This is a genomic window from Nostoc sp., from assembly GCF_036917615.1.
Taxonomy (GTDB): Bacteria; Cyanobacteriota; Cyanobacteriia; order Cyanobacteriales; family Nostocaceae; genus Nostoc.
This window is the reverse complement of sequence record NZ_JBALCZ010000091.1, coordinates 230,686-288,356: the sequence shown is the minus strand read 5'-3', so window position 1 is coordinate 288,356 and position 57,671 is coordinate 230,686. Positions and strand designations below refer to the sequence as shown.

The 57,671-nt window shown below is 42.3% G+C and carries 42 protein-coding genes (2 of these 42 only partly in view); 28 read left to right on the top strand and 14 right to left on the bottom strand.

Annotated features, from left to right (window positions below; translation table 11 throughout):
- Window positions 1-489, bottom strand: the 5' portion of a protein-coding gene (locus V7K85_RS34095; RefSeq protein WP_334820847.1) for a thiamine phosphate synthase. It extends 33 nt beyond the left edge of the window; the window shows 489 of its 522 coding nt (coding positions 1-489); its start codon is at window positions 487-489; its stop codon lies off the left edge, out of view.
- A 529-nt stretch (window positions 490-1,018) separates the two neighbouring features.
- Here V7K85_RS34095 and V7K85_RS34090 point away from each other — a divergent pair.
- On the top strand, window positions 1,019-1,729 hold the full coding sequence (locus tag V7K85_RS34090; RefSeq protein ID WP_334820771.1) for a TVP38/TMEM64 family protein: 711 nt from the start codon (window positions 1,019-1,021) through the stop codon (window positions 1,727-1,729).
- A 106-nt stretch (window positions 1,730-1,835) separates the two neighbouring features.
- Window positions 1,836-2,852 carry a glycosyltransferase family 2 protein gene (locus V7K85_RS34085; protein ID WP_334820769.1) on the top strand — a complete coding sequence of 339 codons (1,017 nt, stop codon included), beginning with the start codon at window positions 1,836-1,838 and terminating at the stop codon, window positions 2,850-2,852.
- A gap of 34 nt (window positions 2,853-2,886) precedes the next feature.
- Here the strand turns inward: V7K85_RS34085 and V7K85_RS34080 are convergent, their stop codons facing one another.
- A complete protein-coding gene (locus tag V7K85_RS34080; protein WP_334820767.1) occupies window positions 2,887-3,252 on the bottom strand; it encodes an iron uptake porin in 366 nt (121 codons plus the stop codon).
- A gap of 742 nt (window positions 3,253-3,994) precedes the next feature.
- On the opposite strand from V7K85_RS34080, the gene V7K85_RS34075 reads away from it, so the two are divergent.
- From V7K85_RS34075 to V7K85_RS34020, 12 genes are all read left to right on the top strand, one after another.
- Window positions 3,995-5,620, top strand: a complete 1,626-nt coding sequence (locus V7K85_RS34075; RefSeq protein ID WP_334820765.1) for an FAD-binding protein — start codon at window positions 3,995-3,997, stop codon at window positions 5,618-5,620.
- The gene (locus tag V7K85_RS34070) at window positions 5,617-5,946 is read left to right on the top strand and encodes a ferredoxin family protein (protein WP_334820764.1); all 330 of its coding nucleotides are present in this window, start codon (window positions 5,617-5,619) and stop codon (window positions 5,944-5,946) included. Before V7K85_RS34075 ends, V7K85_RS34070 begins: the two co-directional genes overlap by 4 nt.
- A 19-nt stretch (window positions 5,947-5,965) precedes the next feature.
- Window positions 5,966-7,270, top strand: a complete 1,305-nt coding sequence (locus V7K85_RS34065; protein WP_334820762.1) for an ABC transporter substrate-binding protein — start codon at window positions 5,966-5,968, stop codon at window positions 7,268-7,270.
- A 375-nt stretch (window positions 7,271-7,645) separates the two neighbouring features.
- Entirely contained in the window at window positions 7,646-9,130 is a 1,485-nt protein-coding gene (locus V7K85_RS34060) for an amidohydrolase family protein (protein WP_334820760.1), read from the top strand.
- A 186-nt stretch (window positions 9,131-9,316) separates the two neighbouring features.
- Complete coding sequence (locus tag V7K85_RS34055) at window positions 9,317-10,798, top strand: amidohydrolase family protein (RefSeq protein WP_334820758.1); 1,482 nt, start codon at window positions 9,317-9,319, stop codon at window positions 10,796-10,798.
- 179 nt (window positions 10,799-10,977) lie between these two features.
- Entirely contained in the window at window positions 10,978-12,159 is a 1,182-nt protein-coding gene (locus V7K85_RS34050; protein ID WP_334820756.1) for an acyl-CoA dehydrogenase family protein, read from the top strand.
- Window positions 12,160-12,407: 248 nt separating this feature from the next.
- On the top strand, window positions 12,408-13,229 hold the full coding sequence (locus tag V7K85_RS34045) for a class I SAM-dependent methyltransferase (protein WP_334820754.1): 822 nt from the start codon (window positions 12,408-12,410) through the stop codon (window positions 13,227-13,229).
- Between the two features lie 306 nt (window positions 13,230-13,535).
- Entirely contained in the window at window positions 13,536-14,843 is a 1,308-nt protein-coding gene (locus V7K85_RS34040; RefSeq protein ID WP_334820752.1) for an LLM class flavin-dependent oxidoreductase, read from the top strand.
- 164 nt (window positions 14,844-15,007) lie between these two features.
- Complete coding sequence (locus V7K85_RS34035) at window positions 15,008-16,114, top strand: aliphatic sulfonate ABC transporter substrate-binding protein (RefSeq protein WP_334820750.1); 1,107 nt, start codon at window positions 15,008-15,010, stop codon at window positions 16,112-16,114.
- Window positions 16,115-16,151: 37 nt separating this feature from the next.
- Window positions 16,152-17,015, top strand: coding sequence for a TauD/TfdA dioxygenase family protein (locus V7K85_RS34030; protein WP_334820748.1), 864 nt, complete (start codon window positions 16,152-16,154; stop codon window positions 17,013-17,015).
- Between the two features lie 380 nt (window positions 17,016-17,395).
- Window positions 17,396-18,484, top strand: coding sequence for a sulfonate ABC transporter substrate-binding protein (locus V7K85_RS34025; protein WP_334820747.1), 1,089 nt, complete (start codon window positions 17,396-17,398; stop codon window positions 18,482-18,484).
- Window positions 18,485-19,158: 674 nt separating this feature from the next.
- The gene (locus V7K85_RS34020) at window positions 19,159-20,205 is read left to right on the top strand and encodes an aliphatic sulfonate ABC transporter substrate-binding protein (RefSeq protein WP_334820746.1); all 1,047 of its coding nucleotides are present in this window, start codon (window positions 19,159-19,161) and stop codon (window positions 20,203-20,205) included.
- 22 nt (window positions 20,206-20,227) lie between these two features.
- Here V7K85_RS34020 and V7K85_RS34015 read toward each other — a convergent pair whose 3' ends face one another.
- Window positions 20,228-25,024, bottom strand: a complete 4,797-nt coding sequence (locus V7K85_RS34015) for a PAS domain S-box protein (protein WP_334820744.1) — start codon at window positions 25,022-25,024, stop codon at window positions 20,228-20,230.
- A 12-nt stretch (window positions 25,025-25,036) separates the two neighbouring features.
- Window positions 25,037-25,237 carry a helix-turn-helix domain-containing protein gene (locus V7K85_RS34010; RefSeq protein ID WP_334820742.1) on the bottom strand — a complete coding sequence of 67 codons (201 nt, stop codon included), beginning with the start codon at window positions 25,235-25,237 and terminating at the stop codon, window positions 25,037-25,039.
- A gap of 205 nt (window positions 25,238-25,442) precedes the next feature.
- Here V7K85_RS34010 and V7K85_RS34005 point away from each other — a divergent pair, with 205 nt between their 5' ends.
- From V7K85_RS34005 to rnhA, 8 genes are all read left to right on the top strand, one after another.
- A complete protein-coding gene (locus tag V7K85_RS34005; RefSeq protein ID WP_334820740.1) occupies window positions 25,443-25,727 on the top strand; it encodes a hypothetical protein in 285 nt (94 codons plus the stop codon).
- A gap of 467 nt (window positions 25,728-26,194) precedes the next feature.
- Window positions 26,195-28,393 carry a CHASE2 domain-containing protein gene (locus V7K85_RS34000; protein ID WP_334820738.1) on the top strand — a complete coding sequence of 733 codons (2,199 nt, stop codon included), beginning with the start codon at window positions 26,195-26,197 and terminating at the stop codon, window positions 28,391-28,393.
- A 264-nt stretch (window positions 28,394-28,657) separates the two neighbouring features.
- The gene (locus V7K85_RS33995; protein ID WP_334820736.1) at window positions 28,658-28,885 is read left to right on the top strand and encodes a hypothetical protein; all 228 of its coding nucleotides are present in this window, start codon (window positions 28,658-28,660) and stop codon (window positions 28,883-28,885) included.
- A gap of 172 nt (window positions 28,886-29,057) precedes the next feature.
- On the top strand, window positions 29,058-29,642 hold the full coding sequence (locus tag V7K85_RS33990; RefSeq protein ID WP_334820735.1) for a hypothetical protein: 585 nt from the start codon (window positions 29,058-29,060) through the stop codon (window positions 29,640-29,642).
- A complete protein-coding gene (locus tag V7K85_RS33985) occupies window positions 29,614-32,799 on the top strand; it encodes a CHAT domain-containing protein (protein ID WP_334820734.1) in 3,186 nt (1,061 codons plus the stop codon). Before V7K85_RS33990 ends, V7K85_RS33985 begins: the two co-directional genes overlap by 29 nt.
- Window positions 32,800-32,801: 2 nt before the next feature.
- A complete protein-coding gene (locus V7K85_RS33980; protein WP_334820732.1) occupies window positions 32,802-33,221 on the top strand; it encodes a hypothetical protein in 420 nt (139 codons plus the stop codon).
- Complete coding sequence (locus V7K85_RS33975) at window positions 33,218-34,591, top strand: hypothetical protein (RefSeq protein WP_334820730.1); 1,374 nt, start codon at window positions 33,218-33,220, stop codon at window positions 34,589-34,591. The genes V7K85_RS33980 and V7K85_RS33975 overlap by 4 nt, the downstream gene beginning before the upstream one ends.
- 96 nt (window positions 34,592-34,687) lie before the next feature.
- Complete coding sequence (rnhA, locus tag V7K85_RS33970) at window positions 34,688-35,599, top strand: ribonuclease HI (RefSeq protein WP_334820728.1); 912 nt, start codon at window positions 34,688-34,690, stop codon at window positions 35,597-35,599.
- Window positions 35,600-35,667: 68 nt separating this feature from the next.
- On the opposite strand, the gene cruG is transcribed toward rnhA, so the two are convergent.
- Window positions 35,668-36,870, bottom strand: a complete 1,203-nt coding sequence (cruG, locus tag V7K85_RS33965) for a 2'-O-glycosyltransferase CruG (protein ID WP_334820727.1) — start codon at window positions 36,868-36,870, stop codon at window positions 35,668-35,670.
- Window positions 36,871-36,943: 73 nt separating this feature from the next.
- Complete coding sequence (gene cruF, locus V7K85_RS33960) at window positions 36,944-37,855, bottom strand: gamma-carotene 1'-hydroxylase CruF (protein WP_334820725.1); 912 nt, start codon at window positions 37,853-37,855, stop codon at window positions 36,944-36,946.
- Between the two features lie 446 nt (window positions 37,856-38,301).
- Between cruF and V7K85_RS33955 the strand changes: the two genes are divergently transcribed.
- The 4 genes from V7K85_RS33955 (at window position 38,302) to V7K85_RS33940 (ending at window position 40,844) form a co-directional block, all read left to right on the top strand.
- Entirely contained in the window at window positions 38,302-38,592 is a 291-nt protein-coding gene (locus V7K85_RS33955; RefSeq protein WP_334820723.1) for a hypothetical protein, read from the top strand.
- Between the two features lie 11 nt (window positions 38,593-38,603).
- Window positions 38,604-39,689: an ABC transporter substrate-binding protein gene (locus tag V7K85_RS33950; protein WP_334820721.1), complete on the top strand. Its 1,086-nt coding sequence runs from the start codon at window positions 38,604-38,606 to the stop codon at window positions 39,687-39,689.
- A gap of 49 nt (window positions 39,690-39,738) precedes the next feature.
- On the top strand, window positions 39,739-40,632 hold the full coding sequence (locus tag V7K85_RS33945) for an ABC transporter permease (protein ID WP_334820845.1): 894 nt from the start codon (window positions 39,739-39,741) through the stop codon (window positions 40,630-40,632).
- Window positions 40,633-40,718: 86 nt separating this feature from the next.
- Window positions 40,719-40,844, top strand: a complete 126-nt coding sequence (locus tag V7K85_RS33940) for a hypothetical protein (RefSeq protein WP_334820719.1) — start codon at window positions 40,719-40,721, stop codon at window positions 40,842-40,844.
- A 22-nt stretch (window positions 40,845-40,866) separates the two neighbouring features.
- On the opposite strand, the gene V7K85_RS33935 is transcribed toward V7K85_RS33940, so the two are convergent.
- The 7 genes from V7K85_RS33935 to murQ form a co-directional block, all read right to left on the bottom strand.
- The gene (locus tag V7K85_RS33935; protein ID WP_334820717.1) at window positions 40,867-44,493 is read right to left on the bottom strand and encodes a hybrid sensor histidine kinase/response regulator; all 3,627 of its coding nucleotides are present in this window, start codon (window positions 44,491-44,493) and stop codon (window positions 40,867-40,869) included.
- A gap of 43 nt (window positions 44,494-44,536) precedes the next feature.
- Entirely contained in the window at window positions 44,537-44,797 is a 261-nt protein-coding gene (locus V7K85_RS33930) for a four helix bundle protein (protein ID WP_334820715.1), read from the bottom strand.
- A 251-nt stretch (window positions 44,798-45,048) separates the two neighbouring features.
- Window positions 45,049-48,357, bottom strand: a complete 3,309-nt coding sequence (locus V7K85_RS33925) for a GAF domain-containing protein (protein WP_334820713.1) — start codon at window positions 48,355-48,357, stop codon at window positions 45,049-45,051.
- A gap of 130 nt (window positions 48,358-48,487) precedes the next feature.
- Complete coding sequence (locus V7K85_RS33920; RefSeq protein ID WP_334820711.1) at window positions 48,488-48,961, bottom strand: chemotaxis protein CheW; 474 nt, start codon at window positions 48,959-48,961, stop codon at window positions 48,488-48,490.
- Between the two features lie 89 nt (window positions 48,962-49,050).
- Window positions 49,051-49,416 carry a response regulator transcription factor gene (locus tag V7K85_RS33915; RefSeq protein WP_334820709.1) on the bottom strand — a complete coding sequence of 122 codons (366 nt, stop codon included), beginning with the start codon at window positions 49,414-49,416 and terminating at the stop codon, window positions 49,051-49,053.
- A 588-nt stretch (window positions 49,417-50,004) separates the two neighbouring features.
- Window positions 50,005-51,204 (bottom strand): response regulator, encoded by a 1,200-nt coding sequence (locus V7K85_RS33910; RefSeq protein WP_334820707.1) that lies wholly within the window; start codon window positions 51,202-51,204, stop codon window positions 50,005-50,007.
- Between the two features lie 529 nt (window positions 51,205-51,733).
- Window positions 51,734-52,660: an N-acetylmuramic acid 6-phosphate etherase gene (murQ, locus tag V7K85_RS33905; RefSeq protein ID WP_334820705.1), complete on the bottom strand. Its 927-nt coding sequence runs from the start codon at window positions 52,658-52,660 to the stop codon at window positions 51,734-51,736.
- An 89-nt stretch (window positions 52,661-52,749) separates the two neighbouring features.
- Between murQ and V7K85_RS33900 the strand changes: the two genes are divergently transcribed.
- The gene (locus V7K85_RS33900) at window positions 52,750-52,926 is read left to right on the top strand and encodes a hypothetical protein (protein WP_334820703.1); all 177 of its coding nucleotides are present in this window, start codon (window positions 52,750-52,752) and stop codon (window positions 52,924-52,926) included.
- A gap of 18 nt (window positions 52,927-52,944) precedes the next feature.
- On the opposite strand, the gene V7K85_RS33895 is transcribed toward V7K85_RS33900, so the two are convergent.
- The gene (locus V7K85_RS33895) at window positions 52,945-53,373 is read right to left on the bottom strand and encodes a DUF3110 domain-containing protein (RefSeq protein WP_334820701.1); all 429 of its coding nucleotides are present in this window, start codon (window positions 53,371-53,373) and stop codon (window positions 52,945-52,947) included.
- 263 nt (window positions 53,374-53,636) lie between these two features.
- On the opposite strand from V7K85_RS33895, the gene V7K85_RS33890 reads away from it, so the two are divergent.
- Window positions 53,637-57,671 carry the 5' portion of a translocation/assembly module TamB domain-containing protein gene (locus V7K85_RS33890; protein ID WP_334820699.1) on the top strand. The gene runs 1,911 nt beyond the window's last position, so the window shows 4,035 of its 5,946 coding nt (coding positions 1-4,035); its start codon is at window positions 53,637-53,639; its stop codon lies off the right edge, out of view.

The following is a 57,671-nucleotide window of genomic DNA, read 5'->3' as shown; positions in this document are numbered from 1 at the left end:
AGACGCACCAGCATCAAGACATTTTTTATAATTGTTTTCGTTAATTCCCCCAAGAGCAAAAACTTTCATTTGTGTTGATTTGCAAGCTTGAGTGAGCATATCTATACCAATACCTTTTACCTCTGGATGAGTTGGGGTCGCAAAAATAGGTGAAAAAAATACATAGTCTAATCCCTCATGCTCTGCCTCTTTTATAGATTCTAATGAGTGACATGATTTTCCAAACAGTATACTATGGCTTTTTGCCTCTGGCATTTTAATTTGATCCTTTTCTCTAAAATGAAAAGCACTAACTAAAGAAGATTTATAATTTAGATAAAATGGTAAAATAATTTGCAATTCTTTGTAGGATAGATTTTCAATGATTATATCTATATTTTCTCTATTTGCCTCATATAATCTTAGATAACACGAATCTGCACTGTTGCTGATAGCTCTGTTTACCCATTTAGTAACTTGAGCAGCGATTTTGGATTTGTCCGAACAAATTATTTCGGAATTCTCTCCTGATAATATATCAAATATTGCGATTTTTTTAAAAGGTTTTATTGTTTATTTCATAGAACTCTTCTTTCATTTTACAGTAATGGTTGTAGCAGCATTAATCTCATTAGATAACTTTATCAAAATAATTCCTATTGGGGTAGTTAGTGAAATTCTTTGTCGGTTAAGCTGCTGGAGTATGCCATTTATTCCTGATCTTAGCTCGTCATCAGAGATCCCAAATGGGTTCTATAGCAGTTCTCAATTGCATGGAATACAGACCTAACCCCCAGCCCCTTCCCTACAAGGGAAGGGGGGTAAGATTCAAAGCCTCTCTCCTAAAAGGAGAGAGGTTTGGAGAGAGGTCAGAGCGTATTGCATCCAAATGAGAAGCGCTATATAGACGGTGCCGTACCTCTTAACGCACCCTACAAATTAAGATTGGATGATTTATTTTTTGGTAGTGCCTAATAATTTATTAAAGGGGAAATTTCACAAAGATGGGTTGGGTTACAAAAAAAGTAGGAGTATTCTAATGTGGAACTTGAAAGCTGGTATTTTGATACTCACACTGAGTTGCATAATCGCAACTGGTATAGCAGTATATCTCCTTGGCGGTATTGAACCAGCACAAATTCAAGCATTGCTGAAATCCTCTGGAATCTGGGCACCGATTATTTATATTGCTTTGTACGTTGTGGCAACTATGTTAGTTCTGCCCTCAACGGTGCTAAATTTGACTGGAGGTGCAATTTTTGGCCCTTGGCTGGGTACTTTCTGGACTAGTGTTGGAGCAGTCATTGCGGCAATAATTGCCTTTGTTTTTACTCGGACTGTTGGACGCCAAACAGTTGCAAAACGATTAGCAGGACGCTGGCAAGCTATGGATGCTGAGGTACGTCGTGGAGGGCTTTTCTATATGTTTGCCATCCGACTAGTACCGATCATGCCCTATGGCTTGGTCAACTTTGTTGCTGGACTGACTTCGATCAGCTTTAAAGATTATGTTCTAGGTACAACACTTGGTACTGTTCCTAGTGTCTTACCTTTTGTACTACTAGGTAGTTCTGGTCTGAAGGCAGTCAATACAGGCGATTTATTGCCGCTAGTACTCGCCTTAGGCTTAACTGGAACGCTGGTAGCAGGGTCTACTTGGTATCGCCATCGTCGGACTTTTCCCAAAAAAGCTGTAGAAAGGCTGAAAAAATCAGACTCTTCAGATTACATAAATCCGAAGAATAAATAAATTATGAGAATCTGACTTGAGTCTTACTAGGTATACTGAGAACCAAACCTTGATGATGACAAGCAGTCGTCAGCTTGGCTGTTCAAAAATTAAACGGGATTCCTAGATGGTACCAAAGTATTCATTGATTGTTCCAATTTATAACGAAGAAGAAATTATTCCTGAACTATACCGCAGACTGAGTGCAGTCATGAATCGGATGGATGGTCTTGTCGAATTAATTTTAATCAATGATGGTAGCCGCGATCGCTCCCTACAACTACTACGAGACCTCCATCAAAAAGACCCGCGCATTTGCTATCTGAGCTTTGCTCGTAACTTTGGTCACCAGATTGCAGTTACTGCTGGTCTTAATTTTGTCCGAGGTCAAGTTATCATCATCCTTGATGCTGACTTGCAAGATCCACCAGAACTAATCCCCGACATGGTTGAAAAATGGCGACAGGGCTATCAGGTCGTCTACGCTCAACGCACTCAACGCCTCAAGGAAGGATGGTTTAAGCGTTTTACTGCCTACTTCTTTTATCGCATCCTTAAAAAGCTGGCAGATGTAGATATTCCTACTGATACTGGTGATTTTTGTTTAATGGATCGGCAGATCGTAGATATTCTTAATTCTATGCCAGAACGCACCCGCTACATTCGTGGTCTGCGTTCTTGGGTTGGCTTTCAGCAAACGGCAATTCGGTTTGAGCGCAGCCCCCGCTTTGCTGGGGAAGTTAAATACACTTTCAGCAAATCCTTGGCGCTTGCCATCAATGGTCTAGTGTCCTTTTCAATAGTGCCACTGCGGTTATCAACCTACTTAGGATTAGTAGCAGCGGCGGCGGCCATCTTTATGGCTTTATTAGTCTTGTATTGGCGTCTTTTTGTCCCCCATTCGCCTTTAACCGGGTTTACGATTATTTTGATGGCAATTTTCTTTCTCGGATCTGTGCAGTTAGTCAGTGTTGGCATCTTAGGCGAATATATCGGGCGCATCTACGAAGAAGTTAAAGCCAGGCCCCTCTATACTTTGGCAGAGGTAGGTGGTTTCTATTACAAATCCTCGAACTCAAGGAACAATTCTCACAAACTAGATAATTTAGAAGATGCTACTGTTCAAAATCTAGATAAGTATTGAGCTTGAGGCAGGGGGAGAGAAAAAAGTCTACCAGTTAGAAATTAAATGTACTACGTATAGCACCTACCAAAATTGGATCATTGGCAGAATTTCCTTCGGGGTTGAGAATTACAAACAAAGTTGGGGTAACACTAATGTTGTCATTCACCCGATAGGTATAAAAACCTTCTATATGTAAGGAGGTATCTTTGTTTGTGCGAGTAGTTATGTCATTGCTAGTGACTTTAGGCGGTACACCAAAGACCAACCCCCCTAGATTCGCTTTTTTAAACAGGTCTGGAAAAGCTAAGGTAAGCGCACCATTAATTATGGTTGCATCGTTATTGGTACCTTCTTGATGAGCAAGGGTATAACCAAACCAACCACCTAGATTAACTACGCTACTGGCTTTCCATGGCAAAAACTTTTGACACATCATACAATTCAGCTATGGGACTAGTAGCTGAAGTCAGTTAAAACGGGTTAAATAACTAAAAATCCAGTCGGCTGTAACCAACTGTAAGTGTTAGTTGTAGATATTTTGTAACTTTCAGTCTTTTACAAACTTTTGCCAAATGGTTATTCTCAGAAACCAGATATTTCCGATTCCCTCTGTGCCAATGCACCTCACTTAGGATGGCTAGGGTTTTGGAATTTATAAACTTTAGACGCTAAACAGCTTATCAGCTATTAGCTACTTTCACTCTTGCTCGAACTCTGAAAAACATTGGTAGATGCCTTAAGCCGAAATGGGATTCCTTGCTCTTGTCTAGAAAAATTTATTAAACAACAGCAAACCTATCGAGATTAAGTATTTTATGCACTAGCATTGGATGTCAGCACAAAATACTGAAAAAAGCAAGTCTCTTGGGAGAGATAACAAAGTTTATTTTACATAACTTTACGTTTAAATTTATTTGCTAAAATGCTTGCTTTTTATCGAAAACTGTGAAAAGCTTTGTTATATTAAAAACTACGGTTTATCTATCAGGTTAAAGTAGTTGCTGTAATGCCAATCTGGTGGCAACCTGTCTTAAGGAGCCACAAATTAAGGCTACTAGTAAGACGTCAAGTAGATAGGCAAACAGGTTTGGGAATATTTTGCAGCATCGATGGGGTGAAGACTTGATGCTTAAGACTTTATCGATGGGGGGAAATGGTAGATGCTGAAGACGTTAACAACCGATTTTGAACACGACCTCCAAGCAGATGTGCTTGTAATTGGAGGTGGGCCAGCTGGAACTTGGGCGGCTTGGAGTGCTGCATCAAGTGGAGCTAGAGTTGTGCTTGTAGACAAAGGATACTGTGGTACAACTGGATGCGCTGCTGCATCTGGGAATGGTGTGTGGTACGTGCCACCTGATCCAGAAGCACGAGAAACAGCAAAGGCAAGTCGGGAATCGTTGGGTGGTTTTTTATCCGATCGCCACTGGATGGATCGGGTACTGAATCAGACCTATGTAAACGTCAATCAGTTAGCAGAGTGGGGTTATCCGTTTCCCACCGACGACGAAGGCAAACCCTATCGGCGATCGCTGCAAGGGCCAGAATATATGCGGCTGATGCGGCGACAAATCCAAAGGGCAGGAGTCAAAATTTTAGACAACAGCCCCGCCTTAGAACTACTGGTTGATGACGATGGTGCTGTTGCCGGTGCAACAGGTATGAATCGTCAGACTGGTGGGAAATGGGTAGTGCGATCGCCAGGCACGATCATTGCTACAGGCGGCTGTGCGTTTCTCAGTAAAGCGTTAGGATGCAACGTCCTGACAGGGGATGGTTACTTAATGGCGGCTGAAGCAGGTGCTGAGATGTCGGGTATGGAATTTTCCAATGCTTATGGCATCTCCCCCGCCTTTTCTTCAGTTACCAAAACCCTGTTCTATAATTGGGCGACCTTCACCTACGAAGACGGCACTGTGATTCCGGGAGCAAGTTCTCATAGACGTTCAGTAATTGCCCAGACATTGCTGCAACAGCCAGTTTACGCTATCATAGACAAAGCGGCTGAATCGATGCGCTCATCTATGCGTTTAGCACAGCCTAACTTCTTTTTACCCTTTGACCGCGCAGGTATTGATCCATTTACCCAACGTTTCCCTGTGACTCTGCGCCTAGAGGGAACCGTGCGCGGTACGGGAGGAATTCGGATTGTAGATGAGAGTTGTGCCAGTTCTATACAGGGACTCTACGCGGCTGGAGATGCTGCTACACGCGAACTGATTTGTGGCGGATTCACTGGTGGTGGTAGCCATAATGCGGCTTGGGCAATATCTTCTGGCTATTGGTCTGGAAAATCGGCTGCTGAATATACGCGCAGTTTGGGGGAATACAAAACTCGACGCCATATTAAGGGTGTTGGAGAAGTAGTATTACAGAGTGGGAGCGATCGCTCTCAAACCTTGGCAAATAATGAAATTATTCAAGCAGTTCAAGCTGAAGTATTTCCCTATGAAAAGAACTATTTCCGTACAGAACAAGGCTTAACCGAGTCTTTGGGTAGGCTAAATCATCTTTGGCATGAACTCCGCAGTAGCCAGGTAACGTCAGAGAAAGAGCTAATCCGGGCGCGAGAAGCTGCGGCGATGGTAGCCACAGCCCGATGGATGTACAGCAGTGCCATCGAACGTAAAGAAACTCGTGGTATGCACAGACATCTAGACTATCCTGAACAAGATCCTAACCAGCAACATTACCTGATTAGTGGCGGATTAGATCAAGTCTGGGTGAAGGTTCAGCCTTTAGAGAGTACAGAAAAGTTACCATCCAAAATAGGAGCGTTAGTGTGATTGAGTTGGTCAGCGAGTCGCGGTGCATAAATTGTAATATCTGCGTAAATATTTGCCCGACCAACGTGTTTGACCGTGTACCTGATGCACCGCCAACCATTGCCCGACAGAGTGACTGCCAAACCTGTTATATGTGCGAATTGTATTGTCCAGTTGATGCTCTTTATGTAGCACCAGAAAGTGACATGCAGACTTCAGTCAACGAGGCAGAATTGGTAAAAGTCGGGCTACTAGGTAGTTACCGTGAAAACATTGGTTGGGGACATAAACGTACATCAACAGCAAAAACAGATCAAACATTCCAAATTCTCAAGCAGATGAAATAGCATCGTGGGGAAAAGAGTCATGCTGTCGTTCAAAGCAGGAACAGGTTCTATCAGTAAAAATATAGCCATTTTCAATTTGGTGAGGTACAGGTATGCAGACAGACCTAACCCCTTTGGGGAAGTCAAAAGTCAAAAGTCAAAAGTCAAAACTGTACTTCACGCAATCGAGAACCGCTATAGGTATGCAGACAGACCTAACCCCCTAACCCCCTTCCCGACGCGGGAAGGGGGAAAAATTCAAAGCCTCTCTCCTTTTAGGAGAGAGGTTTGGAGAGAGGTCAAAATTGTACTTCACGCAATCGAGAACTGCTATAAACTTCCTTCAAGATTATCAACTTCAGTAGCTTGTGTCCTACTGCTACTAACTACAGCATGTAGCCAAGGCGAAACTAAATCTGCTCAATCCATTCAGGGCATTAATACCAATAGTGCTGTAGCTGCATCTAACAACATTTCTACCCTACGAATAGGTTATGTAGGTAGTGTAGAACCTACAGGGCCACTTGGGTGGGCAAAGAAAAAGGGAATATTAAATCGTCAACTGCAAAAAGCTGGGTTTAAAAACATTACTTTTGCACGATTTCCTAACGGGCCGGATCTAAATGAGGCGCTTGTCGCAGGTCAACTAGATGTTGGTTCTTTAGGCGATACACCAGCCATAGTTTTGAGAGCTAGGGGTGTGGAAACTCGATTGCTGCGAATCAGTCAATTTAATACAACCGCCTGGCTGGTTGCGAAAAAGAATGGCCCGCGATCGCTCGCTGAACTTAAAGGTGAGAAAATAGCTACCCAAAAAGGTTCTTATATGCATCGATATCTGCTGGGTCTGTTAGCTGAAGCTAAAATTGCCAAAGATGTAAAAGTTGTCCACTTGATGACTACTGAGGCAAAAGCGGCTTTAGAACGTGGTGATGTAGCAGCTTATGCAACTTCAAGTGATCTGGGGCCTTTTCTGAAATCACAAGGGTTTCCAGTGATTGATTCTTCTGCGAATCATCAGGGTCTTTCAGGGACATCATTAGTTGTAGCGACTGAAAGCTTTCTGGCTAAACAGCCTGATTTTCCCCAGAAATTTAATGCAATTCTCACAGAAGCAGTCAAGGATTTAAAAGCTAATTCTGAAGAATATTATCAGTACCACGCCCAAATTACTAAATATCCCGTCGATATCATCAAAGTATCGTTCCCACTCAAGCAGGTATCAGAAGAACCATTACCAGCTGAGGGTGTGAAACTTTTAGAAGGCACTAAGAATTTTTTAGTTTCGCAGGGTTTAGCAAAGTCGAACTTTAAATTAACAGATTGGGCTGCTGAAGAGAAATAGGGAGTGGGGGGATGAGGGAGCAGGGGGAGCAAAGAATGCAGGATATCAGTAGTTTTTCTAAGCAAGAAAAACAAATTTTTGTAATTAAGTCCAGGACTTACGCAAAATCATGAAAAACGAACCGCATTCGCGCAGCGTCTCGTTAGAGAAGAACGCAAAGGACACAAAGGAATAAGACTTTCAGAGGGTTATTGCGTAAGTCCTAAAGTCTTTCAAAGGTGCAACTTCCAGGTTCAAAGACTTCCTACTTCCCTCGTGACCAATAATTCCTTGATGTACAGAGCAAGTAGATTTATCTGTCAAATCAATCCAAAATCCAAAATCTAAAATCCAAAATTGTTTGACCAATTCATTTGAAAATTCAGGTAACATGGTATGACTATTGCACTAGACCGTCCACAAAAAACCAAGTCTGCTCAAATTCGGGAAAGACTGGGTTATCCGATTATTGACACCGATGTACATACCCAAGAGTTTCCCCCAGCATTCTTGGACTATTTAGAGCAAGTTGCTGGAACTGCGATCGCACAACGTTTTCAAGAACACTTACCTGGTGCATCTCGCTCTAAATGGTTCAAGCAATCTTGGGATGAACGCCGTACTCACCGCACCGCCCGCCCTCCCTTCTGGACTCGTCCCACTAACGACGCTTTAAATTTAGCTACCGTTAGTTTGCCGAAGTTGTTGCACGAGCGCTTACAAGAAGCTGGTACAGACTTTGCAGTTGTGTACCCTAACTTGGCAACTATGGCGCCACACATCGGGAATGAAGAAATGCGGCGGGCTGTTTGCCGTGCAGCTAACACTTACCACGCTGATATTTTCCGTCCTTATAGCGATCGCTTAACACCCATTGCTTCCATCCCAATGAATACGCCCGAAGAGGCGATCGCAGAATTGGAATATGCGGTGAAAGTGCTGGGACTCAAAGCAATTCAAATCCCCGGACATATCCGCCGCCCGATTCCCGCTTTCGAGAAGTATGGCGAAGAAGTAGCCAACGAAGCCATTTGGATTGACACTTTTGGCTTGGATAGCAAATATGATTACGATCCCTTCTGGGCGAAGTGCGTAGAACTTAAAGTTGTACCCACCACCCACTCTTCCGGTATGGGCTGGATAAATCGGCGTTCGATTAGCAATTACCAATACAACCATATTGGTCACTTTGCTTCGGCTGGGGAAGCACTATGTAAATCTTTATTCTTTGGTGGTGTAACTCACCGCTTTCCCACACTCAAGTTTGCCTTTTTAGAAGGAGGTGCAGCTTGGGGTGCTAGTTTGTACACCGATTTGATTTGGCACTGGGATACCCGCAATAAAGACCATTTGGTGGAAAATAACAATCCTGCCAATGTTAATTATGAAGAACTGCTAGAATTTTATACCCGCTATGGTGATGAATTAATACATGGTCGTTTGGATCAGCTAGGTAGCGGTTTAGGTTTCCACGCTGATTTAGTATCTCCCTTAGAACCAGGTGATTTAGATGAATTCGCCGTAGCAGGAGTTACGAAGCCAGAGGATATCCGCGATCGCTTTTTAAATCACTTCTACTTCGGTACAGAATCAGATGATACTCGTGTAGCTCAAGCCTTTAACCGCAAAGCCAATCCTTATGGCGACCGTGTTAAAGCATTTTTGGGTTCCGATTCCGGTCACTGGGACGTACCTGATATCACTGCGATCGTTGCTAATACCTATTCAATGGTAGAACGCAAGATTATCACTGAAGAAGATTTGCAATATTTCCTGTCAATTCATCCCTTGGAGTTGTACACCAGCCTGAATCGTGACTTCTTCAAAGGTACGGCTGTCGAAAAAACAGCAGATGAATTTTTGGCTACCGCCGGCCGTTAATTCCATTTTCTCGTTATCTTTCTCAATCTTGATGATCCCCCCAACCCCCCTTAAAAAGGGGGGCAAAAAGATCCCCCCAACCCCCTTAAAAAGGGGCAAAAAGTGGCTCACTTCCCCCCTTTTTAAGGGGGGCTAGGGGGGATCAAAAGATACACAAATCTTTTGCATAATTTAGGGTAAACTATCATGATGATCGCTCTAGACCGCCCACAAAAAACTAGGTCTGCTCAGATTCGGGAAAAACTTGGTTATCCAATCATTGACACCGATGTACATACCCAAGAATTTGAACCAGCAGTTTTGGATTATTTAGAGCAAGTTGGTGGAACTGCGCTTGTCGAACGTTTCAAAGAAAATTTACCAGGATCTTCCCGCTTTAAGTGGTATAAACAAACTTGGGAAGAACGTTTTGCTTATCGCAGCAATCGTCCTAACTGGTGGGGTCGTCCCACAAAAAATACTTTGAATTTGGCAACCATTAGCTTACCCAAGTTGCTGCATGAGCGCTTGCAAGAAGCAGGTACAGACTTTGCGGTTGTGTACCCCAACTTGGCAACATTGGCCCCGAATATCGGCAACGAAGAAATGCGGCGGGCTGTTTGTCGGGCAGTTAACCACTACCATGCTGACATTTTCCGCCCTTATAGCGATCGCCTAACACCGATTGCTGCGATTCCACTGCACACTCCCGAAGAAGGGATTGAAGAATTGGAATATGCGGTGAATGTTCTGGGACTCAAAGCGATTCAAATCCCCGGTTACGTCCGTCGTCCCATTCCAGCCTTTGAAAAATACGGCAAAGAAGTGGCTAACGAAGTGGTTTGGATTGATAACTTTGGTTTAGACAGCCAGTATGATTACGATCCATTTTGGGCGAAGTGCGTAGAACTCAAAGTTGTACCTACAACTCACGCTTCTAGCCAAGGTTGGACAACTCAGCGTTCTGTTACCAACGCCCAGTACAATCACATTAATCACTTTGCCTTTGCAGCAGAAGCATTATGCAAATCGCTGTTCTTTGGTGGAGTGACTCGCCGCTTCCCGCAATTAAAATTTGCCTTTCTAGAAGGTGGTTCAGCTTGGGGTGCTAGTCTATACGCTGATATTATTTGGCATTGGGAAACCCGCAACAAACAACATTTGTTGTCAAATAACAATCCTGCCATTATCGATAAGGAAGCATTAGTAGAGTTGTACACCCGCTACGGTGGCGAACTTGTAGATGGACGCTTAGATCAAATTGGTGACGGTTTAGGATTCCACCATCAACTATTGTCTCCAGAAAATCCAGGCGAACTTGATGAATTTGAACTAGCAGGAATTGATCAGCCAGAAGATGTGCGCGATCGCTTCTTGAATCATTTCTACTTCGGTACGGAATCAGACGATACCCGTGTATCTCAAGCTTTTAATCGTGCCGCTAATCCCTTTGGCGACCGAGTTAAAGCCTTCTTGGGTTCTGATTCTGGTCACTGGGATGTGCCTGATATCACCGCCGTTACTGCCAACGCCTACTCAATGGCAGAACAGGAAATTATTACCGAAGAAGACCTGCGCTACTTCCTCTCAATCCATCCTTTGGAGTTGTACACCAGTCTCAATCAAGACTTCTTTAAGGGTACAGGTGTTGAGAAAGCCGCAAAGGAATATCTAGCGGCTAAGGGTTAGGGACTGAATTCTTCTCAATACTTCGATGCCGCTCAGTACAAGTGCCTAATCTTTACAACGTTCCATGTTCCATTTCCTCTGTTCACTTGTAGGGTGGGTTTTGCCCACTCTACATTTCTCCTAAATTCTGTGTCTGATTGCTGCCTACTGCTGAAACAATTACTAAGGATGATTTGATTATGGTGCTAGACATTACAAAACCAAAGGACTACATTGACCTAGCAGCTTCTTTGTCCAAGAAACTTGCTCAATCCGCAGTTGAACGGGATGCCAAAGCCGGAGTTCCAGAAGAGGAAATTAATAGACTGCGTGAGAGTGGCCTGCTACCACTGATTGTGCCTAAGCAATATGGTGGAATTGGTGCAACTTGGATTGATGCCTTAAAAATTGTCAGAAAACTGTCAAAAGCAGATGGTTCAATTGGTCAGTTGTATGGTAATCATCTCAACTTGACGGCTTTGGGTCACGTTTCCGGAACGCCAGCCCAAAAGGAAAAATATTATAGAGAAACTGCTAAGAATAACTTATTTTGGGCAAACGCTATCAATACGCGGGATACTAGGCTAAAAATTAACCCAGAAGGCGATAATTTTCGGGTTAATGGTGTTAAAAGCTTTGGTACGGGAATTTCTGTTGCAGATTATCGGGTATTCTCCGCTTTGGAAGATGGCGTAGAATTGCCCTTCATATTCATAATTCCTAAAGACAGGGAAGGATTAGTTTCCAATCAAGATTGGGACAACATCGGGCAACGTCGCACTGATAGCGGTAGTTATACATTTAACAATGTTCTAGTAGAGAAAGATGAGATTTTGGGGCCACCCAATCCCCCTGATAGTGCCTTCTCAACTTTTCTTGGTATTATTGCCCAGCTAACAAAAACCAACGTTTATCTGGGAATTACTAAAGGAGCCTTCGCCGCTGCTCGTGAGTACACTAAAACTACTACTAAACCGTGGATTACATCAGGGGTAGATAGTGCTACTGAAGACCCATATATTCTGCATCATTACGGAGACTTTTGGATTGAAATCCAAGCTGCGATCGCTCTCGCTGACCAAGCAGCCGAAAAGGTGCAAGTAGCATGGGACAAAGATGTAGAACTCACTCATCAAGAGAGGGGAGAAGTAGCGATTGCAGTTTCCGCAGCCAAGGCATTAGCTACCCGTGTAGGTATAGATATAACCAACCGCATCTTTGAAGTTACCGGAACTCGCGCCACTGCAACCAAATATGGATTTGACCGTTACTGGCGGGATTTGCGAACCTTTTCCCTCCACGATCCTGTGGACTACAAATTGAGAGCGATCGGCGATTGGGTACTCAACGAACAACTACCTGTAATTACGCAATATTCTTAGGGATTGGGCATGGAGCATGAGGAAAAATTATTTGCTTCTCCATTTCCCTACTCCTTACTCCCCAATGCTCAATATTTAAGCTGTCTACTCGCTGTCTGGTAGGGTGGACGTTCTATAATCTCCACCTTACTTACCTAAATCTAAAATCCAAAATCTAAAATCCTTCGACTGAGCGACTTGTACTGAGCGTTCGCGCAGCGTCTCGTAGAGAAGTCGAAGTAAGCCGAAGTCTAAAATCCAAAATTGATATGACTCAACTAAAAACACTTCCCACTTATGATCCAAGTTTATTTGAGGGAGCCGCTGAGGGCTACGCTCAATATAGAACCAAATACCCACCTGTTGTATTCGACAAACTAGCCGAAATATTTAATCTTAATGGTCAAGGACGACTCCTTGACTTGGGTACTGGGCCAGGATTAATTTCAATTCCTCTACGAACCAGATTTGAGGAAGTTGTTGCGATCGATCCCGATCCAGAAATGATTGCCGAAGCTAAACGGCAAGCAGCAGCAGTAGGAGCAAATAATATTACTTGGTTAGAACAAGGGGCAGAGTTAATCGACTCTAGTTTAGGGAAGTTTAAGTTAGCCACTATTGGTAGAGCCTTCCACTGGATGGAACGCGAACTAGTCCTTGAGAGGCTTTATGAATTGCTTACTGATGATGGTGCAATAGCACTGCTTCAAACTGGTGATAATCCTTGGGAAAGCAATCTACCTTGGAAACAAGCTGCTGTGGGAGTAGTGAAAAAATGGTTAGGTGAAGAACGCCGAACTGGCTTACGAGGACAAGGCACTCGTAAGCCAGTCGATCCTCCCCATGAAGTCGTAATTGCCAATTCGGCTTTTGTTCGTCAAGAAGTCTATGAAGTGCCATTTGAAAAATCTTGGACTGTCGATAGCTATCTCGGTTACTTATACACTACAGCCTTTTCTCTCAAAATTTTCTATGGCGATAACGCCCCAGCATTTGAAACGGATCTTAGAGAAGCGCTATTAGCAGTTGAGCCGTCTGGACATTTTACAGAAGAACTCAAAGCTACAATCCTAGTCGCTTGGAAGCACTAGCAAAATTGAACACGAACAAGACAAAGTTTCACTCACAAGTTTCAACCTTCCACTAGCACGACATTGGAGTGGGCCTTCTCACTCCACTTCCTAAATTTTTCCCTCCTAACTATTAAATTTTCAGTTCATCAAGTTCCTTACAGGGTGGGTTATACCCACTCTATTTCCTAACTTCAAACATTACAAAAAACTATTTTTATTTATTAAAAAGTTCTCCCCGATGATCCACATGCATTACATAAGCGAATTTAACCAATTCAAAAAACTAAGCCACAAAAAACTTGAATTTTATAAGGAAGTGTCATAATGTCAAAGCAAATGCACTTGGCTGGCTTCATGCACGCTTCCCATGTTGTTCACAGTCATGCCATCTGGCGTCATCCCAAAACACATTCAGGTTTTCTCCAACCAGAGTATTATCAAAATGTCGCCCGTACTTTAGAACGCGGTAAGTTTGATTTAGTTTTCTTCGCAGATATTTTGGCGCTTCCAGATCGCTATGGCAACAGTTTTGAAACCAGTGTCAAGTATGGTACTCAAGGTGCTGTCACCCTAGATCCTGTTCTAGTTGCGACGACAATGGCTGTTGCTACCCAAAAAATCGGAGTGGGTGTAACACGTTCTGCAACATACTATGCTCCCTACGATTTAGCTAGGACATTTGCGACATTAGATCACCTTTCTAAAGGTCGAGCCGCTTGGAATGTTGTCACCTCTAGTGGTGATGGTACAGCCCAAAATTTTGGTATAGAAAAACATTTAGAACATGACACACGTTACGATCGCGCCGATGAATTTATCGAAGCTACCTTTAAACTTTGGGATAGCTGGAAAGAAGGTGCATTAATTTTAGATAAAGAAAATGGAATTTTTGCCGATCCTTCTAAAGTTGATTACGTTCACCACTCTGGAAAATGGCTCAAAACGAGAGGGCCTTTAACAGTTCCTCGCACCCCCCAAGGTCGTCCAGTGATCATCCAAGCCGGTTCTTCTGGACGTGGTAAAGAATTTGCGGCTCGTTGGGCAGAAACCATTTTCACATCTCCACTCACACCCGCTGATATGAAAACTTTCTACAAAGATGTGAAATCGCGGATGGGAAAATATGGACGTGATCCAGAAGATTGCAAAATTTTACCAGCTGTAGTGCCTTTTATCGGGGAAACAGAAAGTATTGCTAGAGAAAAACAAGCACTACACCATGAATTAGTTCACCCATTAGTAGGTTTAGCCTCTCTATCTAATGCCCTGAATTACGATCTCTCGGAATTTCCCTTAGATAAGCCTTTAAGTGAATTAGAATTTCGCGAAGGTGGTCAGAGTATGTATGACCAAATTTTGAAGTTGAGCCAAGACCAAGGTTTAACTTTGGGAGAAATTGGGAAACGTTACGGTCAAAGTCGTTTAGTTTTACAAATTGTTGGTAGCCCTACTCAAATTGCTGACCAACTCCAAGCAATCTTCCAAGATGAAGGCGCTGATGGTTTCGTGATTTCACCAGCTTATATTCCTGGTGCATTTGAAGATTTTGTGGATTTAGTAATTCCAGAATTACAACAACGGGGATTATTTCGTAAGGAGTACACTGGCAATACATTGCGAGAGCATCTATGACTAAAAAGTCTAAATTTCCAATAAAATTCAGTTCCACAAAATTAAGACTAAAAATATCCAGTTTTCTCAAGAAATTACATTTAATCATGAGTTATTGTAGTTATTTAATTCGCAATTAATCATAATTGTTCTGACCACCTAGAAGAGAATAAATAAAACAACTTATGTCATCTTTAAAAGCAAAGTTTGAATTCAGGAAAAGCCAGAGAACAACACGTCGTTCTTTGTTGTTTACTCTAGGCTACTGCTTAATGCTATCGACGACCCTATCAAGTTGTAGTCAAGCACAAAATAACACTCAGCAGTCGGCAGCTTCCCCTGAGTCGGTAGCTTCATCTAGCATTACAGAGAAGTCAACTGAGAAGCAAGTAGTGCGGATTGTCCGTTCAAAACAACTTACCGCTTTAGCAGTTTTAGAAAAGCAGGGTTCCTTGGAAAAGCGATTAGAGCCTCTGGGTTTTAAAGTACAGTGGCCTGAGTTTGCGGCTGGCCCACAACAGCTAGAAGCCCTGAATGCAAATGGATTGGATATCGCATCTACAGCTGAATCGCCTCCTGTATTTTCCCAAGCAGCAGGAGTGCCTATTGTTTATCTAGCTACTACACACCCTAGTGGTAAATCTATTTCACTTTTAGTTCCTGTAAACTCTCCGATTAAAAGTGTTGCCGATCTGAAAGGCAAAAAAGTGGCTTTCCAGAAAGCCTCCATTGGCCACTACCTATTAGTTAAAGCATTAGAAAATGCGGGACTAAAACTGAGCGATGTCCAATCAGTTTTTTTAGCACCAGCAGACGCAAATGCGGCATTCAGTCAGAACAAGGTAGATGCTTGGTATATTTGGGAGCCATTCGCTACCAGAAATGAACAAAATAAAATAGCTCGTGTTTTAGCAGATGGTGGTAAGTTGCGGGATACTGGCAACTTTTACTCAACCTCACGCCAGTTTTATCAGGCTCATCCTGACGTGATCAAAGTGTTTTTAGAGGAACTAGAAAAGGCAGAAATCTGGACTAAGGATCATCCTAAAGAAGTAGCACAACTGCTTGCTCCTGTAACTCAGCTAGATCCACCGACTCTAGAAATAATGCATAAGAAATATGATTATGGGCTAGTACCAATTACTGAGAAAACCATTATTAAGCAACAGGAAGTTGCAGACAAGTGGTACAGCTTAGGACTTATCCCCAAGAAGGTGAATGTTAGAGACGGGTTTTTGACACCTGAAGAGTACGCCAAAATTACTCCCTCAGAGGTGTTAGCGAATAAGTAGTTATTCCCAAGAAGAAACTAAAATACAGGAGAATGTTATGCCTAGCTCGACTTTGACAGAGGTTAAAATCAGGTCTATTGATGCTCCTTTGGGAGCCATAGTTACCGATCTTGATGCCAGTCAGCCTATTGCACCTGAAGTCATATTACAACTTAAGAAAGCTCTGCGCGATCGCCATATCTTGATCTTCAAAGACCAAAAGCTCTCTGATGAACAGCTTTTGAACTTTTCGTTATACTTTGGCGCACTCTTTGTACCATCTGATGAGACTCCAGTATTGGCTTCTAAACCAGGAGAAACTCCAGTGGTTATTCCGATTTCCAACGTCGATGGTGGCTATACTGGTACTGGAGAACTAACTTTCCATTCTGACCACAAATGGACTCCCACCCCATCTAGTGGTTCGCTTCTTTATGCTTTGGAAATACCTTCTCAAGGTGGAAATACTTATTGGTTAAATACCAATTTGGCCTATGAGGCGTTAGACGAAACCACCAAAGAACAGATTGCAGATTTACAGTTAATTACCTACAACCCATTCTTGCGAGACCGGAATGCACCCCGCTCTTTATATCGTTTAGACAAGAATATTCCCTTAATAAGTCCTATCTTTCCCCATCCTCTAGTGCGGACACATCCTGATAGTGGCAAAAAGCATCTTTACTTAGATGCTGCTACGGAAGTAGAAATTGTAGGGTTAGAGCCTGAAGAAGGATCTAAACTGATTGAACAGTTGCGTCAGCATTTGAATCAGCCCCGATTCTACTACCAACACAAATGGTCTGTAGGCGATATTGTCTACTGGGATAATCAAGCTACCTTGCATTATCGTCAAGCATTCGATCCGAATGAGCGACGGGTATTGAAGCGGGTTAGTCTTGCAGGTAGTCGTCCCTTTTAGTCTCTATATCTGAAGTAGAGATGCAAGAAATTGCGTCTCTAAAAAATCACAATTATAAGTAAAAATTATCTACCAAAATTTATAAATTAGATAAAAAAAATTTAAGCTATTAAATAAAAATATTTTCACAAAATCCGCTAAATAGTATTTTAAACATCTTCAAAAACTAAAAAAAAGTTTATTATTTTTTATAAACTATATTGGGCTAAGCTATATTAATACATCTTGCCATTTAGAATAAAAATAGTGTTTATAAACACTTCATCAAAATCAAATAATAGATAAAATTAAGACGTAAATTATTAAAAAATATCAAAGTTATATTTAATATCTGAGTAATTCTATTTAAATCAGAGATTAGGTTAACCTGGAGGTGCAAAATGTTTAGCAATCCCGTAAAAATTAAGTCAACAAAAATCACAAAAGTAGCATTATTTGTAATGCCTGGTTTTTTGGCTTTATCCACTACATTAATAAGTTGTACGTCAACCAGCGATAATACAAATACTGCAACTGAACCGAAGGCAGATGTAGCAGCAGCAAAAACGATTACTTTTAGAACAAAAGTGCTGCGAATTGGGTATCAAAGCTCTGGTGATTTAGTTAGAGTGACAGGAGTTTTAGAAAAACGTTTAGAACCTCTGGGTGTCAAAGTTGAATGGGCGCAATTTGCCCAAGGGCCGCAACTCATGGAAGCGATGAATGTCGGTAAAATTGATATTGGATCAGTTGGAGAAACTCCTCCCATTTTTGCTCAAGCTGCTGGTGCAAGAATCGTCTATCTTGCTGGTAGACGAATTACTGCTACTTCCGGAAAAGGGAGTGCAATCGCAGTTCCTAAAGGTTCTCCAATTAAGACTTTAGCTGATATCAAAGGACAAAAAGTAGTTTTTCAAAAAGGTTCAGCTTCTCACTATTTTATCATCAAAGCTTTAGAAGAAGTTGGCTTAAAATACAGTGATATTACAGTCTTAAGTATGCCTAATGTCGAAGCCCGTGGTGCATTTATTCAGGGAACTATTCCAGTTTGGGTAACTGGTGATCCTCACTTAGCTTTAGTAGAAAAACTCTACGGTGCGCGTGTGCTGCGAAATGCCACAAATATTGGTACTCCAGGTGGATACTATGTAGGAACACGCGAGTTTGCTAAGGAAAATCCGGAATTACTTCGGATTATCTTGGAAGAGATTGATAAAAACGGTCAATGGGCAGAAGCAAATCGTAAAGAGGTAGCCAAACTAATAGCACCCGTACTTAAAATTGATCTACCCATTCAAGAAATAATTTCTGGACGCGCTAATTATCGACTTAAAGGAATTACTCCAGAGTTGATGAAAGCTCAACAAAATGTGGCAGATTTATTTTATAACGAAAAAATCTTGCCTAAAAAGATTGATGTTCAGGAAGCACTACTCACACCTAAAGAATATGCAGCTATCACTCCACCAACACTTATAAGTGAAAAATAGAGACTAATCAGATATGAAGTCTAGGGACTGGGGACTGGGAATTGGGGACTAGGAAAGAGTTTTCCAATACCCAATCTTGAATCCTTTTAAATGCTTCATGCTAAACAAGCCTAATTGACGAAAAGCCACTTTTTCTAAACCTCAAGACTTGATTTTTGAATGAATGCGAATCATTCGATAAATAGCTAAAAATATCGCTAAGTTTTTTCAAACCAATTAGAATACCAATTTACTAAACCCAAAAAGAGATTTGTTGAATTAGTACAATCTCAAGTTTTAAGACTAAATTGGTGTTCTATAAGTTTGATATAAAAACTTCCAATCATCTTACTTGATGAAAGAAAGACTGACAACGCTCAGTTTTTTCAAACCAACTATAATACCAATTTACTAAATCCAACAAAAGATTTTCTCAATTATAGGACTTACGCAAAATATCTCTCAAACTCTGATTTCTGCGTGCCCTGTGTGCCTCTGCGGTAGCCTGCGGCAAGCCGCTTTGCGTCTACGTTATTGGTAACTCGTGCGTAAGTCCTAAATTAGTGGAATATCAAGTTTTAATACTGAATTGGTGTTCTAGGAGGTTGACAAAACAACTTCCAATTATCTTACTTGCTGAAAGTAAGTAAGACTGACAACTTAAAAGCTAAAACTTACGAGGAAAATTGCAACTCATGAACAAGCCATTTCAACCACAACGCCGCACAGTTTTAAAGCGTATTGTCCAATATTCAGCACTAGGACTGTTTGCTTTATTATCTCCCTTTGTGAGTAGCCTTGTGCAAAGCACCCAAGCGCAGACAAACGAATTTAATGCCAAAGTAATTAACTTGGCCTATCAAAGTTCTGGTGATATTGTCAAAGCCAGAAAAGTTGTTGACCCACGTTTCAAAGCATTGGGTGTAACCGTGAATTGGGTTGGGCCATTCGCAGCAGGGCCGCAATTGATCGAAGCGCTGAATGCAGGTAAGGTGGATATCGGTAATGTCGGAGAGACACCTCCAATATTTTCCCAAGCTGCAAGCGCAGCCATCCCTGAAGTTGTCTATATTGCTGGACGCACGCCCACCGATGGTACAAACCAAGGTATTGTGGTGAAAGCTAATTCTCTGATTAAGAAAGTAGCGGATCTTAAAGGTAAGAAAGTTGCTTTTCAGGTAGGGTCGAATGCACAGTATTTACTAGCAAAAGCTTTGCAAGAGGTAGGGTTAAAAATTAGCGATATTCAAATCGTTGCTTCAACTCCATCTGGAGCCCGCGACGCCTTTATTCAAGACAAGGCTGACGCCTGGGTGGGTGGCGATCCGCTTTTAGCTGTTGCGGAAAATACTATCCCGATTCGGGTTCTGAGAAATGCAGCAAGAATTAACACTCTAGGCGGGTTTTATATTGGCAGGCGTCAATTTGTTACCCAAAATCCGCAATTGGTGCGAGTGTTTTTGGAGGAAGCAGAGAAGGTAGGAGAATTTGCTGAAAAAAACCCAACCATAATTGCCAACGATTTAGCTCCTGAACTGAAATTAGATGTATCAATTGTAGAAAAGGTGGTACGCCGTAGTCGTTATAGATTGAGAAGAATCACACCTGCGATCATTGCCCAACAGCAGAGTGTTGCTGATTTTTATTTTGAACAAAAAGCTATCCCCCGTAAGATAGATATTAGACAAGCGATTCTTCCTACTTTAGTAGATAAAGCGATCACACCTGATAATATCAAGTAACGGTAAACAGGTAGAGAGAGGTTTATTCAGCTATTAAGTTGGCGATCGCATCTACTAACTCGGCTGGCTCTACTGGTTTGGCAAGATGCTTGTCAAATCCGGCTCCTAGTACCTGCTTGGCGTTAATTTCTCCAGCATAGGCGGTAAGTGCGATCGCCCGAATTTGTCCTCCTTGCTCTGGTGGCAGCGTTCTCAACTGTCGCATGAACATGCATCCATCCACTTCTGGCATCCCAATGTCGCTTAAAAGTATATCTGGCAAGGATTGGGTTAAAGCGGCTAGGGCTTCATCTGCTGATGTTACTGCTGTCACATTTGCCCCATACTGCTCTAGTAAGAAGACAATAAATTCTCGCGTATCTACATCATCATCCACTACTAAAATTTTGACGCCATTTAAATTTGAGGATGGCTCAGAGTCGTTACTTTGGTGTTTAATCTCTGATTGATTTTGGATCAGCGGCAGTCTGACGGTAAAAGTTGCCCCCTGATCTTCGCCCCCGCTTTCTACCTGAACTGTCCCGCCATGCAGTTCGACTAAGTGACGGACGATCGCTAACCCTAACCCCAGTCCACCAAATTTTCTGGTGGTGCTGCTGTTCTCTTGGCGAAAATATTCAAACACGTAAGGTAGGAAATCAGGATCGATGCCTTTCCCTGTGTCGCTGACTGTGATTTGAACATAAAATATAGGGTTTAGCATCGGACTATTTTCTGTTTCCTGTGCCCTGTGCCCTATACCTTTTACGCTTTCCAATCGGATATCCACCTGTCCTTCCACAGGTGTAAACTTAATTGCGTTTGAGAGTAGGTTCCAAACGATTTGCTGCAATCGGTTGGAGTCACCTAAAACTTGCCCCAAATTTGGTTCCAAGCTGATGTGCATCTCAATTGACTTAGCTTCTGCCGATAGCCGCACTGTCTCCATTGCTGCTGAAATCACAGATGTCAGATCAACTGGATAGATATTCAAGCTAAGTTTACCTTGTAAAATCCGAGAGATATCCAGCAAGTCTTCAATCAATTGAGCCTGTAACTTAGCATTTCGCTCAATAGTCTTCAGCGCTTGAGGGATTGTCTTTTCATCAAGTTTTTTGGTTTGGAGTAGCTTTGACCAACCTAAAATTGGGTTGAGTGGCGATCGCAACTCATGAGAAAGGACTGCAAGAAACTCGTCTTTAATCCGGTTGGCGTTTTCTGCTGCTTCCCTTGCGGTTTGCTCTGCCTCGTATAGGCGGGCACGTTCCATCGCTTGAGCGCACTGCTGTGCTAGTGCTAGGATCAAGGCTTGGTCATCCTGATTAAACTCTTGAATCTCTGCAAAAGCTAGAGACATTCCACCTATGGCTCGTGCCTCGATGATTAATGGAATCGAAATCCAAGCTCCGTAGTTATACTGAGCATACTCCTGAGCAAGATGTGAGTAACGAGCCACCCTTGTTGTTGTTGGCTCTTGCCAGATCGGCTTTTTGGTTCGGACTGCTTGTGCCAGTGGCGCTGATGCATTAATAGAGAATCGACGCCATGAATCTACCGTTTCCTCTTGATAACCTACTGCACGGACAATTTCTAGTTCAGTGCCGCTTTTAGTCAGTAATGCTACTAAAGCAGAACTAGCTCCCAAAGCTGCCATACCTTGTTCTACAACTACTTCAGCGACTTGTGCCAAAGAGAGAGATTCAGAAAGTGCAGCGGTAATGGCTTGCAGACGGGCAGTGCGAGATACTGCGCGTAAAGCCGCTTGTTGAGATTGCTGTGCTTCTGTGTAGAGTTGGGCATTATCAACAGCGATCGCCGCCCGACAAGCCAACTCCTCAGCTAACATCAGGCTTTTGGTGTCGTAGGGATGACCTGAAGAAGATAGCAGAGTCATCGCTCCTAGCACCCGTCCCCGAAGGATAAGCGGTACACTCATGCTAGATGTAGGATTTAGTTCTTGCAAGATTTTTTGGTGATCGGCGTTGTGGGTTGGCACTTGCATCTGTTGATCAGAAATAAAATGAGTAATTTGTGACTTGCCTGTGCGTATTACCTCAGCAATACCATCTGTTTGTATCAAATCAGGCGGATAATTTTGTAACTGTTCTACCAATTCTTGTTTCCCTGGATTGGCATGAACTGCTGCAAGGCGGCGGACTGATTGATTGTCACAAATAATATCAACTAAGCACCAATCCGCTATTTCAGGCACTGCTAAACGCGCTAAACTGGCTAAGGTTGTCTCGTAGTCCAATGATCCAGCCAAAATCCCACTAGCTTCAGCTAGAAAACGCTGCTGTTCCTCCACCTGCTTGCGCTCAGTAATATTTCGCGAAGACGCCTGCATATCTAAAATTTGTCTAGTTTGGCGATCGCGAATCGCTCGAAGAGTTGTTTCCAACCAGATATAATGTCCGTCTTGGTGACGAGCACGGTGAGTAATAGTACAAATATCTGGTAAATTGGCATTGATTGGGTAATTCTTGGCAATTTGTGCCAAATCGTCAGGGTGAACTAACTGATAGCTCAGACGACCTACTAGTTCCTCTGGTTGATACCCCAGTACTGTGTAGCAAGCTGGTGAAATGTACAGAAGAATTCCATCTACTGTATGGCGGGAAATAATATCAGTTGAATTCTCAGCCAGCAGCCGAAAACACGCTTCACTCTCGCCCAGTTTTGCTTCTGAGAGTTTGCGTACATTAATGTTACGTAAATAAACTGATAACCCTGTGGGTGAAGGATAGGCGCGAACCGCAAACCATGCATCAAAGGGTGGGTAATAATCTTCAAGCTCAAGCGGCATTCCTAGAGCAACTGCCCTTTGATAAAGCTGACCAAAGCTAGTAGCAGCCAGATCTGGGAACTCTGACCACAAATTTTTTCCTAGCAGCTCCTGGCTGCAACGCCCCAGAGCTCTGCTTCCCTGATGATTGAGGTAGGTGAAGCGCCACTCACTGTCAAAGGCAAGAAAGCCGCAAGTGATCCTCTCCAAAATTTCAGTAACTTGCTCTTTGGCATCCTCAGCCTCAACACGAGCCGCTTGCTCCCGCTCAAACAGTTGTTCACGTTCGACTTCTGCTTGCTTGCTATCGGTGATTTCTTCGCAGATTGCACCTACCCAAGTAATTTCATTGGGTAGTTTAATCGGATAATAATTTACCGACCAATACCGCTGCTTTCCAGGCGCAGCGGGTGTCTCTCCACTGGCCTCTTGGGCAATAGATTCTCCCGTCTCGATCACATGGCGGAAAGCTTCCATTACCGTAGAATCTAACCCAGGTAGTAGTTGGGCGACAGTCTTTCCGATATGCACCTCTTGGGGAAAACCATTAATCTCAGCTAAAGCCTCATTCAATCGAACGTATCTGAATTTCTCATCCCATAGACCAATACCTATAGGTGCGTTATTGAAGAGGGTATCAAGCAGAACGTTAGCTTCAATCAAGCGAGTCTGCTCTGTTTTCAGTAGCGCCAGTAGTCGCTCACGCTCTTCCTCAGCCTGCTTGCGTTCGGTAATATCCACACACATTCCTATCCATTCGCGGATTTCACCTGTTTCGTCGAGTATAGGCACACCGCGTATAGCCATGTAACGGTATTCGCCGTCATGCCGCAAAACACGATACTCGGCAACTGCAACGCTGCGTGTCGGAAATGCCTGTTTCCAAATTGCCACCATCGAGGAACGATCTTCTGGGTGCAGTGCCTCAACCCAACCCCATCCTTTGTATTGTTCGGGACTTTGCCCTGTGAACGCCTGCCAAGTAGGAATATCGTCAACAACGTTGCCCCGAGGTGCCGCCCTCCAGACGATCGATGCGCTTGCTTCTGCCAGTGAGCGGTAGCGTGCTTCACTATCACGCAGCGCAGCTTGCTGTTCGCTCAAATATTGCCGCAAATCTGTAACCTCTTCAGCTTTCAGGTGATCAATAACAATGGTAAAGTCTTCCTCGCCAATCGAGACACCTGGGGTTTCAAAAATCCGGCGATATTTTTCCTGGCTTTGTTGCAGTAACGACTCGGTTTGCTTCTGCTCGATCAACTGACCAATTTGAGTGGCGATCGCACTGAGCATTTGGAGTAAATTAGTCTCAGGCTCTGAAATTTTGTCGCTGAAAAATTCCATAACACCTAAGATTTTATTACCCAGCCGAATCGGAAATCCGATGGCGGCGGCAAAAAAATTCTCGTCTGGGGCAAGTTCTGAAATCCAAACAGGTTGACCACTTGCCAAAATTTGACCGGGTAGGCCTTCACTAAAAGCAATTGTGTGCTGGTTGAATGGTTTTTTTTCCAAGTCAGATGAATACCAACTACTCATGCGGTGCAGAACATGAGCTTCATCGTCTACACTCCAGATGATCCCAGCTTGCCATTCTAAACTTTCGCACAAGGATTGGAGAATAGCTGGAACTGCATTTACAAGCGTAGTCGCCTCAGAGAGGATGTGGGCGATCGCATACTGTGCAGTTAGAAGTTGTTGGCTGCGTTTGCGCTCAGTAATATCTGTAATTAAGATTGATACGCCAGTTTCTGAGGGATAGACGCGATTTTCCAACCAGCGATCCCATTTTGGCTCTAAATACTCAAAATGTACTGTAATTTTTTCACTAACAGCGCGGTGCAGTTCAGTGTAGAGTCGGCTATTAACTGTGTCAGGAAACTCCCAAATACTCTTGCCTAAGAAGTCTTCCTGATTTATCCCAGTTAGTTCAGCTAGCTTGTCATTAACGTAGGTGTAGCGCCATTCACGATCCAATTTGACAAAAGCATCGCTAATCCTAGCTAAGACCTGTTCAACGTCTTGGGTGATGCTTGCTGGAACTTCAACAGTCACAGTCTCTGCTCCTCATTTTTGAAAGTATTTGGCTAAAAGCGCCTCACCGGGTTCTGCCATCTGGTGTAATAGCTCTTCAATTTGTTTCATAGCCAGTGGCGAAGGTCGTGTCCGTCCGTTTTCCCATCGGTTTATAGTGTGGAACGAAACCCCTAACATCGTTGCCAGTTTTACCTGTGTAAGTTTGAGGCATTGCCGAATCTTACGAACCAACTGTGCAATGGCTGTTCGATTACAGGCATCAGGAAAATATATTTTTATTTTTCTAGCCGATATTTGGAATATAGCATCTGCTATAACTCTGACTGCATCTATCTAGGGCTATAGAGGTTGTAAGTTAGTAATTATATACTACATCAACTTTTATGCAAGCTATTTAAGCTAGTAATAGAGTTGTTTCAGTCTAGAGGATCAAAATATGAAGGTTTGGCTTGCCTGCTTTTTGGTGCTGTTTGCCTTGGCGGAACTGTTTGACTGGTTGCAAGAATTTAATCTGCCATTACCTATCTATATTTTGGGTGGCGCTTTTTTAGCTGTTGCTTCTAACTATGAGCAGATTTTCGGCTCCTATTTTGCTGATCCGAGTATCGAAGCATCACTCGAACAACCCCAGTTAGATTCACTAACCCCATCTACTAATCCTATTACTTTACCAGTTGCCAGTTTTGTTGAAGATGCTCAAACTTCTCTTACAGATGATTAGCCGCATAGCATCTACGCATTCGGCTTTGCCATTCTTGCAGGGTAGCGTCGAGTCAAATGATTTTGGATTTTGGACTTCGGCTACGCTCAGTCGAACGATTTTGGATTTTGGATTGAACCTGACCACAAGGGTACGGGGTAAGATGATTTTAAATTTTGGATAATGGAATTGTTCCGCCTACTAGGGGTGGGACATAAACCGAAATAATTTTTAATTCTTTAATCTAAAATCTCAAATCGTTCGACTGAGCGACTTGTACTGAGCGTTCGCGCAGCGTCTCGTAGAGAAGTCGAAGTAAGCCGAAGTCTAAAATCTAAAATTGGCACGGTTAAGAGACATCGCCTCGAACCAGCAAGTAAATTGCTACATTAAATAGAAGCTCAGGTTGATTAGCTTTTAACCTGGAGTCCGAAAATTAACTTCTGCGCCTGCAACATCTACCCAATTCAGGCTACCGCCGCAACGCCGTGATTAGTGGACTATTAGAAAAACTCCGTGTCCCCTTTGTGAAAGTTCAGGATTCCCGTAAAACTTCCAAGAGCAAAAGCTGGCTGCAAATCATTTTGGTTACCAGTGTAGGAGTCACCGCCTTTATCTGGGGAATTCGGGAACTCAAATGGTTGCAGCCTTGGGAATTAATAGTTTATGATCAGATGTTGCGATCGCGTCCGATAGAAGAACCTGATAAGCGGATTTTGCTGGTAAAAATTACTGATGACGATCTCAAACGAGAGAAATGGACTCTCTCAGATCGGACAATCAATCAGCTGTTAAACAAAATAGAGTCTTATCAACCGCGAATTGTTGGTTTATATCTTTTTAAACCAGAAGACAACAATTTGGCAGTAAAGGAGCAAAATCAAGATAACATCATCAGCACCTGCTTGTTCAGCAGCTTGGGTAGAGATGAAATTCCACCACCACCCAATTTTCCTATAGATAATGTTGGGTTTAGCGATGTGGTTGCTGATCATGAAAACGACCAAATTCTCCGCCGCAGTTTGTTATTTGCTTACTCTACAGACAAGAAATGTACAACATCATTTGCATTTGGTGCCCTAATCGCAATTAATTATCTGGAAAAACAAGGTATTGAATACCAGTTTACAAATAAAGGAGAATTTAAATTAGGTAAAACCCTCTTCCCGCGTTTACAAGCTAATTCCGGTAGCTATCAACATCTGGATGCAAATGGCTATCAAATATTATTAAATTACCATGACCCCAACAGCCTCGCCGACCAAGTAACCCTCTCACAAATCCTCAGTGGACAAGTCAGCCCCAGTTTATTTAAAGACCGTCTTGTAATTATTGGCACAACAGCAGCTGATCTCTCTCCAGGTGGCTTTTATACGCCTTATAGCACTTTACCAGATCAACCAGCCAGAATGCCTGCTCTGTTGATTCATGCACAGATAGCAAGTCAACTCATCAGTACAGTGTTGGATGGGCGACCTCTAATTTGGTATTGGCCCGACTGGGCGGAACTTATTTGGGTGTGGGGCTGGTCGCTCTTAGGTAGTATTTTAGCATGGCGGTGGCAAAATCCTTTGCTGTTGCTAGTGGTGGGAGGGACAACTCTACTTGGCTTAGTAGGAATCTGCGTTGCTTTGTTTTTTCAAGCCGGATGGGTGCCGTTAATTCCTTCTGCTCTTGCTTTGGTGATTAGTAGTATCAGCGTTATAGCTTATACTAGCTACCAAAATCAGAGACAAACTCAGGTGATTATTCTGCAAGTTGAAAAACAACAAGAAGCGATCGCCCAATTAAATGTACTCTTAGAAGATAAAACAGTAGCTCCCGATTCGTCTGTTGACTTTCCTCCCCCAGTTGATTCACCAGAAATAAAATCAGGTGATTTGCTTTTGAGTGGACGCTACAAAATCTCTCAAACTCTGGGTACTGGTGGATTTGGTCGTACTTATTTAGCAGAGGATACTCAACGACCAGGTAATCCTACTTGTGTAGTGAAAAAGTTAATGCCAGCCCGTCAAGATACACGATTTTTGCAAGTTGCTCGCAGGTTATTTAATAGTGAAGCTGAAATTTTAGGATCTTTGGGTAAACATCATCAGATTCCCGAACTACTTGCTTATTTTGAAGATGACCAAGAATTCTATTTAATTCAACAATATATCGAGGGACATACCCTAAGTGAAGAATTACCACCTGTGCAGCATGTGCAAAATGAATCATTTGTGATGGAGATGTTCAAACAAGTTTTAGAAGTTCTAGAATTTGTTCACCAGCATCGAGTGATTCATCGTGATCTCAAACCGACTAATATTATTAGATGCGCTCAAGATAATCGGCTGGTATTGATTGACTTTGGTGCAGTCAAATTGATGCAACCGCCGAGTAGTGAGCAAACAGAATTAGCCACAGTAGCCATCGGAACGCGAGGTTATGCACCTCCAGAACAATTTGCCGGTCATCCCCGCCTATGCAGTGACATTTACGCTTTAGGAATGATTGGCATTCAAGCCATAACTGGGATACCACCGCAAGAACTCCACCCAGATCCAGAAACGGGTAATGTGATGTGGCGGCAAACAGCGCCAGTCAGCGAAGAATTAGCGGCAATTTTAGATAAAATGGTTTGCTATCATTTTAGCGATCGCTATCAATCAGCCGCCGCAGTTTTACAAGATTTGAAACGGATGTAGCCCTGGCGATTAGAAATCAATACGGTTCGGTTAACGTGTTTATTCCTCGAAGATCCCCCCAACCCCCCTTAAAAAGGGGGGCTTAAAACCCTCTTTTACCCCCTTTTTAAGGGGGTCGCCGTAGGCGGGGGGATCTTAACCGAACCGTATTGAATTATAAATGGTCTGGTGCTAAGTAGTCAGACAGAATTAATTACACAATGTCATTGCCAGCGTTGGCGCAGCCTCTCGTAGAGAAGCGAAGCAATCCCAACTGCAAGCGAATTGCTTCGGTTTGCTGGCAATGACTATAAATATTTTGGTTTGACTACTTATTTAAATGCAACCTTCTGCATTGTTATTGTATTGACTGACAATGCGATTGTATTGACTAACAATGCGATTGTATCGGCTAACAATGCAATTGCATCGAATAACAATGCGATCGCATCGAATAACAATGTGATCGCATCGAATAACAATGCCATGTGTGTCAAATTAGAGCCAAAGTGAATGGAATTTGCGGCTATACAGGCAAAGTCCGCCTCCGCGGACTAAAGAAAAATTGAGGATTTGAAACCCACAGAGGTGAGTTTTGCTTGTGTAAACGCAGTTTCTAACCGTTGATGTAACTTTCCGTAAAATTGCTAAAATACCCTACAAAAGCAATACATGGTTGCAGCAAATGCTCAAGCGGCTTTGGCGGTGGCTCAAGAGGTCTTTTCAGCGCTTATTTGGCAAAAAGCAGACTCCTCCGTTAGAGAAACAGAGGAGAGTAGAATCACCAAAACAGCTAACAGATGCGGAGTATGAATCGTTGTTTCTCCAGTTGTTGGCAGAAGTCAATGATGGCTTGAGTAGAGGAGGGGCAAAAGGTTTTTTGGCTGCAAAGCGCATCAATGAAGCTAATTTGGTGGAGTGGTTGCGGGGTTTTGGCGAAAGATTGTTAGCTTTAGCTACACCGAATGATGAGTTAGCAAAGCGGATAGTGCGGCTGGGTGAGTTGAGTATTGGGGAAGTTAGTGTTGTTGCTTATGATATTGGGCGGCGGTTGGGGGAAGGAGAAACGAACCGCAAAGGCGCGAAGGACGCGAAGGGAGAAGAAAAGGGAGAAGCGGAAGCTTGGTTTTACCAAGGCTATGAACAATATATGGCAGAGGATTTTTTGGGTGCAATTGCATCTTTTGACAGTGCCATAAAAATCAAACCCGACGATCTACGAGCCTTGGATCAACCGGGGTGTGGCGCTGGCAAATTTAGGGCGATTTGAAGAAGTGATCGCATCTTATGACAGTGCCATCAAAATCAAACCCGACTTACACGAAGTTTGGCACGACCGGGGTGCGGCACTGAATAAATTAGAGCGATTTGAAGAAGCGATTGCATCTTTTGACAGTGCCATCAAAATCAAACCCGACTTCCACGAAGCTTGGAACAACCGGGGTTTGGTGCTGGATAATTTAAGACGATTTGAAGAAGCGATCGCATCTTTTGACAAAGCGCTCGAAATCAAACCCGACGATCACGATCTTTGGAACAACCGGGGTGCGATGCTGGCTAATTTAGAGCGATTTGAAGAAGCGATCGCATCTTTTGACAAAGCGCTCGAAATCAAACCTGATGATCACGATCTTTGGAACAAGCGGGGTTTGGCGCTGGGTAATTTAGGACGATTTGAAGAAGCGATCGCATCCTACGACAGTGCCATAAAAATCAAACCCGACGAACACATAGCCTGGAACAACCGGGGTTTGGCACTGTATAATTTAGGGCGATTTGAAGATGTGATCGCATCTTTTGACAAAGCCCTCGAAATCAAACCTGACGATTACGGTCCTTGGAACAACCGGGGTTTGGCGCTGGGTAATTTAGAACGATTTGAAGAAGCGATCGCATCCTGCGACAGTGCCATAAAAATAAAACCCGACTTCCACGATCTTTGGAACAACCGGGGTGCGATGCTGGCTAATTTAGGACGATTTGAAGAAGCGAGCGCATCTTTTTACAAAGCCCTCGAAATCAAACCTGACGATTACGATTCTTGGAACAACCGGGGTTTGGCGCTGGGTAATTTAGGGCGATTTGAAGAAGCGAGCGCATCCTACGACAGTGCCATAAAAATCAAACCCGACGAACACATAGCTTGGAACAATCGGGGTTTGGCACTGTATAATTTAGGACGATTTGAAGAAGCGAGCGCATCTTTTGACAAAGCCCTCGAAATCAAACCTGACGATCAAGATCCTTGGAACAACCGGGGTATGATGCTGTATAATTTAGGACGATTTGAAGAAGCGATTGCATCTTTTGACAGTGCCCTCAAAATCAAAGCCGACTACTACGAAGCTTGGATTAACCGGGGTATGGCGCTGGGTAATTTAGGGCAATTTGATGAAGCGATTGCATCCTACAACAGTGCCATAAAAATCAAACCCGACGAACACATAGCTTGGAACAACCGGGGTGCGATGCTGGATAAGTTAAAACGATTTGAAGAAGCGATTGCATCTTTTGACAGTGCCCTCAAAATCAAAGCCGACTACTACGAAGCTTGGATTAACCGGGGAATTGCAGCATGGAACGTAATTGGAGAGAAGACAGATTTCTTTTTCAGATTTACTTTACCTAGTGCAGCACCCAATCTTGCTCAATTTAACAATCCTGATTTAAACAAGCGTGGCTATGAGGGTAAATTCGCAAGCTACGAGGAAGGGTTAAAGCATTGTCAACAAGACACGCACCCAGAAGGTTGGGGGAAATTGCATCAGGCAATAGGTAATACTCATTACTTCCGAGGGCGAGGAAATTCTAACGCTCGCTATTTTTGGCGCAAAGCTGTTAACAGCTACAAAACGGCACTGCAAAGTCTCACAGCAGCAGATTTTCCTGAGTTGCATTTAGAGGTTTTGCGAGATTTAATTCGCGTGCAGTTAGATTTGAAGGAAACAACCGAAGCCACAGAACTCCAGCGACAGGGTACTGATTTATTGCGGCGCTTATTAAATGAATCCAATCGCTCTGATAAAAGTAAAAAACAACTAGTTCTGAAATTTGCATGGCTTCAACAGTTAACTGTTGATTTAGCTGTGCAGTCTGAAAAACTAATACAAGCTGTTGAATTAGCAGAACAGAGCAAAAATACCTGTTTGCATTGGCTTTTGGATGAATGGAGTGATGAAATTTCCTCTCCCAGTTATTCAGAAATGCAACAACTGCTGAATCCCTCAACTGCTGTTGTTTATTGGCATCTCAGCCCTTACGCCCTACACACTTTCATCCTCAAACACAACGCACCATCACCCGTCATCCTCTCTACTCCCTCCTTTTCCAGCCAGAATGAAAATGCTCCTCCAACTCCCCCTTTTTTAAGCGGGGCTGGGGGGGATCTCCGCTTACGTGATTTTGAAGACTGGGTGAAAAACTGGAATCAACAATATACAGATTTTCGCAAAGGCAAAGATAAGCAAGGTGAACAAGCAAGAACTTGGCGCGACAACTTGCCCGAAATGCTTCGCAACTTGAGTAATATCCTTGATATCAACGCTGTTGTCTCAGAAATACCAGAAATTACTCAGCTAATCCTCATTCCTCACCGCGATTTGCACCGCTTCCCTCTCCATGCACTATTTCCACCTGAATTCACCATTACTTATCTACCCAGCGCCAAAATAGGCTTGATTCCCCAAACTCACCTGCAAAACAGAGGCGATGAGCAGCACAATTTACTCAGCATCGAACATCCCAACAGCAAAGGTTATCCCCATCTGGAGTTTGCCCAAATTGAATCGGAAGCCATCAGCCGGATGTTCCCCAACCACACCCGCAAGCGTTCTGAGAAAGCGACAAAAGCAGCAATAATCAACGCTTTGCCCCAAGACTACAGTATTTTGCACTTTACAGGGCATGGCGAATATAATTTCCCAAATCCTGCATTATCTCACTTGGCGTTAGCGGGTGAAGATAAACTAACTCTCGTGGATATCCGCAATCTTAATTTGCAAAGCTACCAACTCGTCACTCTCGCAGCTTGCGAAACCGCGATTACAGGTAATCACACTATCACCACAGAATATGTCGGGCTTGTCAGTGGCTTTATGGGTTGCGGTGTGGCTCATGTTGTCAGTACCCTATGGACTGTAGAATCAGCCGCTAGCGCTTTGATGATGATTCAGTTTTACCAATTGCTGCAACAAGGAAAATCAAAAGCAGTGGCTTTGGCTGAAGCTACCCAATGGCTGCGAAATGTCACAAATGCACAACTTGCAGAATGGTATGCAGGGAAAATTGCTAGATTACCCCAAGATGAAGGGATCATTCGTCCTTTTTTACAAGATCAGTTAGATGATATTAAGATTAGACAAACAACTGATCAACCCTATAGTGATCATTACCACTGGGCAGCTTTTACAATTATTGGAGTTTTTTAATCATGCAACCTTTAGAAGCGTACAATCTCAAAGCTTTTGTCTTTGCATTATCTTACCTTGATGCACCATTACCAGATGACGTGCAAACAAAGGTTAATCAAGTAAAAATTCCCGATGACATTGGTAAACTGGATGCGATCGCACGCAATTATCCGCCGTTAACTGAACATTATCAAACTGCTCGCCAAAATTTAAAACAGGAAGCTGAAATCCGCAGCAAAGGGCCTTTACCCGCTAAAATTAATCAGGCTGCCGAACAGCAAAACACAGAAATCAATAATATTCTTGTTGCTATTGATGAACTAGATGATCAAAATTTAACTGAAATTGCTCAACCCATTCTCAATGATTCTGATTCTGTAACTGTCGCTAAAGACACGTGGGCAATGATTATTCTCTCTCTACAAAAGCCTATGCTATGAATCAACAGTATAATCTCATCTATCCAACTATTGATTTATTTGTCTATGACCTGCACCAAGGTTTAGGACAAACAGACGAGCAAGTTAACCAAAATCGTCATTATTTTTGGCGTAAAATTAAACCAGATTTAAATAAAGATTACGAGAAAGTTAAAGATGATGATTTGCTGAAACAACTCGCTACGTTAGAAAAAACCGAAGCAGATTACGTCGAGTTACTCGTACCCGAAAAACAAGAAAATTTTCAGCCAGATATAGCAGGTTATTATTACGCATTGCAACTAGGTGATACCTATGCCCTGCAAGTAGATAGCGGTGTTACTGATTATCTGGGCAAACCTATCAGTAAATTTCAAGATATTAAACAAAATATAGAATCTCGTACCCATCACCAAAAAGGGAAAATTGGTCAAACTTGGTTTGTTTGGGGACAGTTGGAAAAAATTTATAACCCGGAAGAAATTAGAGCGATCGCTGAACAATGCTACACACAAATAAATCCCAAATTTCCGGGTAAAATTGCTTTGCAAAGGCAGAGCAGTTTTTTAGGTGCATCTGCATTTGAAGTCTGGGAACAGCCCAGTGATTGGGCAAATGAACAGAATTTTAAAGATAGCTTGCATATATTAATATGTTTGTTTCCGCCACAGCAATCCCTCAAAAATATTACAGAAAGTATCGCTAATATATATTTTGATTTAATCCGTCTGTTTTGCTATCGCCATAAAATCCTTTGGGCTTATCACCAAAGCCGCAAATTGAAAAGCCGAATCAAGAAAGATTTTAACGAAGTGCAAGAGACTGTCAAAAAAATCAGAGATTTAGGACAACAACTAAACAACGGTAGACCCAATCTTGAGGAATTACAAAAAACCCTAACTCATACGCTGACAATCTTATCGGAATACGCGATTAATTTAAGCTACCTAGATGATCAAGGACGCACAATCAAAGTTAATCTGAATAATTATAAAAAGCGGCTAGAGAAGATTTCACGAGAAAATAGCAACAGCCAGCTAGAATCTATGCAGCAATTTGGCGAATTTAGTGCTGATAAATATCTGCTGCAAATAGAAACAGATTACATCAATCTCAGCCCTGGCTTGACTCTGCTGCAAAATTTAATTAGTACAATTCAAGGTACTATTGACATCTACCAAGCCAAAAGCGATCGCAACTTAGAAAACTTTATCGGTAGCGCAGGTATCGGACTAGCAACCAGCCAAATCGCATCTTCAGTGTTAGTTGCTCAATACCCACCCAATAGCAAAACACCATTTTTCCTTACAACAGCCTTCTTGTGGAGCGTTGTTGCTGGAGTGCTTACCAGTATAATAGCCTGGATATTGTTTAAAAAAATTCGCCGCTAATAACTTTTCCCTTAGCGACGGCAGTCGCTACAACGGGGGGAACCCCCGCACCGCGCTGCCTCTTTTTTGCACCCTTTGCGGTTCCATACCCTAACCATGTCCACCCAACCCACAATCCAAAGCATATACACCGATGGTGCTTGCACCGGGAACCCTGGCCCTGGCGGTTGGGGAGTTGTCGTCTACTTCAGCGATGGCTCAATCCACGAAATGGGCGATGCATCCCCTCATACCACTAATAATAAAATGGAAATGCAAGCTGCGATCGCAGCCTTACAATTCCTGCAAACATCTCAACAAGCCCAACCCATCACCCTTCATACCGATAGCGAATACCTAATTAACTGCGTTACCAAGTGGGTGAAAGGCTGGAAAAAGAAAGGCTGGAAAAAGTCAGATGGTAAACCCGTCCAAAATCAAGACCTTTTGGAAACTCTCGATGAACTCAATACCCAACAGGTAAAATGGCAATACGTTAGAGGACATTCTGGTAACATAGGTAACGAACGTTGTGATGCGATCGCTCGCACCTATGCTAGTGGCAAAATCCCTTCGCTACAACAATTATCTCCCCCAGATTTTTACAACTTTTTACCTGATTTCAGCGAATTAAATGTAGCAAAAGTAGCTGATTGTGAAAAAAACTCTCGAATAATTAACCAAAATACCCAACAAGTCAGTACTTCTACACTAGAAATAACTGTTATGGAACTATCAACTGGGCCAGTTGCGGCCACAACCGATGAAAAAGCGCCGGAAATGAAGGTTTCGCAACTTCGCAACTTGCTCGAAACTCTACGTATTGCTGACGAAATTGCTGAAAAAGGCTACTTAATCACGAGTTCTGAGTTAGCAGACTTGATGGATGTCCACGCCAGTGCTGTCACCAGTCGGGGAGATCAATGGCGCTGGCGAAACTGGATAGTGTCACGGGTACGCCGTGAAGGAAATCAAATTCTTTGGGAACTGGAACGCGGGGATCAAATAGGAGGCGAAGAGGAGTTATGAGTTATGAGTTATCAGTTATGAATTTTTAACTCCTCACTCCTAACTCCTCACTCCTCACTCCTCACTCCTCACTCAGCAGTATATTTACGTCCCCGCCACTCCCGCGGGGTACGGAATGCAGATAAGAAGATTCGCAGCACAGCTAAGGGATCAGCCAAAGGCGAAAGCCAGAACAACCAGCCGCCTTTTGCGCTTTTGCGATCGTAGGAAGGTGCGATCGCTATTAGCATAGCAAAGCGAATCACCAGGAGAAATAAATTCAGTCCCAGCAGAAGAAGTGGGGGAGTCGGGGAATGGGAGAGTGGGGGAGAAATCAATAAAAAACTGAGGACAATTAAAAGGGGTAGACCCTGAACAGATGTGAGTAGCCATAAATCTCCCCACAACTGAGAACGAGAAGTTGCATCTTTGAGGTCGAGACTCCGCCCCCATTCTTTCCACGTCTCCATCGCCCCTTCATACATCCGAACCTTCAGCACCTTTGCACCATCTAAAAAGCCCACCTTATACCCTTGGATAGCAATATTCCGTGCCAACGTGACATCATCACAAAAAGAACTACTCGCACTCCTATAACCACCCATAGCCGCTAAAACGGAGCGACGACACAAAAAACACTGCCCATTTGCCATCACCCGTTCTGGCTGCTCTGTATTGATCCCAGCGGGGTCAAATCGGTAAAGCAGAGTCATCAACAAAGCCGGTTGTAGCCAGCACTCTCCTGGATATTTGAGGATGAACTGGGGTGAGAGGGAAACCAGATCATAGCCTTGTGCTTCGGCCGTCTTCACCAAGCCAGCAACCAAACCAGGATGCGGTTGGATATCAGCATCCAGCCCAAGAAACCACTGACTAGCCTCTGAGCTATATAGAAAACCGTTATGCAACGCCCAAGGACGCCCCACCCAACCAGAGGGTAAGGGATCATCTGTGATCAGGCGAAAGCGCGGATCTTTCTGCTGTGTCGCTTTTACCAAGTCGGGGGTGCCATCAACAGACTTGCTGTCTACAACAATTATTTCCCGAACTTCGTAGCTTTGCTGACTTAAACCAGCTAACAGAGGGCTAATCCGAAGTGCCTCGTTCAATGTGGGAACGACGACACTAACGCTACCCAAAAGCTCCGGCGTCGGCTGTTGGGGTTCTATTGGAGGATGGCGTCTTGGCCCCTTTAGTAGGCGCGAAAACAGAATCGCCGTTGCTGGTACTTGGCTAAGTAGCAATAAAAGGGAGATGGCGCTTTCTGCTATCAAAGGGTTGTCATTAGTCATTAGTCATTTGTGATTGGGTATTGGTTCTTCTCCCCTGCTCCCCATGCTTCCCCCCACTCCCTAATTTATCGACTTATTTCAAGGCAACTTTAACGCTTCTTGCCACCGAGACTTCCTTGCTTGCTGGTTCAACAGCAACTTGAGTGGGTGTGGTTGAACTGCTTAACCACAGCGCCACAGCGGGAGTCACACCAAGCAATAAGCCGAGTAACACAGGGATGGAGAACCCAGCGGCCAAGCTTAGTCCGGCGGCGAAGGCAAAGTTAGTTAAATAAACGACTAAGGGTAGATTGAGTTGCGATCGCTCTAATTTAATCGAGGTTTTTCTCCACAATAATCCTGCCACACTCATAAACAGGGCGCTAGTACCAAACCAACCTGCATAGTTCTGGTAAGGTGTGCCAAAGAAAGCTCCTGGTTGTTCCCAATACCAGAAGGGCAGAGAAGATTGACTCATAGCTGGCTCAAGGGCAAAATCCCAGCAAGTGAAGAGCAAAGCACCAACGGCTATAGCAGCAATATGGCGTCCCCAACTGGGTTTTTGAGCCACTTTCAAACCAGATATAGCAATTAAGTAAGACGACAGCCCAACATAGAACCAAGATAAAGGAATTGTGAAAGGAACTAGCCCCCCAATCTTATAACCTAAGCCACTCAAGTAGCTATAATCACCAAATGGAAAACCTGTGCTGGTTCCCAGTAGTTCACTTCCCAAAGAGATAAACATAGCCGGTAACATAAATGCTAGCCAAGCTCCTAATCCCAACGTCCGGTAGGCATAAATAGAGACAGCTATTGTCCCCAAGATGATATCAACTACACCGCCGCCAGCCATACTTAACTGTATGGCAGTTTCGCCAACCTGCGATAAGTTTAAAATTATTTCGGCATTAGGTACAACCAGTAGCATCCCTACCAGTCCAAAGGCTTTTGACACGATATGACCAATCAGGCATACGCGCTCAACGATAACAAGTTGTCTCATAATAATTCCTTAACAAGATGTGACACGCGGCTACTCGGCTGCTAACAGTTTACAAATGTTTAACAATATATTTAACTACTTTGTGCCGCAATTCTCTACAAACTTGTTTGGCTCTCTTGGGAAGAGCATAACAGCCTATTGATTGAAGCTATAAGAAATATGAGCATAAACTTATTAGTTTAAGCCATATAGTCAAAATCTAGATAATTTTATCTGCAAAAACTTCTGGTTTGTTGTCCCACTCAGACCCATATGATGAAAAACTCCTTCCATGCAGGGATCTCATTGAGGGAGGGCTACCATCATAGATTAAGCAAGCCCTAAACTAAAATAAAGTCTTTAGTTACCACTCACCATTCCTGCAATCGAGAATGAGTTTGCTCAAATAAGGGTACGCTAACCAGAAAGTCAAGCTGCAAGTAACCAGCAAGACCACTATCCTAAATATGGTCTACAACGAAATCCGTGGTTTATTTGGGTTGAGTGCAAATTTAGCGGTTTGCGCTGGTGCCAGGGTTGGGGCTAATCGCAAAACCGCCAAACAGAAAGACACAAAGGTGGTGTGCCAAAGGCGCAGCGCAAGTGCAATATGCCAGTCAAGGCATTTCAGTCAACGTCGGCTGATTGTGATACTCGAATTTTATCATTTAGAGAAAAAGACTGGACTGTATCCCGATAACCCCAAAAAACAGAATAGATATCCAGAATCAATCGGCAACAACACAGAAGATAATTGACTATTAACTTAATGACTAACAGACGCCAATTTTTACAAGGGGTGGTAGCGCTTTCTAGCTTATCTTTAGCTAGTTGTGGCTGGAGGCTGGCTGAGGTTCGTGCTAATTCTAATACGAGTGGTCAACGTGACCAACTTTATATCTTTACCTGGACACAATATACTGACAACCAATTATTGAAAACTTTTAGCACCCAAACCGGCATGAAAGTGCTAGCGGATGTGTATGATTCCAATGATGTCATGCTGGCTAAATTGCAAGCTGGAGGTGGTGGAACTTACAGCATCATCTACCCATCCGATTATATGGTGCAGAAGATGGTAAACAAAGGTTTGTTAACAGAAATAAATCACGATCGCTTAATCGGTTTAGAGAATTTATTCCCCCGGTTTCAGAATCCTAGTTATGACCCCAATAACCGATATAGCATCCCTTTTAACTGGGGGACAACAGGTTTACTTTACAATTCCGAAAAAATCAAAAATGCGCCACAAGACTGGGATTATCTTTGGCAAAACCAAGAGCAACTTAATCAGCAGATGACCTTGCTCAATGATGTTCGAGAAGTGATGGGTGCGACGTTACGGATGCTAGGTTATTCTTACAACTCAAAAAATGAACAAGAAATCAAACAAGCTTATGAAAAGTTGAAGGTGCTAAAACCTGCGATCGCACGTTTCGACACCGACGCTTGGCAAAATCAAATTCTGGCAGGAGATTTACTATTGGCAATGTGTTATTCAGCAGATGCGGTGAGAATATCTCAAGAAAACCCTAAACTAAAATATGTGATTCCTCGCAGTGGTTCTTCATTATGGACAGACACTATTGTTATTCCCAAAGCAGCCCCCAATTTAGCTGGAGCCTATGCTTGGATTAACATGATTCTGCAACCAGAATTAGCAGCCAAAATCAGTCAACGTTTGAGTATTTCTACGCCGAATAATGCTGGATTTGATCAATTGCCAAAAACAATCCAAAACAATGCTAATTTATTTCCCTCAGAGTCACTTCTAGCAAATTGTGAACGTGTTACTCCGGTAGGAGAATTTGAAGAGGTTTACGATCGCTATTGGACTCAATTAACTAGCGGCTAAAATAGTTAGGAGTTAAGAGTTAGGAGTTATGAGTTAGGAGTTATGAATGATGAATTTTGAAAAAAATGAGATTTCCAAAATAGAAGGATTGCATCGCCTGCGAGGAAATTGGCTCCAACCCTTGATATTACTTGCACCATCTGGGATTTGGTTATTACTTTTGTTGGTGCTGCCAACTTTGATAATTTTCGAGTTAAGTTTAGTTGCAGACATCCGACCAGGAGATTTGGTTAATCCCAACGGATTTAAAAACTACATTAGAATATTTGACCCCCTTTACGTGCAAGTAATTGGGCGATCGCTATTTTTTGCGTTTGGCACCACAATAATTTGTTTAATTTTGGGCTTCCCCGTCGCCTATTGGATTGCTCAGATAGCGCCGCAGCGTTGGCGGAATTTACTGCTATTAGGCTTTATATTACCTTTGTGGACTTCCTCATTACTTCGCTCCTATGCTTGGATTACAATTCTTCGTCCTACTGGTTTATTGAACAGTTTACTCAGCAATTTAGGCTTGCCTACTGTGGAATTACTTAACCAAAGTCAAGCTGTATTTATTGGCATGAGTTACAGCTTGTTACCCTATATGGTTTTGATTTTATATGCTTCTCTCGAAAAGCTAGACAAGCGGTTGTTAGAAGCAGCAGCTGATTTAGGTGCGAATCCGGTGGAAACTTTTTACCAAGTAACTATACCGCAAATTGTGCCTGGAATTGCGGCTGCTTCTATGCTTGTATTCATCACAGGCTTGGGGGATTTTGTCGATCCAGAATTGCTTGGTGGTGCTTCTAGTATGACGGCGGCGCGGTTAGTTTATAACCAGTTTCTTGGAGCAACGCAAAATTGGGGATTTGGTTCAGCCTTGAGTATGACGTTAATTTTGCTTGTTAGTATTGCGATCGCGCTTTTAATTAAGTTTGGTGAACCTGCACCCAAACTCTAAACTTTCCCTCACTCACCTATAAGAAGGGCATCAAACGCTAGCCAAACAACGGTTATGCTCTCACCTGATTTTAAAAATGCCGCTATTTGACAGACGCAGAACAGGCACAGCAGGAGCGACAAAGGGCTGAACAAGAACGGCAAAGGGCTGAACAGTTAGCGCAGTATTTAAGTTCTCTAGGTGTATATCCAAATAATCTACCTGGTAATTAAGGCGATAAAATTTCCCAAATTATCAGTGATTTTTCACCAAGAGTAAATGGTTAAAATCATCTGTATTACTGTTCATTAAACCCTTAATTATGGAAATAAACTCATGCTCTAAATAAGGCTTGGTCAAGTAAGCCTTCGCACCCAATTCTTGGGCAAGCTGACGATGTTTTTCAGCGCTGCGAGAAGTGAGAATTATTACAGGTATTTTTGCTAAATTCGGGTATTGACGGAAATTGCTCAACAACTCAAAACCATTCATTCGTGGCATCTCTAAATCGGAGACGACAACTTGAATTTCAGGATGTAACTGCAACTTTTCTAGAGCTTCTACACCATTTTGGGCTTGTATTACTTGATAGCCAGATTTTTGCAGAGTCAAAGAGAGAGTCTGCCGGAGACTAATTGCGTCATCTACTACTAAAATAACTTTTGGTAATTTATGATCTGGCTCTTGAAAATAACTGGGTTGAGTTTCTATAGTTGTTGTAGAAGTAGATGCAGCAAGTAATGGTGTAGATGAAAAAGTATGTCCTGATATCGGCAAGGCTTTTTTATTTGACGAAGAAGCTATTGGTAACGCCATGATATCAAGTGTTGTTTGTTGGATCTCGTTAGATACCAGCAATGAAGCATCAATCACTAAGATGAGATTACCATTGGCTAAACTACTACAACCATAAATATATTTTGGCGGTGCGATCGCATTTCCTAAAGGTCTAATTACCAGTTCTTGTTCACCAATGATTTGGTCAACTTCTAAAGCAAACGTTCCCTGATTTCGTCGTAGCAAAAGCACCGGATTTTTCGCTATGCTTGGGTCGTGAGTATTTGATGTGTTGTATGGAGTACTACTATTCAAGAATGAACCATTATAATCAATCAACTTTGAAAGTTGACGGAGGCTGACCATAGTCTCATCATTGTCTGTGTTCCAATGCAAGACTTTTTTTCCTTCAATTTCTTTAATCTGTTGTTCAGTGGGAATCAATATTTTTTCGATACTGTCCAAAATCAGGGCATAAACAACACCTTTGGATTGAACTAGCATTAATTTTTCTGTAGTCATAGAAAAAGGAATTTTGAGTATGAATATTGTTCCTTGGTTGGGCAAGGATTCAACTGAAATTGAGCCGTTGAGCGCGTGCATTTGAGTACGCACAATATCTAAACCCATACCGCGCCCAGAAATTTCACTCACTTTATTAGCGGTAGAAAATCCCGGCGAAAATATCAAATCTAAAAGTTCAGATTCAGCCAGATTAGAAGTATAATCTCTAGTTTTGTCTTCAGTTTGTATGGGATAAAATTCAGCAGCTTTTCTGCGAATTCTCTCTAAATTCAATCCTTGACCATCATCCCGAACTTCGATAACAGTTTGGCTACCCTGATGATAAGCGCAGATTTCGATTAAACCTTGTTCTGGTTTACCAAGCTCTCGGCGAACTTGTGAAGCTTCAATACCGTGGTCAAAAGCATTACGCACTAAGTGTAATAAGGGATCGTAGAGCTTTTCGGCGATCGCTTTATCTACTAGTACTCCTGTACCATTAAGTTTCAATTCTACAAGTTTGTCATAAACATTCCCCAACTTATTTACCATGTGGGGAAAGCGATTTAGGATATTGCCCAAAGGCAACATTCGTGCTTCTACTAAGCTATCTATAATATTAAGAGTTAAATTCTCTTGTTTGTCACTAATTTGAGCAGCTTGTGTCACGAGTAAGTCAAGCGACTCTGTGGTTTCTTGTAGTTGTAGTGTCTCTTCTATTGCTTCATGCAATGTCATATGAAATTCTGTATAGACATCCATTTCTAAAGAGTCAAACTTCACTGCAAAATTTTGCGTTTGTTGTAAGGTAATATTTTGTATTTGTAATGGTAAATCACGTAATTCATTTAAAGTTGTTTGGTGTCTAGTTAGTTGCTGTATTAATTGCTCAATTATTTCTTTGACTTGTTCATCTTGCAAACTACGCCGTTTTTGGTAAATCAGCAATTCTCCTGTTAGATAATTGAGGTGTTGCAGTCTCTCTGTATCTACTCGAATAAATGAAGGTTGGCGAAAATTTTTAGTTTGAACATCCTGTGATTTATCTTCTATTTCTATGTTGATTTGTGTAGTTAAATCAGGCATGACTTCAATAGCTGTTTCCGAACCATCTGTAACTACCTGCTCACTGACAGTTAATGAATCAAGCTTTTCTGAAGAATCATCATTCTGAAACGTCACGATTTCAGCAGCAATATTTTGGCTAACTTCTTCTCCCCATATTGATTCTAGGAGGTTATCAGTTGCTTGATCAGATAGAGATTTAGATATTTCTTTAAGAACTAACAGTGTTTGTAACTTGGGACTATCAAGCCAATTTTTCTCCTCGCCAGTAACAGGAAGATAATTTTTATATTCTTGTGCTAATGTATGAATTCGGTTTTGTAATATTTTAATTACTGAGAGGTAGCTGTCAGATGGTTTAATAGAATATTGAAATTTTGCAACTGCGAATAGGATGATTAAGATAATCCCACGTCGATAAATACAAAGACTTTGACTATCTTCTTCCTCTTGGACAAAATTAAGAAACTTTTTCAGCCAGTTTTCGATATAATTAAGTAGACTTTTTCTTTCTAATATGGGAACCAGTAAAGTCAAACTGAGTTCTGGCTCTGGTATTTCCATCTGGTGATTAAACCAGCCAAAAATGTAGCGAATTACTTTTAAATAAAACTTGGCAGTTGTTGGGTTTACGGATTCGTTTTTATTGTGCTCAGATGTAGTGAGAAACTGGTAAAATTGTTCTTCGTTGACAATAAATGCGCCAGCAGAGGAATTATTTTGTAATTCTCCAGATGACTCATTATTTGCCACTATCGTGAGTTTTCGCAAACCTGGAGAAGTTTCTCCACCAAATGTGCGATCGCCTTCTAATACTAATTGTTGTGCTTGTTGTAAATCTGCAAGGGCAATTTCTGCAATTTGCTGCACCTGCGTGGGATTTGCTTGCAGCGCTAACAGAATTGTTTGGGAAATTTCTCCCAATCCAGGTAAATTTAAAGATTCTGCCAATCCGAAAAAAACTTCAGCTTGAGAGTGTAAAAACTCGATAAATTCGTCACTATTTGGTGGATTGTTAACAGCGTCAGCAATACTGTTTAGACGTTGCTCTACTCCCACTTCAAAAACAGACTGTACAATATCAAATCCCAATTCTTCAGAACTGGGAATATGAGACTCAGCACCAAATGCATCACCCAGTTTTTCTTGCAACTGTGCAAACACTGAAGTTGCTCTATGGAGGAGTTCTTCATCATTAATAGTACTACCTACTAACTCGGTATTTAATGCTATGCTCAGACACTCATAAGCTTGTAACAAAAGTGTTTGTAACTCTGCATCAACTACCACTTGTGGATTATATAGAGCCTTAAATACATCTTCTAAAAAATGGGCTATCATCTTAATTACTTCTAGCCCAACATTAGCAGCGCCACCTTTAAGTGTATGAGTAGCCCGCATTAAGTTATGAACTTTGGCAATGCTATAACCTTCCGATAAGCTAAATAGTTCTTGTTCAATAATTTGGACTAATTCTGGAGCTTCAGCCAGAAAGTAGATGTATCCTTGTTCGCGAATTTCGTTATCTGTAATCATAGTTAGGAGTTAGGAGTTGGGAGTTGGGAGTTAATTAACCAATTTATTTTTCAGTTGTCTTGACTATTAAACTCAAAATCCGAATGATTTCATCTGCATAGATTAGTTCATTTGTTAAATCAATATTTACTAGATTAGACTGTTGTAGTAAACGTAGCCAGTATTTAGTTAATCTAGCTTCTTTATAAACAATATACATTTTTGTCAAGAAATCCTTTCTAGTCTGACCCCCACTAGCTTCTTCGACATTTGCGCCAATACTTGTTCCACTGCGTAATAATTGCTTAGAAAGCACATATTCCATTCCCGTTGCTCTTGCAGTTTAATATATAGGTGAATAATTTCCAAAACAAATTTAAAACTATTTTGTTGAATAATACTTTCTGGAAATTAATGTTCTCCTATATTCAACTCAAAAATTAGAATTATTTAAGGTCAAAGCATTTTCAAAGTTGTGAATCAGATCGTGATTTATCTAACTAATGCTTTGACCCAATAACTCCTAATTCCTAACTCCTAACTCCTAATTCCTAACTCCTAACTGCTAACTTTTTATCAATTCACTTTAAACTTACTAGCAGTTGTTAATAATTCTTGCGCCATTCCTGATAAATCTTGGAACACAGTAGCAATTTCTTGAGATTCAGCAAAAGTTTTATTAGCAATTTCTGCTACATCTTGCATTGATTTAGTTACTGTTACAGATTGCGCCATTTGTTTTTGAGTCGCTGCGGTAATTCGCTCGATTAGCTGACTAATTTCGGCAGTTGCAGAAACGATCGCATTTAAGTTTTGGCGAGTATCACTGACAAGATTTGTACCTTCTACCACCTGCTGAATACCAGTTTCCATCGCTACTGCAACTTCTCCGGTTTCGGCTTGAATCTCCTGGACTAATTTTTCTATTTCAATAGTTGCTGCTGCTGACTGGCGAGATAAAGAACGGACTTCATCAGCTACAACTGCAAAGCCTTTGCCATATTCACCGGCACGAGTAGCTTCAATGGCTGCATTCAGAGCCAGTACGTTTGTCTGTGTGGCAAAATTACCAATCAAATTCACCACTTTAGAGATTTTTTGCGAAGATTCGCTGAGGCGTTTAATCTTTTTGCTGGTTTGAGCAACGGTTTCGCGAATTCCTTGGATTGCTTTTACAGTTAGGTTCATGGCGGTATCGCCAGACTCTACAGTTTGATTGGCTTGTTGGACTGCTAGTTGCACTAACTCAGCATTCGCTACTACAGCTTGAGTAGAGTCCACCATCTGTTGAATTTCGCCTAATGCTGCGGTAATTTCCTCAGATTGTTGTTGCGCCAGATTGGTTAGTCCCGCCAATGAAGCGTCGCTATTGCTAGAAGTTTGGGCAACTTGTTGAGCAGCTCCCTGTACCTGAATAACTATTTGCCGCAGTGCTTGCAGAGTATTATTGTAAGCATCGGCGATCGTGCCTAGCTCGTCTTCTGTAATCGGTGCGCGTACCGTTAAGTTGCCGTTGAGGGCGGGTCTAAGGGCTGTTAGAAGTTGAATAGATCGTTGTTGTAGTAACTCCTTGGCTGTCTTTTCCCGTGTTGCTGCTTCTGCTAATTTTGCTGACTGCGCTTGTACTTGTTGCAAAAATTCAGTCTGTTGTAATCCCAGTCCTAACTGATTACCAATGCGTGCTAATAAGGTGACTTCCGATTCTTCCCAATCACGAGTTCCAGAATTTTGATAAGCTGCCAGCAATCCCCACAATTGTTCCCCAGCAAATACAGGAACAATCATATAAGCTTTGACTTCAAACTGTTCTAATATCTCAATGTGGCAGGGGAAATGACCCACCTGGTAGATGTCATTTACAACAAAGTTTTCTCCTTGGACATATCGACCTCCCTGAGTTTCTTGTAAGTGGGTATCTTCCCAAACCGTTTTGATATCGGGGCCTACCAGTTTTACCCAAGTATGACCTACTGATTCTGCTACAAATTCGCCAGTCCAATTAGGGTTGAAGCGATAGACTGCGACGCGATCGCATCGCAGTAATTGCCGTACTTCTTGAGTGGTTGTTTTGAATATTTCTTCTACATCTAAAGATTGCCGGATGCGGTTACTGATCTTGGTGACAGCTTTCTCTTGTTCCGCTATCTGAGCTAGTTTATCAGATTTTGACCGAACTAATTCCAAATAATCTATCTGTGATTTAGCTAGACTAAATTGCAAGCTAGTCTGAACCAAAAAGTTTACTTCCCAGCTTTTCCACTCACGGGGACTAGAATTTTGATAAGCTGCCAGCAAACCCCACAATTTATCCCCGAAGAATATAGGAACAATCATGTAAGCTTTGGCTTCAAACTGTTCTAAAATCTCAATATGGCAGGGTGCAAGCCCTACTTGATAAATGTCATTAACAATAAAGTTTTCACCTTTGACATACCTACCTCCCTTAGTTTCTTGCAAGTAGGTATCGTCTAAAACGGTTTTAATATCAGGACCTACCAGTTTTGTCCAACCAGTAGCCACAGACTCAGCCACAAATACGCCACCCCAGTCAGGGTTAAAGCGATAGACTGCGACGCGATCGCATTGCAATGATTGACGCACTTCTTGGGTGGTTGTTTTGAAGACGCTATCTACATCTAAAGATTGTCTGATGCGGTTGACTATCTTAGTGAAAGCTTTCTCTTGTTCAACTATTTGAGCTAGTTGGTCAGATTTTGTCTGCACTTGTTCCAGATATTCCCCTTGTGAGATAGCCACACCAAATTGCAACCCAATTTGAGTCACAAAGGTTTCTTCCCAAGGTTGCCAATCACGAGGCCCAGAATTTTGATAAGCTGCCAACAAACCCCATAATTTCTCTCCAGAAAATATCGGCGCAATCATGTAAGCCTTCATTTCATACTGCTCTAAAATGTCAATGTGACATTGAGCATGACCCATTTTATAAATGTCATTGACCACAAAGCTTTCACCCTTGGCGTAACGTCCTCCTTGAGTGTCTTGTAAGTGGGTATCTTCCCAGACCATGTAAAAATCAGGGCTGACCATTTTTATCCAGCCATTACCCACTGACTCCGCGACAAACTCGCCACTCCAGTCAGGTTTGAAGCGATAGACGCCGACGCGATCGCATTTTAGTAATTGACGTACTTCTTGAGTGGTTGTTTGAAAAAGCTTATCGACATTTGATACCCGCAGAATTTTGTCGATGACTTTAGCTACCGATTTTTTTGCTAGTATCCGCTGTTGCTGTTCTTTTTGGAATTCAAAGCTCTGCAATTTGTAGGTCAGTTCTGTTGTAATTTGAGATAGTAGACTAATTTCTACCTCTTGCCACTGTCGCGTTGAGTTGCAATTATTTACTGCCAGTAAGCCCCATACTTTACCTTCTACTAAAATCGGTAAACTCAAACTAGCTTTAATTTGAAATTTTTCTAGCAGTTGCTTTTGATAGGGTGTAAGTTGTATCTGATTGATATCGTCAATAACTACAGGTTCTATATAGTCTTGATTGGTATATAAGCCAAAAATAATTCCTGGAATATTTTCACCTAAAGTCGGTGTCCAACCTAATGTTCTGGATTCTGCTAAAACATTACCTGATTCTAGAGAAGTAAACTGATAAATCAAGGCGCGATCGCAGCCAATTTTTTCTCTAATCTGCGCTACAGTGATTTTGAGTAGTGTATTAAGGTCTGGCGCTTGACGCATATGAGTTACGATGTTTTGCAACTGTCGCCGCCAAATCTTAAATTCCTGAGCGATCGCATTTAATAAAGATATTTCATTGCTAGCAAGATTCGCTATATCTGCGTTTCCATTCTGATTTCCTAATTCAGATATTAAATGTTCTTTTTCATGGCTATTGTTATACAAAAATGTCATCTAATTAACCTCCAAAATTGTGACTGTTACTAATTTTATATGTGGCAGATAAGAATGAACTGGTATTTGGTAATTAAGGATTAGGAATTGTCAAAATCCTACACCTAACTAATCAACTATTACTAAATATTCAATTATGAATCCCCCACATGGGGGCTTGGATAATAGTTATGGCATCCAGATTAAAAATCATATCCTCCGAATCATTAATAAAGTATCCCTGTAAAAAAGGTGATATTTTAGGATAAAATAATTCAGCAGTTGTCGGTTTCATTTCCTTAGTATCCAGCCATTCAATATCTATAAGCTGTCGCACTAATAGTCCCAAATACTTACCCTTATTTTCCAGAACAATCGCCATCATTCTTGAAAGTAAATTTGGTCCTTGCGAAATTGGAGGATAACCTAACATTCCCTCTAAATCTATCAACCAAAGCATCTCACCGCGCCAGTTATAAATACCCAAGACGCTACTGGGCATTTGAGGAACGCCACATATTTCTGGTAATGATACTTGGAAAACTTCTGTGATGTGTTGTAACGAAATTACGGCTGTATCACTTACTCCCAAATTAAAACTTAAAAACTTTTCCTGGGTTTCCAAAATTATTGATCCTTTGTCCTTGATGATTTATCTTTAGCCACTATTTGCAGTTATTATTTAATTTAGAATTAGTGACTTTTATGACATTATTATTTATTAATTAACAACTTCAACATTCCCACTAATTCCTCTCGATCAATCGGTTTTGATAGATAACCATCAGCGCCCAACATGTTACCCCAAATTTTATCTACATCACTATTTTTTGTAGAGCAAAAAACCACAGGTATTTCGCTAGTTTGGGGATTGCTTTTCAGTTCTCGGCAAATTTCAAAGCCACTTTTACCCGGTAAAATTACGTCGAGAAATATTAGGTCTGGCTTATTTTTATCTATTTTGTCTTGGGCCTCTTCACTACTTGTGGCGCTAATCACAGAATAACCTGCCTGTTGTAAGTAACGGCTGATTATTTCCATATCGGTTAAGCCATCTTCAACAACTAAAACAGTATTCATGGCAATTACTCGTTAAACTTTTATCAGAATGTAAACAAATTAGACATACAAATCCTAAATGATTTCTCAACTAAGACATGGAAGGGACTAGAGACTAGCCCCTAATCCCTTTCACATAACCAATATTTCATAACTCAAATAGGACTGCCATAAATACAAGTTTTTGTATTTATCTAATTTTGATTCAATCTTTATGTATCAACCTCAGAAAAAGTACGTAATAAATATAACTTAATATATATTGAACAATAAATAGTTTTTCACCTCAATAATTAAATTTTTACTGAAGTGGAAAAGTCTATAAATTATAAATTTTGGTTAGAGCTATTCCTAATAGGTTCATATTGAGGAATGAAGTTTTCAAGTTAATCGAATTATCTGATGAATAATCGTAAATTAAAATTACTAATAGACCATTTAATCAAGTAATTATTAAACTTGCAGTGTGTATTAAAGCGGAGCGGAACGCACCAAAAACACATGGTGAATGGCGGCATTTTTATTTATTTTATTTACTTGCAGTATCAACGTAGCATTGCTACACACTCTACACTTAATATTTTGTTTATAAATAGCCTCTAATTTTCTCTAATTACAAACCTCTAAATTAGATTTATTCTTGTCGATTAATACACTCGGTGCAGGTAAATATTTACGTACTATAGTCATCACCTTATCAGCCACTACAGGTTTAGTGAGAAAATCTGTAGAACCAACTACTTTGGCACGAACTCTATCTAAAAAACCATCACTGCCTGTTAATATAATTATCGGTGTGTTGGCAAAGGTAGATATTCGTCGCAACTGAGTGCAAATTTCGTAACCACTAGCAACTGGCATAATCAAATCCAAGAAAATTAGGTCTGGTTTATCTTGAATGAGGGTTGGTAGAGCTTGTACAGCATCTTGAATCTTGACAAACCTCAATCCATTGGAAGTGATAATATCCTCTAGCATTTTACATACCTGAGGACTATCATCGACGCAAGCCACTAGTGGAGCAAGCCGCTTCTTTGGTTGTGTGGTGGGAGAGTTATTGTTGACTTCAGTAACTCCTAAAGGCAAGTCAGGTACTTCCACCAATTCAATGATTCCTTTAAGAACATAGGAAAGCAACGAACGCGTGAGTGGCAGTACATTCTGCTTCATTTTCACGGCTAAATCTCGCAGAGTAAATTTGCCGTTGATTAAATTCACAAAGTTTTTGTAGACAAATGGACTTACCATCTGCTCAAGTTGCTCTGGTCGCCGCAAAACTGGTGCTAAGTCAGGAGAAAAATTTGCTAAACCAGCTTCTGACCAAATTTTCCACGAGTCTTGCATATGCTTTACAGACATTTCTGCACTCGTGAAGCTCATTGGGGTTTCTAAGATAACTTCTTGGCTGCGATTGCAACTTATAGAAGCAAAATTTCCTTGCAGAGCTAGGTCAAATAATAGTTCTGCTATCGTGTTATCAACAATAGAGTTAATCTGCTCCCGCTGGATTTTCTGTTTTTTATACAATATTTCTAGAAAGCGATAATCCCAATAATCGATTGATAAGTCTTGTAAATGCAACTGTAACTTATCAACATCAATCTGGGGACAATTTTGAGCCATATGTCTACGCCAACGTCGGAAGGGATGAGTTCCCCCTGTTGCCCAAACTATCCGTCCCAGCCGATAGTAAAAAGTCCATTGACTGCCCTTTGAACTCTTAATATTTAATCTGCCATTGTATTGCAACTGAGTACAAGTTTTAAATTCATTCACTAGGTTATTTGGAATAACTTCTTGGTGGGACATAGTTTGTTCCTTTTATTAAAAAGCCAACCCTTGAAAAACCCACACTAGCTATATAGTGGTCAGTAGATATGTCAATAAGGGAAAATACATTTGGTATATAGCAATCTAAATCAAGATTATTAAAAGCAAGCAAGATGCAAAAATAGCAAAATTATTGCTAGTAAATAAGTCATTTTGCACAGAGTTTATTATTGGTAAAGTTGACCTTTACGCTAATATTTTATTACTCCAGTAGGTTGCTATAGTCAAGAACATGATGAATTCAGTATTAATATATTATTTTAATAATTATTATAGTAAATTATATCCGTATAAGTTCTGAATTTCTGTTTAAAAAAGATTAGCAGTTTCTAGATATTTTGCTCTAGTTATTGAGATTGACAATAAATGTTAAAAATATTTATTTAAGTTTACTATTCTTAATTATTTAGTTAATGTTAGCTTTTCTAAGGAATATTATTCTTAAAAAAAGGCGTACTACTAAGACAAGTAGCAGCCATATATAGAGTATTTATTTAGGAAAATTTTTTCAAGGTTGCTTGTGGTTTTGATAGCTCAAAACAGCTGCTATGAGATTACTTTGGTGTTCTGAAAGAAGCCGATCGCCCTCTTCTTTTTCCAAACCAGTCCAGTGCATTAATAACGCTAGCTTAACCCACTTACCACTACGTTCTAGTAAAAAACCAGCAGCTTCTCGACTTAAACCTGTGAGGTCTTGCAAAATTCGCAAAGCGCGATCGCGTAACTTTTGATTTGTTACGGCCACATCCACCATCCGATTGCCATATACTTTGCCTAGCTTCACCATTACCCCAGTGGAAAGGATATTTAAAGCTAACTTCGTGGCTGTACCAGCTTTCAGGCGAGTTGAGCCAGCGATGATCTCTGGCCCTGTCAATAGGCGAATGTCAATATCAGCATCAAAGCTAACTTGTTGAGCTGGAACACAGGCGATAAAAATAGTAGTGGCTCCCCGTTGACGAGCAGCATGAAGCGCACCGTGGACAAATGGCGTTGTCCCACCAGCGGTAATACCAACTACTACATCTAGCTGGGTAATGTGTCGCCCAGCGATCGCAGCCTCACCATCTTCGATGCTGTCTTCTAAATCTTCGGAACTGCGTACTAGCGCACCAGCACCACCAGCAATAATCCCCTGTACCAACTCTGGGGGTGTACAAAAAGTAGGTGGACACTCAGCAGCATCTAACACCCCTAACCGACCACTTGTACCCGCACCAATATAAAATAGGCGTCCTCCGTGGCGCAAACGCTCTGCGGTGCTATCAATTGCTTGTGCCAACTGAATTTTCGCCGCCGCAACCGCCGCAACTGCTTTTTGGTCTTCGCTATTAAACAGCTCCACCAATTCCAGAGAACTGAGCTGGTCTAAGTTAAGACTGTTAGGATTTACCAGCTCGGTTAAAAGATGCCCACGTTCCTGCAAATTTGTCATTTGTCCTTTGTCCTTTGTCCTTTATCCTTTGTCGTACCCTACGGGAAGCCGCCCAAAGGGCGTCTATGTCATTAGTCAGTTAGCGATCAATGGCTAATGATCCTTCGGGTGAGCCAGTTGCTCATGGGGAGCCACTCCGTTGCGGGGTTGCAAGAGTTGTACTCCTACGGAGAAGCAAGCTAGCAAGAGCGTCTCCGACAGGAGAAGGAAGTGGCGTGGAAATCCCCTGTTCCCGCACTGGTGAGCCAGTGACCAATGACCAATGACTAATGACTAATGACTAATTACAACAATCCTTCAAATTTGCGACGAATCTTCTCTAGTTCAGAATCAGACAATTCTGGTTCTTCTAGTGGCTGTTGATTAATAGGGAAGGTGTCTTCAACAGTATCCTCCTTCTGGGCATCTACTTGCCAGTCGGTTTTTTCGACGTTAAGTTCTGGGGGAGTTACAACTAAATTGCTGTTTTCTGGGATGATTTCCCATTCATATCCAGCAGTTTCGCAAAATTCCTTGATTTCCTCAGCATCGATCGGCTCTGGTGTAGGTGAGGGGAAATCCTGAGCTTCCAACATCAGGGCAAAGCGCGTGGCGTCGTCTTCTGACTCGAACATCAGAATTTTATTGCGATCGCCCTCCCGAATCGTGTGAATCCCCTCATTTTCCGTTCGTGCATTAAAAATTAACACAAAAACACGCATTGGTGTAATCATCTGTCTTTTTTAAGGTCTATTCATATTAAAGTTCTAGGTTGTGCCTCACGGAAAGTCACAGGAACAATTTTCACTCTATTGAACTCAGATTTTCCTGAAAACGCCAATATTCTTAAGCATAAGTATTGGATCAAGTAAATACCGTAACTCAATCAATAAGGTCTTGGATTTAGTTGGCGTATCCTGGAAATGGCATACTGAATCAATGTGCCAGTTAATGCTTGTGTGCCAGGGATATCCGGCAATTAATACAGTGAAAGCAAATGACTAAATCTCCCAATCAAGATATTCACTCCCCTTACACTATCCGCAAGCGTCTGTGGTTGCTGGTGTTGAGTCGGGGTAGCATTGCCTTGGGCGGACTTTTACTGTTAGGAATTGTTGTCGGTATTTGGCGGTTGTGGACTTTTGTCCAAACAGAGTTAACACCCTTGGCACAACAAAGTCTCACGACTACACTCAACCGTCCGGTAAAACTGGGAAGAGTCACGCAATTTTCGTTGACGGGAGTGCAATTTGGAACTTCAACTATCCCAGCCACACCCACAGATCCAGATCGGGCCACAGTCGAAGCTGTGGAGGTGGGTTTTGACCTGTTACAACTAATCTTTAACCGCCACTTAAAGCTAGATGTCACCTTAGTCAACCCGGATATTTACATTGAACAGGATGACCAAGGACGCTGGGTTTCCACTAATATAGCCTCGCCAAGTGAAGGCGGCGCAATTAAAACCGATTTGGACAACCTGCGATTTCGCAATGCCAAGTTGGCGTTGATGCCGCAGAAGAGAGCAGGGGGGGCAGGGGGGGCAGGGGGAGCAATATCTTTATCATCTCCTGTAACATTTTCTCAACTCAACGGTTCTGCCCAACTTTTAGCAAACAATCAGTTGATTAGGTTTGATGTCGGGGGTCAAGCAGACAGTGGTGGCAGTATTTCCATTCAGGGAGAGACGCGTTCCAAGATGCTAGCAGGCAACTTCCAGTTGCGAGGACAAGACTTTCTGGTTGCGGATATTACTCGGTTGATCAAGCTACCAGTGAACTTACAGGCGGGTCGAGCCAATGGCGACTTGTTAGTTCGGTTAATACCAGGACAGCAGACTTTATTGTTTGGCAGCGCTGCTGTACAAGGGGTAACAGTTCAAGTGCCCAAAGTCCCGCAACTGTTGAGCAATACCAAAGGAAACCTCCACTTCCAAGGAACGGAATTGCAGTTAGAGAATGTTACTACCAACTACGGCAAAATTCCCCTAGTGGCTACGGGAATCATCGACACTAAAGCAGGCTTTAAGTTGGCGGGACGTGTAAATGCGGTGAGTTTGGCTAATGCCCAAGAGACTCTCAAGGTAAAACTACCTGTGCCGATCGCTGGACAAGTACAAGCAGACTTGCAGATTACCGGATCAACAAAAGAGCCAATTCTCTCAGGCACAGTTGCCACAATCCAAACTGCTCGGATTGACAAAGTTGATTTTAATAATATCAGTAGTAAGTTTGAGCTTGCTACTAGTTCCTCTTTAATTACCCTAAAAGATATTCAAGGGTTCGCCAAAGTCGGTGGTGAAATCACGGGCGCTGGCACAATTCAACTCGGTAAAACCCCGCGACTGGATTTAAATTTCGCCGCTAAGAATGTTCCAGGGGATGCGATCGCAAAAGTTTACCAAACAACACCCACTTTCCAAATAGGTAATGTCTCAGCTACAGCCCAACTAATAGGCCCTCCTACCAATGTCCAAACTGTGGTAAGATTTCAAGCTCCTAACGGAACTTACCCCGGAACTGGGGAAGTTGCAATCGCTCCAAATCGCACCGTCTCCTTCCGTAATGTGGCTCTCAATGTGAGTGGTGGTACAGTACGGGCAACTGGCAGTTACGCCAATCAGCGTTGGCAAGCTGTGGCTGTTGCCTCTGGGGTGAAGTTGGAACCCTTTGTAGACAAAAGTCAACTGCAAAATGTCTCTTTGGCGGGGGTACAGTTTAATGGTCGTCTCATCCTCTCAGGCAGTACAGCACCATTTGAAATTGCCACGATTCGCACTGATGGTGCAGGAGTTCAAATTGGTGGCGGCACAGTTACAGTTTCTAATGTCCAACTGCAAGACCAAGGCTTCTCTGCTCAACTTGTAGCTAATGGTGTGCGGTTGGGACAAATATTGAAACAGTCTCCCCCAGCTTTAAATAATCCATTGGCGGGTACGTTTCAAATCGCAGGCAACAGAGATAATTTCAGCCTGAAAACCCTACGTGGCAGTGGTGAGGGTCGCCTTGCTATTGGCGGAGGAACGGTTACAGCCTCTAATATCCAAGTGGCTAATGGTGTGTATCAGGCGCAAGTTCAGGCTAAGAATGTTCCTGTGCAGCAGTTGGCAGCAGTACCAAAGCAGTTCCAGGGAGCATTAACTGGTCAGTTCAACGTGGCGGGTTCTGTTGATTCTTTTAAACCACAAACTATTCAAGCCAGCGGTCAGGCACGGGTAAATGTTGCGGGTGGGACTATTACAGCCTCTAATATCCAATTGGCTAATGGTGTATATCAGGCGCAAGTTCAGGCAAATAATGTACCGTTGCAGCAGTTAGCAGCAGTACCAAAGCAGTTCCAGGGAGCATTAACTGGTCAAGTAAACGTAGCGGGTTCTATTGATTCTTTTAAACCGCAAACTATTCAAGCCAGTGGTCAGGCGCGGGTAAATGTTGGAGGTGGAACTATTACAGCCTCTAATATCCAAGTGGCTAATGGTGTATATCAGGCGCAAGTTCAGGCAAATAATGTACCGTTGCAGCAGTTGATAGTAGTACCAAAGCAGTTCCAAGGGACATTAACTGGTCAAGCAAACGTGGCGGGTTCTGTTGAGTCCTTCCAACCGCAAACTATCCAAGCCAGTGGTCAGGGACGGGTGGATGTTGCGGGTGGGACTATTACAGCCTCTAATATCCAATTGGCTAATGGTCGCTATCAAGCTCTAGTTAATGCTTCCGGTGTAGAATTAAATCGCTTAAATCAGCAATTGCGAGGTCAGTTTGGCGGTCAATTGCAATTAGCTGGCACGCTAGGATCATCCAAATTAGCTGATGTGCGTGCCGCTGGACAGGTGCAATTATCCCAAGGTATCCCTGGTCTTGAGCGACCTCTGACGGCTGCGATCGCTTGGAGTGGTGAAAGGCTTACCATTGAGCGAGCAACTGCTCCCGGTTTAAGTGTTACTGGTAACATATTAGCCAATGCGAAACAGGCACGTATACCGGAAATTACTGCCCTAAATCTCAACGTCCAAGCCCAGAATTACAACTTAAAACAGTTACCGATCAATCTTCCTAATCAGGTTGCTGTGGCGGGGAGAGTAGATTTTAATGGTCAAATCACTGGTAAGCTGCCCTTGCCAAATGTGGTAGGGCAAATTAATTTACGAGACTTGGTTGTTCAAGATATTGCTTTTGAGCCGTTGTTAACTGGAAACATCGATTCAGCACAGGGACGCGGTTTAAATTTGAACTTGGCGGGAAATAGCGTAGACGCGAAGCGGCTTCTCGTCAGAGATCGCCTAGCCTTGAATTTAGATGCCAATAATCGCCCTAAATCTTTCTTAGTCAAATGGCAGCAAGCATCAGCCACAGGTAACGTTCAAGGGAATGATTGGGCACTCAAACTTGCAAATTTCCCCTTACAAATATTGAATTTGACTCCGCCACCAATTACTCGCCTGGGTGCTGGTAAGATAGCTGGGTTGTTAACTGGGGATTTGCTGTTTAATCAGCAGAGATTAGCAGCAACGGGAAATTTAGCGATCGCCAATCCGCAAATTGGCCGAGTTAAAGGCGATCGTTTAGCGGCTGAATTCCGCTACGGTAACGGTAAAGCCACACTTGCCAGTAGTGAATTTGTCAAAGGCAAAAGTAGCTACGCCCTTGTCGGCATTTTTGCCCAAACTCCTAAAGGCCCTCAACTACAAGGTAAACTGAACGTCAACCAGGGAGAGATTCAAGATGTTCTAGCTGTAGCACAGGTATTTGATTTACAAAGTTTGCAAGGTGGTTCAGCACCAATCTACGGCACAGCAGCGGATCTGACCACCAACCCCCAAGGAGCGCAAAATCAACCCTTATTAACCCAAATCCAACGGTTTTCAGAAATTGAAGCTTTGATAGCAGAGCAAGAAGAACAGCGACTTAATTCCACTCCCATACCAGATTTGGCAGACTTAAAGGGGACTTTCAATGGGGAAGTGGCTGTAAATACAGCTACAGCCAATGGATTGTCAGTAGATTTTAATTTGAATGGACAAAACTTTGCCTGG

What these genes read in the sequence shown, in the direction of transcription:
- V7K85_RS34090 (WP_334820771.1), top strand. Translation starts at nt 1,019, where the DNA reads ATGTGGAACTTGAAAGCTGGTATTTTGATACTCACACTGAGTTGCATA.
- V7K85_RS34085 (WP_334820769.1), top strand. Translation starts at nt 1,836, where the DNA reads ATGGTACCAAAGTATTCATTGATTGTTCCAATTTATAACGAAGAAGAA.
- V7K85_RS34075 (WP_334820765.1), top strand. Translation starts at nt 3,995, where the DNA reads ATGCTGAAGACGTTAACAACCGATTTTGAACACGACCTCCAAGCAGAT.
- V7K85_RS34065 (WP_334820762.1), top strand. Translation starts at nt 5,966, where the DNA reads ATGCTGTCGTTCAAAGCAGGAACAGGTTCTATCAGTAAAAATATAGCC.
- V7K85_RS34060 (WP_334820760.1), top strand. Translation starts at nt 7,646, where the DNA reads ATGACTATTGCACTAGACCGTCCACAAAAAACCAAGTCTGCTCAAATT.
- V7K85_RS34055 (WP_334820758.1), top strand. Translation starts at nt 9,317, where the DNA reads ATGATGATCGCTCTAGACCGCCCACAAAAAACTAGGTCTGCTCAGATT.
- V7K85_RS34050 (WP_334820756.1), top strand. Translation starts at nt 10,978, where the DNA reads ATGGTGCTAGACATTACAAAACCAAAGGACTACATTGACCTAGCAGCT.
- V7K85_RS34045 (WP_334820754.1), top strand. Translation starts at nt 12,408, where the DNA reads ATGACTCAACTAAAAACACTTCCCACTTATGATCCAAGTTTATTTGAG.
- V7K85_RS34040 (WP_334820752.1), top strand. Translation starts at nt 13,536, where the DNA reads ATGTCAAAGCAAATGCACTTGGCTGGCTTCATGCACGCTTCCCATGTT.
- V7K85_RS34035 (WP_334820750.1), top strand. Translation starts at nt 15,008, where the DNA reads ATGTCATCTTTAAAAGCAAAGTTTGAATTCAGGAAAAGCCAGAGAACA.
- V7K85_RS34030 (WP_334820748.1), top strand. Translation starts at nt 16,152, where the DNA reads ATGCCTAGCTCGACTTTGACAGAGGTTAAAATCAGGTCTATTGATGCT.
- V7K85_RS34025 (WP_334820747.1), top strand. Translation starts at nt 17,396, where the DNA reads ATGTTTAGCAATCCCGTAAAAATTAAGTCAACAAAAATCACAAAAGTA.
- V7K85_RS34020 (WP_334820746.1), top strand. Translation starts at nt 19,159, where the DNA reads ATGAACAAGCCATTTCAACCACAACGCCGCACAGTTTTAAAGCGTATT.
- V7K85_RS34005 (WP_334820740.1), top strand. Translation starts at nt 25,443, where the DNA reads ATGAAGGTTTGGCTTGCCTGCTTTTTGGTGCTGTTTGCCTTGGCGGAA.
- V7K85_RS33990 (WP_334820735.1), top strand. Translation starts at nt 29,058, where the DNA reads ATGCTCAAGCGGCTTTGGCGGTGGCTCAAGAGGTCTTTTCAGCGCTTA.
- V7K85_RS33980 (WP_334820732.1), top strand. Translation starts at nt 32,802, where the DNA reads ATGCAACCTTTAGAAGCGTACAATCTCAAAGCTTTTGTCTTTGCATTA.
- V7K85_RS33975 (WP_334820730.1), top strand. Translation starts at nt 33,218, where the DNA reads ATGAATCAACAGTATAATCTCATCTATCCAACTATTGATTTATTTGTC.
- rnhA (WP_334820728.1), top strand. Translation starts at nt 34,688, where the DNA reads ATGTCCACCCAACCCACAATCCAAAGCATATACACCGATGGTGCTTGC.
- cruG (WP_334820727.1), bottom strand. Translation starts at nt 36,870, where the DNA reads ATGACTAATGACAACCCTTTGATAGCAGAAAGCGCCATCTCCCTTTTA.
- cruF (WP_334820725.1), bottom strand. Translation starts at nt 37,855, where the DNA reads ATGAGACAACTTGTTATCGTTGAGCGCGTATGCCTGATTGGTCATATC.
- V7K85_RS33955 (WP_334820723.1), top strand. Translation starts at nt 38,302, where the DNA reads ATGGTCTACAACGAAATCCGTGGTTTATTTGGGTTGAGTGCAAATTTA.
- V7K85_RS33950 (WP_334820721.1), top strand. Translation starts at nt 38,604, where the DNA reads ATGACTAACAGACGCCAATTTTTACAAGGGGTGGTAGCGCTTTCTAGC.
- V7K85_RS33945 (WP_334820845.1), top strand. Translation starts at nt 39,739, where the DNA reads ATGAATTTTGAAAAAAATGAGATTTCCAAAATAGAAGGATTGCATCGC.
- V7K85_RS33935 (WP_334820717.1), bottom strand. Translation starts at nt 44,493, where the DNA reads ATGATTACAGATAACGAAATTCGCGAACAAGGATACATCTACTTTCTG.
- V7K85_RS33930 (WP_334820715.1), bottom strand. Translation starts at nt 44,797, where the DNA reads ATGGAATATGTGCTTTCTAAGCAATTATTACGCAGTGGAACAAGTATT.
- V7K85_RS33925 (WP_334820713.1), bottom strand. Translation starts at nt 48,357, where the DNA reads ATGACATTTTTGTATAACAATAGCCATGAAAAAGAACATTTAATATCT.
- V7K85_RS33915 (WP_334820709.1), bottom strand. Translation starts at nt 49,416, where the DNA reads ATGAATACTGTTTTAGTTGTTGAAGATGGCTTAACCGATATGGAAATA.
- V7K85_RS33910 (WP_334820707.1), bottom strand. Translation starts at nt 51,204, where the DNA reads ATGTCCCACCAAGAAGTTATTCCAAATAACCTAGTGAATGAATTTAAA.
- murQ (WP_334820705.1), bottom strand. Translation starts at nt 52,660, where the DNA reads ATGACAAATTTGCAGGAACGTGGGCATCTTTTAACCGAGCTGGTAAAT.
- V7K85_RS33900 (WP_334820703.1), top strand. Translation starts at nt 52,750, where the DNA reads ATGGCTAATGATCCTTCGGGTGAGCCAGTTGCTCATGGGGAGCCACTC.
- V7K85_RS33895 (WP_334820701.1), bottom strand. Translation starts at nt 53,373, where the DNA reads ATGATTACACCAATGCGTGTTTTTGTGTTAATTTTTAATGCACGAACG.